The 44,153-nt window shown below is 61.0% G+C and carries 47 protein-coding genes; 24 read left to right on the forward strand and 23 right to left on the reverse strand.

All coding sequences use genetic code 11. The features are described 5' to 3' along the window. The coding region (locus NW862_RS10025; RefSeq protein ID WP_414427148.1) for a transposase at positions 1 to 154 on the forward strand (154 nt) is incomplete at its 5' end. A 21-nt stretch (positions 155 to 175) separates the two neighbouring features. On the opposite strand, the gene NW862_RS10030 is transcribed toward NW862_RS10025, so the two are convergent. Both NW862_RS10030 and NW862_RS10035 read right to left on the reverse strand, forming a co-directional pair. Next, the gene (locus NW862_RS10030; RefSeq protein ID WP_414333307.1) at positions 176 to 1,231 is read right to left on the reverse strand and encodes a permease; all 1,056 of its coding nucleotides are present in this window, start codon (positions 1,229 to 1,231) and stop codon (positions 176 to 178) included. 80 nt (positions 1,232 to 1,311) lie between these two features. Then, the gene (locus NW862_RS10035; RefSeq protein ID WP_414333309.1) at positions 1,312 to 2,448 is read right to left on the reverse strand and encodes a citrate synthase; all 1,137 of its coding nucleotides are present in this window, start codon (positions 2,446 to 2,448) and stop codon (positions 1,312 to 1,314) included. A gap of 280 nt (positions 2,449 to 2,728) precedes the next feature. Between NW862_RS10035 and NW862_RS10040 the strand changes: the two genes are divergently transcribed. Beyond that, entirely contained in the window at positions 2,729 to 3,208 is a 480-nt protein-coding gene (locus tag NW862_RS10040; RefSeq protein WP_414333310.1) for a hypothetical protein, read from the forward strand. 86 nt (positions 3,209 to 3,294) lie between these two features. On the opposite strand, the gene NW862_RS10045 is transcribed toward NW862_RS10040, so the two are convergent. Continuing rightward, the gene (locus tag NW862_RS10045; protein ID WP_414333368.1) at positions 3,295 to 4,509 is read right to left on the reverse strand and encodes an anion transporter; all 1,215 of its coding nucleotides are present in this window, start codon (positions 4,507 to 4,509) and stop codon (positions 3,295 to 3,297) included. Positions 4,510 to 4,758: 249 nt separating this feature from the next. Here NW862_RS10045 and thrB point away from each other — a divergent pair, with 249 nt between their 5' ends. Further along, positions 4,759 to 5,685 carry a homoserine kinase gene (gene thrB / locus NW862_RS10050; protein ID WP_414333312.1) on the forward strand — a complete coding sequence of 309 codons (927 nt, stop codon included), beginning with the start codon at positions 4,759 to 4,761 and terminating at the stop codon, positions 5,683 to 5,685. Positions 5,686 to 5,706: 21 nt separating this feature from the next. On the opposite strand, the gene NW862_RS10055 is transcribed toward thrB, so the two are convergent. The 4 genes from NW862_RS10055 to NW862_RS10070 all read right to left on the reverse strand — a co-directional run bounded on the left by NW862_RS10055 (position 5,707) and on the right by NW862_RS10070 (position 8,082). Further along, complete coding sequence (locus NW862_RS10055; protein WP_414333314.1) at positions 5,707 to 6,246, reverse strand: diacylglycerol kinase family protein; 540 nt, start codon at positions 6,244 to 6,246, stop codon at positions 5,707 to 5,709. Then, positions 6,230 to 6,721 (reverse strand): rRNA maturation RNase YbeY, encoded by a 492-nt coding sequence (ybeY, locus tag NW862_RS10060; RefSeq protein ID WP_414333316.1) that lies wholly within the window; start codon positions 6,719 to 6,721, stop codon positions 6,230 to 6,232. Before ybeY ends, NW862_RS10055 begins: the two co-directional genes overlap by 17 nt. 25 nt (positions 6,722 to 6,746) lie before the next feature. After that, complete coding sequence (gene eda / locus NW862_RS10065; RefSeq protein WP_414337166.1) at positions 6,747 to 7,445, reverse strand: bifunctional 4-hydroxy-2-oxoglutarate aldolase/2-dehydro-3-deoxy-phosphogluconate aldolase; 699 nt, start codon at positions 7,443 to 7,445, stop codon at positions 6,747 to 6,749. 118 nt (positions 7,446 to 7,563) lie between these two features. Beyond that, on the reverse strand, positions 7,564 to 8,082 hold the full coding sequence (locus NW862_RS10070; protein WP_414333320.1) for an HNH endonuclease: 519 nt from the start codon (positions 8,080 to 8,082) through the stop codon (positions 7,564 to 7,566). A 175-nt stretch (positions 8,083 to 8,257) separates the two neighbouring features. Between NW862_RS10070 and NW862_RS10075 the strand changes: the two genes are divergently transcribed. The 5 genes from NW862_RS10075 to NW862_RS10095 all read left to right on the forward strand — a co-directional run bounded on the left by NW862_RS10075 (position 8,258) and on the right by NW862_RS10095 (position 14,144). Further along, positions 8,258 to 10,465, forward strand: a complete 2,208-nt coding sequence (locus NW862_RS10075; protein WP_414427142.1) for a glycoside hydrolase — start codon at positions 8,258 to 8,260, stop codon at positions 10,463 to 10,465. Between the two features lie 19 nt (positions 10,466 to 10,484). Then, positions 10,485 to 11,435 (forward strand): prolyl aminopeptidase, encoded by a 951-nt coding sequence (pip, locus tag NW862_RS10080; protein WP_414367937.1) that lies wholly within the window; start codon positions 10,485 to 10,487, stop codon positions 11,433 to 11,435. Positions 11,436 to 11,714: 279 nt separating this feature from the next. Further along, positions 11,715 to 12,236, forward strand: a complete 522-nt coding sequence (locus tag NW862_RS10085) for a PDZ domain-containing protein (protein WP_414333325.1) — start codon at positions 11,715 to 11,717, stop codon at positions 12,234 to 12,236. 7 nt (positions 12,237 to 12,243) lie between these two features. Next, entirely contained in the window at positions 12,244 to 12,552 is a 309-nt protein-coding gene (locus NW862_RS10090; RefSeq protein ID WP_414333327.1) for a hypothetical protein, read from the forward strand. Between the two features lie 5 nt (positions 12,553 to 12,557). After that, positions 12,558 to 14,144 (forward strand): hydantoinase B/oxoprolinase family protein, encoded by a 1,587-nt coding sequence (locus tag NW862_RS10095; RefSeq protein ID WP_414333328.1) that lies wholly within the window; start codon positions 12,558 to 12,560, stop codon positions 14,142 to 14,144. Here the strand turns inward: NW862_RS10095 and NW862_RS10100 are convergent. Both NW862_RS10100 and NW862_RS10105 read right to left on the reverse strand, forming a co-directional pair. Beyond that, positions 14,081 to 14,473 carry a thioredoxin family protein gene (locus NW862_RS10100; protein ID WP_414333329.1) on the reverse strand — a complete coding sequence of 131 codons (393 nt, stop codon included), beginning with the start codon at positions 14,471 to 14,473 and terminating at the stop codon, positions 14,081 to 14,083. The genes NW862_RS10095 and NW862_RS10100 overlap by 64 nt on opposite strands. Positions 14,474 to 14,507: 34 nt before the next feature. Beyond that, complete coding sequence (locus tag NW862_RS10105) at positions 14,508 to 15,248, reverse strand: NnrU family protein (RefSeq protein WP_414333331.1); 741 nt, start codon at positions 15,246 to 15,248, stop codon at positions 14,508 to 14,510. 71 nt (positions 15,249 to 15,319) lie between these two features. Here NW862_RS10105 and psb27 point away from each other — a divergent pair, with 71 nt between their 5' ends. Together psb27 and NW862_RS10115 are read left to right on the forward strand one after the other, a co-directional pair. Next, positions 15,320 to 15,721, forward strand: coding sequence for a photosystem II protein Psb27 (psb27, locus tag NW862_RS10110; RefSeq protein WP_414333333.1), 402 nt, complete (start codon positions 15,320 to 15,322; stop codon positions 15,719 to 15,721). 249 nt (positions 15,722 to 15,970) lie between these two features. Continuing rightward, a complete protein-coding gene (locus NW862_RS10115) occupies positions 15,971 to 16,399 on the forward strand; it encodes a YHS domain-containing (seleno)protein (RefSeq protein WP_414367935.1) in 429 nt (142 codons plus the stop codon). A gap of 16 nt (positions 16,400 to 16,415) precedes the next feature. Here NW862_RS10115 and NW862_RS10120 read toward each other — a convergent pair whose 3' ends face one another. From NW862_RS10120 to NW862_RS10130, 3 genes are all read right to left on the reverse strand, one after another. Next, on the reverse strand, positions 16,416 to 17,192 hold the full coding sequence (locus tag NW862_RS10120; protein ID WP_414333337.1) for a sensor histidine kinase: 777 nt from the start codon (positions 17,190 to 17,192) through the stop codon (positions 16,416 to 16,418). Positions 17,193 to 17,337: 145 nt separating this feature from the next. Next, positions 17,338 to 18,195 (reverse strand): peptide chain release factor N(5)-glutamine methyltransferase, encoded by an 858-nt coding sequence (gene prmC, locus NW862_RS10125; protein WP_414333339.1) that lies wholly within the window; start codon positions 18,193 to 18,195, stop codon positions 17,338 to 17,340. A gap of 65 nt (positions 18,196 to 18,260) precedes the next feature. Then, the gene (locus tag NW862_RS10130) at positions 18,261 to 19,106 is read right to left on the reverse strand and encodes a Tic22 family protein (protein WP_414403066.1); all 846 of its coding nucleotides are present in this window, start codon (positions 19,104 to 19,106) and stop codon (positions 18,261 to 18,263) included. Positions 19,107 to 19,635: 529 nt separating this feature from the next. Here NW862_RS10130 and NW862_RS10135 point away from each other — a divergent pair. From NW862_RS10135 to NW862_RS10150, 4 genes are all read left to right on the forward strand, one after another. Beyond that, on the forward strand, positions 19,636 to 19,827 hold the full coding sequence (locus NW862_RS10135) for a hypothetical protein (RefSeq protein WP_414333343.1): 192 nt from the start codon (positions 19,636 to 19,638) through the stop codon (positions 19,825 to 19,827). A 155-nt stretch (positions 19,828 to 19,982) separates the two neighbouring features. Beyond that, complete coding sequence (locus tag NW862_RS10140) at positions 19,983 to 22,469, forward strand: DUF3656 domain-containing U32 family peptidase (RefSeq protein ID WP_414367945.1); 2,487 nt, start codon at positions 19,983 to 19,985, stop codon at positions 22,467 to 22,469. A 173-nt stretch (positions 22,470 to 22,642) separates the two neighbouring features. Beyond that, entirely contained in the window at positions 22,643 to 23,167 is a 525-nt protein-coding gene (gene ilvN, locus NW862_RS10145) for an acetolactate synthase small subunit (RefSeq protein WP_414333369.1), read from the forward strand. Continuing rightward, complete coding sequence (locus NW862_RS10150; RefSeq protein ID WP_414333347.1) at positions 23,167 to 23,778, forward strand: hypothetical protein; 612 nt, start codon at positions 23,167 to 23,169, stop codon at positions 23,776 to 23,778. The genes ilvN and NW862_RS10150 overlap by 1 nt, the downstream gene beginning before the upstream one ends. A 17-nt stretch (positions 23,779 to 23,795) precedes the next feature. On the opposite strand, the gene NW862_RS10155 is transcribed toward NW862_RS10150, so the two are convergent. After that, positions 23,796 to 24,413: a DUF3120 domain-containing protein gene (locus tag NW862_RS10155; protein ID WP_414333349.1), complete on the reverse strand. Its 618-nt coding sequence runs from the start codon at positions 24,411 to 24,413 to the stop codon at positions 23,796 to 23,798. 255 nt (positions 24,414 to 24,668) lie between these two features. On the opposite strand from NW862_RS10155, the gene NW862_RS10160 reads away from it, so the two are divergent. The 3 genes from NW862_RS10160 to NW862_RS10170 all read left to right on the forward strand — a co-directional run bounded on the left by NW862_RS10160 (position 24,669) and on the right by NW862_RS10170 (position 28,340). Then, positions 24,669 to 25,727, forward strand: coding sequence for a glucokinase (locus NW862_RS10160; protein WP_414333351.1), 1,059 nt, complete (start codon positions 24,669 to 24,671; stop codon positions 25,725 to 25,727). A 375-nt stretch (positions 25,728 to 26,102) separates the two neighbouring features. Beyond that, positions 26,103 to 27,089, forward strand: coding sequence for a methyltransferase domain-containing protein (locus tag NW862_RS10165; protein WP_414333352.1), 987 nt, complete (start codon positions 26,103 to 26,105; stop codon positions 27,087 to 27,089). Between the two features lie 6 nt (positions 27,090 to 27,095). Continuing rightward, positions 27,096 to 28,340: an FAD-dependent hydroxylase gene (locus tag NW862_RS10170; protein ID WP_414367933.1), complete on the forward strand. Its 1,245-nt coding sequence runs from the start codon at positions 27,096 to 27,098 to the stop codon at positions 28,338 to 28,340. Here the strand turns inward: NW862_RS10170 and NW862_RS10175 are convergent. From NW862_RS10175 to NW862_RS10185, 3 genes are all read right to left on the reverse strand, one after another. Then, positions 28,310 to 30,025 carry a helicase HerA domain-containing protein gene (locus tag NW862_RS10175; RefSeq protein ID WP_414427149.1) on the reverse strand — a complete coding sequence of 572 codons (1,716 nt, stop codon included), beginning with the start codon at positions 30,023 to 30,025 and terminating at the stop codon, positions 28,310 to 28,312. The two genes, NW862_RS10170 and NW862_RS10175, sit on opposite strands and share 31 nt — an antisense overlap. Before the next feature lie 10 nt (positions 30,026 to 30,035). Next, complete coding sequence (locus NW862_RS10180) at positions 30,036 to 30,818, reverse strand: Ig-like domain-containing protein (protein WP_414333358.1); 783 nt, start codon at positions 30,816 to 30,818, stop codon at positions 30,036 to 30,038. A 250-nt stretch (positions 30,819 to 31,068) separates the two neighbouring features. Beyond that, positions 31,069 to 31,437 carry an AbrB family transcriptional regulator gene (locus tag NW862_RS10185; protein WP_011432615.1) on the reverse strand — a complete coding sequence of 123 codons (369 nt, stop codon included), beginning with the start codon at positions 31,435 to 31,437 and terminating at the stop codon, positions 31,069 to 31,071. A gap of 332 nt (positions 31,438 to 31,769) precedes the next feature. On the opposite strand from NW862_RS10185, the gene coaBC reads away from it, so the two are divergent. From coaBC to NW862_RS10205, 4 genes are all read left to right on the forward strand, one after another. Beyond that, complete coding sequence (gene coaBC / locus NW862_RS10190) at positions 31,770 to 32,999, forward strand: bifunctional phosphopantothenoylcysteine decarboxylase/phosphopantothenate--cysteine ligase CoaBC (RefSeq protein WP_414427150.1); 1,230 nt, start codon at positions 31,770 to 31,772, stop codon at positions 32,997 to 32,999. A gap of 119 nt (positions 33,000 to 33,118) precedes the next feature. Next, positions 33,119 to 33,889 (forward strand): hypothetical protein, encoded by a 771-nt coding sequence (locus NW862_RS10195; RefSeq protein ID WP_414333360.1) that lies wholly within the window; start codon positions 33,119 to 33,121, stop codon positions 33,887 to 33,889. A gap of 199 nt (positions 33,890 to 34,088) precedes the next feature. After that, positions 34,089 to 35,207 (forward strand): calcium/proton exchanger, encoded by a 1,119-nt coding sequence (gene cax / locus NW862_RS10200; RefSeq protein WP_414333372.1) that lies wholly within the window; start codon positions 34,089 to 34,091, stop codon positions 35,205 to 35,207. A 23-nt stretch (positions 35,208 to 35,230) separates the two neighbouring features. After that, positions 35,231 to 37,114 carry a mechanosensitive ion channel family protein gene (locus NW862_RS10205; protein ID WP_414427143.1) on the forward strand — a complete coding sequence of 628 codons (1,884 nt, stop codon included), beginning with the start codon at positions 35,231 to 35,233 and terminating at the stop codon, positions 37,112 to 37,114. A 37-nt stretch (positions 37,115 to 37,151) separates the two neighbouring features. Here the strand turns inward: NW862_RS10205 and NW862_RS10210 are convergent, their stop codons facing one another. From NW862_RS10210 to NW862_RS10225, 4 genes are all read right to left on the reverse strand, one after another. Further along, positions 37,152 to 37,391 (reverse strand): DNA-directed RNA polymerase subunit omega, encoded by a 240-nt coding sequence (locus NW862_RS10210; protein WP_414333373.1) that lies wholly within the window; start codon positions 37,389 to 37,391, stop codon positions 37,152 to 37,154. A gap of 78 nt (positions 37,392 to 37,469) precedes the next feature. Beyond that, the gene (locus tag NW862_RS10215) at positions 37,470 to 38,381 is read right to left on the reverse strand and encodes a cell division protein FtsX (protein WP_414333364.1); all 912 of its coding nucleotides are present in this window, start codon (positions 38,379 to 38,381) and stop codon (positions 37,470 to 37,472) included. A gap of 63 nt (positions 38,382 to 38,444) precedes the next feature. Continuing rightward, entirely contained in the window at positions 38,445 to 39,260 is an 816-nt protein-coding gene (locus NW862_RS10220) for a cell division ATP-binding protein FtsE (RefSeq protein ID WP_414333366.1), read from the reverse strand. A gap of 44 nt (positions 39,261 to 39,304) precedes the next feature. Beyond that, positions 39,305 to 40,054 carry a WecB/TagA/CpsF family glycosyltransferase gene (locus NW862_RS10225; RefSeq protein ID WP_414337171.1) on the reverse strand — a complete coding sequence of 250 codons (750 nt, stop codon included), beginning with the start codon at positions 40,052 to 40,054 and terminating at the stop codon, positions 39,305 to 39,307. A gap of 202 nt (positions 40,055 to 40,256) precedes the next feature. Here NW862_RS10225 and NW862_RS10230 point away from each other — a divergent pair, with 202 nt between their 5' ends. The 3 genes from NW862_RS10230 (at position 40,257) to NW862_RS10240 (ending at position 42,117) form a co-directional block, all read left to right on the forward strand. Next, the gene (locus NW862_RS10230) at positions 40,257 to 40,940 is read left to right on the forward strand and encodes a DUF4439 domain-containing protein (RefSeq protein ID WP_414348029.1); all 684 of its coding nucleotides are present in this window, start codon (positions 40,257 to 40,259) and stop codon (positions 40,938 to 40,940) included. A 216-nt stretch (positions 40,941 to 41,156) separates the two neighbouring features. After that, positions 41,157 to 41,570: a plastocyanin/azurin family copper-binding protein gene (locus NW862_RS10235; RefSeq protein WP_414427144.1), complete on the forward strand. Its 414-nt coding sequence runs from the start codon at positions 41,157 to 41,159 to the stop codon at positions 41,568 to 41,570. 10 nt (positions 41,571 to 41,580) lie between these two features. Continuing rightward, on the forward strand, positions 41,581 to 42,117 hold the full coding sequence (locus NW862_RS10240; protein WP_414427145.1) for a hypothetical protein: 537 nt from the start codon (positions 41,581 to 41,583) through the stop codon (positions 42,115 to 42,117). A 3-nt stretch (positions 42,118 to 42,120) separates the two neighbouring features. Here the strand turns inward: NW862_RS10240 and NW862_RS10245 are convergent, their stop codons facing one another. The 3 genes from NW862_RS10245 to NW862_RS10255 all read right to left on the reverse strand — a co-directional run. Beyond that, a complete protein-coding gene (locus NW862_RS10245) occupies positions 42,121 to 42,342 on the reverse strand; it encodes an RNA-binding S4 domain-containing protein (RefSeq protein WP_414336183.1) in 222 nt (73 codons plus the stop codon). Positions 42,343 to 42,459: 117 nt separating this feature from the next. Beyond that, positions 42,460 to 43,647 carry a serine hydrolase gene (locus tag NW862_RS10250; protein WP_414427146.1) on the reverse strand — a complete coding sequence of 396 codons (1,188 nt, stop codon included), beginning with the start codon at positions 43,645 to 43,647 and terminating at the stop codon, positions 42,460 to 42,462. Between the two features lie 74 nt (positions 43,648 to 43,721). After that, on the reverse strand, positions 43,722 to 44,153 hold a 432-nt coding region (locus NW862_RS10255; protein WP_414427147.1), incomplete at its 5' end, for a zinc ribbon domain-containing protein.

Consider the following 44,153-nt stretch of genomic DNA (forward strand, 5'->3'; position numbering starts at 1 on the left):
AGTGTACTGGGGAAAGGCTAAGCTTTGGCATGATTCTAAGTGCATTGTCTCATGCGGCGGTGCACCTCTAGAAATTGTGAAGCGATATATCCAGAATCAGTCAGGAGGCGCTATCCCTCCCCACCCGGGTGGGGAATCCCGCGCCTTACGTTGAGCAAATGCAGGAGCAGGCGAGTTAACTGGCGCAGTAATTGATGGCCAAAGCCCCTACTAAAGTGAACTGAAAAGTCAGGAGCACCAAGTAGAAAATGGCGCGGGGCCTGAACAAAGTCAGCATCAAGCCAATGGCCTTCAAGTCCACCATCGGCCCAAACACCATAAAGGCCAACAGGGATCCCGGCGTGAAGGTGGCGGCAAAGGAGAGGGCAAAAAAGGCATCCACCGTCGAGCAGATAGAAATGATCCCGGCCAGGGCCATCATGATCAGGATCGAGACCAGTTCATCTTGGCCATAATTTAGAACAAACGAACGCGGGATCACCGTCTGCACAAAGGCCGCCATCGCCGAACCCAGGATGAGCACGGATCCCAGCTCGCGAATCTCTCTAGCCCAGGTTTGCAGCAGCAACAATCCCTTTTGCCGCCAAGAGAGAGCAGGGGCAGCGGCCAGCGCTGCCCGATACACCTCTTCGGCAGTCTGCAGAGTGGCCAGGGATCCGCCAGCAGCCCCTTGAGCATGGCCCTGGGATCCAATCCAAAAGGTGCCCCCCTGCAACAACGGCGAGCAGGAGGTGCTTTTCAGAGCTGCCTCTTGGCAGCGGTTGCGCTGCAGCTCTCGCCAGACCGCCGGTTGCAACAAAGGCTCCAGATCTTTTTGCACGCTGAAGAGCAAGCCGATGGCCACCGCAATGCCAAAAGAAAAAAGAACCCGGTAGACCACCAGCTCCGGCATGCTGCGAAAGGCAATCCACGTGGAGAAGATCACGACCGGGTTAAACACCGGCGCTGCCAACAAAAAAGCCACCGCCACATAGGGTGGGATCCCTTTGATCACCAGTTGCCGGGCCACGGGCAGATTGCCGCATTCGCACACCGGAAAAAAGAACCCCAGGGCGCCACCGGCTACCGCGCTGCCGATTTTGCCTTTGGGTAGGAAACGAGCCAACTGGGATCCCTCTACGAACACGGCCATCAGCCCGGAGAGAAACACCCCCAAGAGCAAAAACGGCATGGCCTGCACCACAATGCTCAAGAAGAGGGTGAACCCGTCTCGCCAAAGGGGAGAATCCAAAGGGCTCAACGCACCACCTCACACACGCATTTGGGCTCTATTGAGTTTGGATCCCGGCCCAGTGCTCTGTCAAACCGCTCTCAACCCCGCTCCTCGATGGGGATGTAGCGTTGCTGGCGTTCACCTGTGTACACCTGGGTGGGTCGGAAGAGCCGATTATCCGACAACTGCTCCCGCCAATGGGCCAGCCAACCCGCCACCCGGGCAATGGCAAATACCGGCGTAAACAAATCTTCCGGGATCCCTAGCTTGGCGTAGACCAACCCCGAGTAGAAGTCCACGTTGGGGTAAATTCCTTTGGGCCCCAGCAGCTCCGCACACACCCGCTCCACTTCCAGGGCGATGTCGTAGTACTTGTCGTGGCCGTAGCGCTCGAACAGCTCCTCGGCCAGCCGCTGCAGAATGGTGGCCCGCGGATCCTTCACCTTGTAAACGCGATGGCCCATGCCCATGATGCGCTCTTTTTTGGCCAGCTTCTCTTCGATAAACGAGCGCACATTTTCCACCGAGCCGATTTGCCGCAACAGCCTCATCACCTGTTGGTTGGCCCCCCCATGCAACAGCCCCGAAAGGGTGCCCACCGCCGTGGCCAGGCTGCTGTAGGGGCTGGCCAGGGTAGAGGCGCTTACCAGCAGGGCAAAGGTAGAGGCGTTGACCGTGTGTTCGGCGTGCAAGATCAGACAGGTATCGAAGATGCGGGCCAGCCAGGGATCCGGCTTCTTGCCGGAGAGCATGTAGAGAAAATTGGCGGCATGATCCAGGCTGTCGTCGGGGGGGATGGGATCGTTACCCTGGCGCATCTGGTGAAACATGGCCACCATGGTCGGCAGCTTGGCGAGCAGACGGGTAACCGTGCCAAACACATAGTCGGGATCCGCCTCCCGCACCGGATAGAACATCCCCAAGCCTGCCACGCAGGTTTGCAGGGCATCCATCGGGTGGCCCGACTCAGGAAACGACTTGATCATGTCGCGGATGCGGTATTTGACCCGCCGATGGCTGCGGACGGCCTGGTCAAAGTTGTTCAGCTCGGATTGCGTCGGCAGCTTGCCGAAGATCAGCAGATAGGCCGTCTCCAAAAAGGTGCTGTGGGCCGTCAGTTCCTCAACGGGAATGCCCCGATACTCCAGGATCCCTACCTGGCCATCGACAAAACTAATGTTAGAGCGCGTGGCCGGAACGCCTTCTAGCCCAGGCTTGTATTCGCCATCCGCCATAGTCGGACCCTTGGAAGTTCCCAAATGATGAATCGAGGGTTGCCAAAGCTGCCTGGAGCCCTTGTTTCTCTCAGGCAACACTGACCCCGCTTCGCTACAGTAAAGCAAATTTTGGATCCCTGCAGCCAACCGCTGACCTCGCCCAGAGCTTGGATCGGACTGGGATCCGCTTCCTATCTTGCAACAGCCCCCGCTGCCCGAGGCAAGAGTTGTTGCTATTGTGAGGACGACCCCCTGGTCGAGGGCGCTCGACCGCAAACCCTGCTTGGAGATGGCCTCGATGTCGAATACGGCGCAAACTCACCCCGTCCAAGGGCTGGAATACGTGGTGCTGGGAGTGGCCACCTGCTTCCAGCGAGATGAGGACGGTCACCTGCGGGAAGTCCTGGTGGCCGAGCCGTTGCCCGCTGCCGCCTTGGACTGCCTGGCCCAAGAGGGCCGCAGCACTTCCTATTGTCTCCTCTACGCCACAACCTATGCCGAGATCGTGAACAACGGGACCCCGACTTTGCCCGCCGATGTCTTCCCGGCGGGGGTGGTGCTGGGAGAAGATTTTGTGGAGCGGCTGCAAGCGGCGGCCCGCACCTATCGCAGCAAGCCCCAGTTTCGCCACATCCCCCTGCACCAAGTTTGTACTCCCGAGCGGGGGGCGTTTAAGCTCAACCACAGCCTCGAGCCGCGACGGATCCTCAATACGGCAATGGAAGTGAAGGATGCTGACAACATCAAGCAGCACCCCCACACCCACCAACAGCTCTGAAGGAGAGGCTGCTGGTGCCAGCGCAAGGACGGCAACACCAGTCATCACACCCAGGGATCCCGACAAGCTGGATCCCTGGGCAGAAGTTACCTGAGCGATGGAGAAGGCAGGAAGGGCTGGCCCAGCCACAGCCCACTGAAGCCCAGCGTCAGCAGAGTCAGGGGCAGACCCAAGCGCAGATGCTCCCCAAAGGAGAGCACGTACCCTTTTTTGGCGGCTGCCTCAACCGTGATTAGATTGGCTACTGCCCCAAACAGGGTTAAATTGCCCGCCAACGTGGAGCCGGCAGCCAGCAACAGCCAAGTGGTGGTCTCCTGTTGGGGAACCAAGGATTGCAGCAACAACACTGCCGGCACATTGGAGATGATGTTGGATAAAATGGCTACACCGATCAACAGGGCGAGGGGGGATCCCACCAGCCTCTCTGCCAAAGGCCCCAAGCTCATCCCCCAGAGGGCTACCAGTTCTCGCGTTGCCCGCGTCAAGATAAACAGCCCGGAGAACATCACCAGCAAATTCCAGTCCACCTGCCCCAGAAATCGCTCCGGCTTCAGCCTGCGGGTAATCAGCAACAGGGCCGCTGCCACCAAGGCCGATTCGGCCAAGGGAAGTCCGGCTATGAAGGCCACAAACAGCCCCCCCGCGATCACCAGGCTCTTGCGCAATAGGGGCGGGTAGAGGCGCAGCGGCAGCCAAGGCACCTGGGCAAAGGGTTGCAAGGAGCGCACCTGGGGGTAATAGAGCCACAGCAGCCCCACCTCCAGCAGCAGCCCCACCACGGCAATGGGCGTCATCTTGCCGGCAAACTCCAGATAGCCGATCCCAGAGAAAGAGCCGATCAAAATGTTCTGTGGGTTGCCGCTCAAGGTGGCGACGGATCCCAGGTTGGTGGCTGCCGCCAAGCCCAACAGGTAGGGAATCGGGTTTAACCCCAACACCGTTGTGACCTGCAAAGTGAGGGGAGTAAACACCAGGGCCAGGGTATCGTTGAGCAAAAAAGCCGAGAGCAAGCCGCTGCCAAACACCAGCATGATCAACAGGCCAAAGGGGCTACGGCTCACCCGAATCAGGCCCAGCAAAGCCAACTGGAAGGCCCCACCATAGGACAAGCTGGCATTCACCACCATCATGCTCAGGAGAAACACGATCGTGGTGGGGTCAATGGCCTCCCAAGCCTGCCGCAGCGACAAGGTCCCCAAGCCAATGAGCAAGGCGGATCCCACCAGGGCAATCGTGGCCCGGTTCATGCGCAACCGGGGCAGGGATCCCAGCCCCAGCCCGAGATAGCTCAAGCCCAACACCAACCAAGACAGTTTCTGCAGGCCTCTGCCCCCTCCTTTTTGGATCCCTGCTGGGTTGAGCCAATGGCCGGAGTGGAAACAGGCCCGCTATGCCCAGCACTCAACTCATAGGTTACAAGAATAAAAAGCTTTTCAGGACAGCCCGGAAGCTCGTCAGGCTGAGTAGTCGTGGGGATCTGGCCGTCGTTCATAGGATAATGGGAGCCCGTAGACCTTGAGTTGCCCATCGTTCACTGAGGAGCTGTCCCCTTGGTCAAAGAGCGAGTCGAGGTGATCGTCCCGGCCACCACCGCCAATTTGGGGCCGGGGTTCGACTGCATTGGTGCAGCCTTAGAGCTCTACAACCACTTCCAATTTCGGGAGATCCCCTCTGGCCTCAGCATCCACTACCGTGGCAGCGACCACATCAGCCAGAGCAAGGACAACCTGGTGTACCGGGCCTTCTGCCGCGCTTTTGAGTTGCTGAGTAAGCCCGTGCCGGGGGTAGAAATCGAAATCACCCTCAACGTGCCCCTGGCGCGGGGGTTGGGCAGTTCTGCCACCGCTATTGTCGGCGGCTTGTTGGGAGCCAATGCCATCGGGTCGCTCAACCTAGCTCCCGAAACCCTCCTACAACTGGCCATCGCCCTGGAAGGCCATCCAGACAATGTGGTGCCCGCCCTGCAGGGCAGTTGTCAGCTCTGTGTGCAGGGGCAGCAGGGGCAATGGGTGTTTTGTCCGGTGGATTGGCACGAAAGCATTGGCATCGTGGTTGCGGTGCCCAACTTTAAGCTTTCCACCCAAGCAGCCCGCGAGATCCTGCCCAAATCCGTCAGCTTGGCGGATGCGGTTTTTTCCAGCAGCCATCTGGGTCTGCTCATTCGCAGCTTGCAGTCGGGCCGGGTGGACTGGCTGAGGGTGGCCCTGCAGGATCGCCTGCACCAGCCGGCCCGCATGGAGCTGATCACCGGGTTCAAAACGGTTCAAGCTGCAGCCATAGCTGCCGGGGCCTATGGGGTGGTGATCAGTGGAGCCGGCCCCACCCTGTTGGCCCTCTGCGCCCCCGAAAATCGGGAACGGGTGGGAGCCGCGATGGTCAGCGCTTGGGCCCAGCTCGATATTGAAGCAGAAGCCAAACCGCTCAGCTTGGATCGGCAGGGAGGACGGGTGGTGATCCACTCCCAGCCGGCTGGATAAAAAACTCTCTCTCCAAGCTCCTCAGGCTGGTGCTGGGAAGCCATCCTGCAGCAGCAGCAATAGAGGCGGGAGGAGGAGCCAAGCCGCCACCAGCAGGGATGCCACTGCTGCCATCAACACCGCTGCCGCGGCGCAATCTTTGGCGATCTCGGCCAAGGGATGATATTTGCTGCCGAGGGTGAGATCCACCACTGCTTCCAGAGCGGTATTCACCAGCTCCAGCGCCATCACCAAACCGCTGGTCAGGCTGATCAGGGCCATTGCCGCAGCGCTCAGCCGCAGGCCCAGCCCAAGGCCGAAGGCTACCGCCGCCACCGCCATGTGAATGCGGAAGTTGCGCTGGGTGCGGATTGCATAAGCCAAACCCTTGCCCGCGTAGTAGAAACTTTTGCCCAGGTTGTCGGCCACCTGCCAAGAGGGGGGGCGTCGCCAGGGATCCACCTCCAAAGGCGCGGCATTGGCTGCGGGATCGACCTCAGAGGAAGGCGCTGGAGCGATACCGGTGGGCTTGGAATGGACGCGCCGCCGGAACGCCGCCAGCCGACTAGGACTGTTGGCCATGGCTTACCCCTCCATCCAGTTGGATGGCAGCGAGCAACTGTCGCTGTTGCTGCACCATGTGCTGGAGAGAACGTTCATCCGGGTGATCCCACCCCAGCAGGTGAAGCAACCCATGGCTGGCCAGCCAGGCCAACTCCTGCGAGAGCCGATGCCCTTGCGCTTTGGCTTGTGAGCGGGCGGTGGGCACCGAAATCACAATATCCCCCAGCAGGCGCACCCCCGTGATCTCGTGCAGCTTGACGGGGGCGGGCATCTCCTGGGCGGCAAAGGCCAGCACATCGGTGGGCGCGTCAAGGTGGCGAAACTCGCGGTTGAGCTGGCGAATGTGATCATCGGAGGTGAGGCAAAGGCTGAGCTCGCACGGCTCCTGTACCCCCAGCTCCCGCAACCAGATCTCGAACCAATGGCGCCAAGTGACTTCTTCAACCGGGCTTGGAATGTGGAATTCCAGGTAGAGATCTAGAAACTCTCCCATGCCGGCCTCCCTCACACCACGCACCCTATTCTACCGATTTGCTCAGGTTGGGCCAGTTTTTGTTTCTCTGCTCGGCAAGCTGTTGCAGCGCCTGGCGCAGCCGATTTTCCAGCTTTTGGCAGTCTGGATCCCAATCCTCTGTCGGAAACAGATCTCCGGCAATGGCGACCGCCCAGGCCCCTGCTTGCAGATATTCCGCTGCCTTGGCCAAGGTCACCCCCCCAGTGGGGATCAACGGCAGGGATCCCAGCACCGGTCGCAGATGACGCAGGTAGCGGGATCCCCCCATGCTCTCCGCCGGAAACACTTTGACCGCCGTTGCCCCCGCCTGCCATGCCTTCCAGATCTCGCTGGGGGTAAGGGCACCGGGCACGACGGGCAGTCCCACTTCCCGGCCCCAACGGATAATGCTCTCGTCCGTAAAAGGGCAAACGCAAAATTGGGCCCCCGCCTGCCAAGCCTGCTCCGCCATCTGTCGATGGGAGACGGTGCCCACCCCTATCCAACACTGCGGGTGGTCTTGCCGCAGTTGGGCAATCAACTCCAGATAGCGGGGAACGTGCGGGGTGATCTCGATGTGGCGGATCCCGGCCCGGATGGCCAGAGTGGATCCCTGGAGAGCCTGGTCTGGGCTGCTACAGAGGCGGATCACCGCGATCAGGGGCTGCTGCCACAAATGGAGTAGCCAGTCTCCAAAGCCGCGTTCAGAACCCTCGAATACCATCTGTGGGAAAGTACCCTCTCATTGGAAGGGCTGTCGGGGAACCGGTGGCAAGATCCCATCGTTGGCAATGACCGGAAAAGCCCAACAGCGAGCGTACCGCCTTGGCGATGGGCGGAGGTCACTCTTGCCGGCTTTGGTGCTCACGCCAAAATTGCTCCGCAAAAGCCACTGTTGGGTGGATGGGGGCACGGGGTTTGCTGAGGAGGGGCATATTGGCCTCTTCAGGAGTGCGGTTGCCCTTGCGCTGGTTGCAGCGTTCGCAGGCGGTCACCACATTGTCCCAGGTGTGGGATCCGCCGCGGGAAAGAGGTACGACATGATCCAGGGTCAGGTTATGGGTGCTGCCGCAGTACTGACAGGTGTGGTGATCCCGCCGCAAGACCTCTCGCCGGGTAACAGGGGGCACCCGCCAGGATCGCTCTTTGCCCTTGATGGTCAGGCGGATGTGTTCGGGCACCTCGATCACCTGGCTGGGGGAGCGCACCTTCCACACCGGCACATCCATCATCGCCAGCGGCTCTGCCTTGCCCGTCAGCAGCAGCACAATCGCCCGCCTAATGTTGACCCGGCTAATGGGCAAGTAGTTTTGGGAAAAGACAACAATCGACTGTTCCAGGACGTGGGTAGCAGCAGTCATGACTTAGCTCTTCCATTTGCCGCCATTGTCCTGAGAAATCTGGCGAATGACAAGGTTTTCCCCCAGTGGGCACCATCCAGGTGGAGCCCCACCATTCAACATTCCAGAGTTTCTTACGATCGGGAGCCGGACAGATGGGCTAGTATCCGGGTGATGGTCGGATCCCGTGCCTCCCATGACCTACCCGCTGCATGTTGCCCTGGTTTGGCACCAACACCAGCCCCTCTACAAAAGCCCGCTGGCGGGTAAATATCGCATGCCTTGGGTGCGCCTACACGGGATCAAAGACTACCTGGACTTAATTTTGCTGCTGGAGCGCTATCCCCGCCTGCACCAAACGGTTAACCTAGTGCCCTCTCTCATTGTGCAAATCGAAGACTACGTGGCCGGCTCCGCTTTCGATCCCTATTTGGAGCTGACTTTATCTCCTGTCGAAAAGCTGACCCCGGAGCAGCGGCGCTTCATTGTCGAGCGTTTCTTCGACAGCCATTACCCCACCATGATTGAGCCCTACCCCCGCTACCGCCAGCTCTACGAACAGCGGGAATCGCAAGGGATCAACTGGTGCCTACAGTACTGGACGCCCCAAGACTTCAGCGACCTGCTGGCCTGGCACAACCTCTCCTGGTTCGATCCCCTCTTCCAGGAGGATCCTGAGATTGAGGGCTGGATCAAGATGGGTTCTGGCTTTACCCTGGCGGATCGGCAGCGGATCTACGCCAAGCAACAGCAGATCCTGGCCGCCATCCTGCCCCAGCACGCCAAATTGCAAAGTAGCGGCCAACTGGAGTTGACCACCAGCCCCTACACCCACCCCATCTTGCCCCTGCTGGTGAGCGAGCGCTCGGCGCGGGTGGCCCGGCCCGGCTTGCCCCTGCCCCGCTACCCCTTCCACTGGGAGCAGGATGTCCACAGCCAACTGGAGCGGGCCAAGCAGATCTACCGGGAGCGCTTTGGCCGCGATCCGCGGGGTCTGTGGCCTTCAGAGCAGGCGGTCAGCCCCGCCATCGTGCCCCTGATCCAGAAACAAGGCTTTGATTGGATCATCTCCGACGAGGGAGTGCTGGGCTGGAGCTTGGGCCAACCCTTTCATCGCGACGGGCAGGGCCATATCCTCGAGCCGGAAAAGCTCTACCGCCCCTACCGTCTGGAGAGCGAGGCAGGGGATTTGGCCATCATCTTTCGGGATCACCGCCTTTCCGATCTCATTGGCTTTAGCTACAGCGCCATGCCTGCCGACGCTGCCGCCAAAGATCTCATCGGCCACCTGGAGAGCATCCGCAACCGCCTACCCCAAGACCAGCCCTGGCTGGTCACCATTGCCCTGGATGGGGAAAATTGCTGGGAGTACTACCCCCAAGATGGCCGCCCCTTCCTGGAAAACCTCTATGCCCGCCTCAGCCAGCACCCGGCGTTGCGCTTGGTGAAGGTGTCGGAGTTTTTGGATCAGTTTCCCCCCACGGAGTTTCTGCCAGCCGAACAATTGCACAGCGGCTCCTGGATTGAGGCCGACTTTACCACTTGGATTGGGGATCCCGTCAAAAACCGCGCCTGGGAGCTCCTTGCCCAAGCCCGCCAGGTGATCCAGGATCACCCTCACGCCACCCCCCAGGCCTGGGAAGCCCTCTGGGCCGCTGAGGGATCCGATTGGTTCTGGTGGTTTGGGGCAGGCCACTCTTCCGCCCACGATGCCGTTTTTGACCAGTTGTTTCGGGAACATCTACAGGCCCTCTACACCGCTTTGGGAGAGGCGGTGCCGGCGGCGCTGCAGTTTCCCCTCGAGGATCACGACGGGCTGGGGGATCGCCTGCCGCAGGGGTTTATCCATCCCACCATCAACGGTCGCCCCGCCGAACGGGAGTGGAGCCAGGCCGGGCGGGTGGAGATCGGCGCAGCCCGAGGAACCATGCACCGCAACAGCGTCGTCCGCCGCCTCTGGTACGGGTTCGATCACTTCAACCTCTATCTGCGGCTGGATTTTAACTCGGTGGTGCAGCGGCCCAAGCAATTGCAGGTGCTGTGGTTTTATCCCAACCGCGTTACCGTCAACAGCCCCATTCCCCTGCAGGGGTTGCCGGCAGAAGCCCCCCTCAACTATCTCTACCGCCACCTGTTGAAGCTGTCGCTGCCGCCGCCTGGCACCGGCCAGCATCCCGCACCCGTCGAGGCTCAGCTCTTGCAGGCAGGGGAGTACCATAGCTGGCAGCCCATCAACCATCAGGTGAAGGCGGTGGTGGATGCCTGTTTGGAGGTGGCCATTCCCTGGAGCAATTTGGGCGCCCAGCCGGGGCAGGAGCTGCAATTTATCATCGTGGCCGCCGATGGCGAGACCTTCCAAGAAGGGATCCCCCCCAAGGCCACCATCGCCCTGCGGAGACCTTGAGAATTTGAGAATTTAAGTTATGGCGCGCGATCTCTACCCGCCCATCGAGCCCTACGATCACGGCTTTCTCCCCGTCTCTTCCCTGCACACCCTCTACTACGAGCAGTGCGGCAACCCGGCGGGCAAGGCGGTGGTGTTTTTGCATGGGGGGCCAGGGGGTGGGATCGATCCCCTCTACCGGCAGTACTTTGATCCCAGCCGCTGGCGGGTGGTGCTATTCGATCAACGTGGTTGCGGCAAGAGCCGCCCCTACGCCGAGCTGCGGGAGAACACCACCTGGGATCTGGTGGCCGATATCGAGAAGCTGCGCCAACACCTGGGCATTGAGCGCTGGTGGGTGTTTGGGGGCAGTTGGGGCAGCGCCCTTGCCTTGGCCTATGGGCAAACCCACCCCCACTCCTGCCTGGGGTTTATCTTGCGGGGCATTTTCCTGCTACGCCCTTTTGAGATCCGCTGGTTTTACCAGTCGGGGGCCAGCCACCTGTTCCCCGATGCTTGGGAACATTACCTGGAGCCCATCCCCCCCGAAGAGCGGGATGACCTGCTGGCAGCCTACCACCGCCGCCTCAACGACCCGGATCCCCAGGTGCGGCTGAGAGCGGCCCGCGCCTGGGCCATCTGGGAGGCCAGCACCAGCAAGTTGATCCCCAGCCCTGAGCTCATCGAGCGCTTTGGCCAGGAGACCTTTGCCGAGGCCTTTGCCCGCATCGAGTGCCACTACTTCGTCCATGGGGGTTTTTTGGATCCTGAAGACCAGCTCCTTAGGGGGGTGGAGCGCCTGCGCCATCTGCCGGCTGTGATCGTCCAGGGACGCTACGACGTGGTCTGCCCGCCCATTTCCGCCTGGGAGCTGCACCAGGCCTGGCCAGAGGCGGAGTTTCACCTCATTCCCGATGCCGGCCATTCCATCACCGAGCCCGGGATCCGCACCGCCCTGCTGCAGGCCACGGATCGCTGCGCCAGTCTGTGAGCCGCTGAGATAGCCTGGGTTGGGGATCCCAAGACCTTGAAGAATTGCTACAGGAATGCCGGCAAAACCTTGGGATCCAGCCCCGGAGCACGGCCAAGCCTATCGACAGTCGGCGATTTTGGGTTTATCACTGAGGGAAGAGCGGTGCAGGCTGCCTGGTCGATGGCTTCCGCCACTGGCTCCTTTTGATTGTTGTTAATTGATCTTGGGCTGGTTCCTCCACTCCAGCGTCTTGTCAAAGCAAACTTGTCTTTACTTCGCCGTTTCCAGGGTCGAACCATGCAGAAAATAACTCATCTGTCTAAGCTTGCCCTCGCCCTGCCTGCTTCCCTCTTGCTGGCAGATGCCGTTGTGGCCTACCCCTGTGACTCGGTTGGGGGTGAAGCTTACAACTTCTACAGCCCCACGGTTCAGGTTGACAGTTTCGGGGCTCAGGTGTCGCCTGCTGTCCTAGGCAACGGTTTTATCGGGGTTGCCATCGAAACGGTGGATGGACAGCCAGCTCAAGGTGCCGTCAGTCGTCGCCTGTTTGGCCCCGCGCCTCAAATCCAAGGGGTGCAGGTGGTTGGTCTGCTCCAGGATGGCCCGGCTCAACAAGCGGGTCTGGCCCAGGGAGATATTTTGATTGGGGTGGACGGGCAGCGGGTCACCTCGGTGCAGCACGTCCAGCAAATTATCCAAAACACCCCGGTGGGCCAGCGGGTACCCATTACCTTCCGGCGCGGCGGACAGGTGTTGTCCACGGTGGTGGTGGTCGGCGATGGCCGTGTGTTGCGCCCCTTGATGCTGCAGCAGCAGTAAGCTTCCAGTGAATGCAGATTGGAGTTCAGGATGGGCGGTCTGGGCGGTTTGCGGCCTTAACGGGCTGCTGTTTCTGGCTTTGCTCGCCCTCGTTCCTGTCCTTTTGAGCCTGCGGTCGGCGCTCTGGGTTACGGAGCGGGCCATGGCCGACTGGCGGGAGGCGGCTGAGCGGGCTTTGGCTCCCACGCCGGCTGAGTTGCTGCGCCTACGGGATCGGCTGCGGGAGAATCGCCATACCCTCGACCGCTGGCAGCGGCGTCTCCAGTTTTGGCAAGGGATCCGCAGGGTGGCTGTTTGGCTGGGGCGCAGGCTGTGAGGAGCATGGATAGCGTCTCCCATCCCATCCGGTTGCAGGTGATGGCCAATGCGCTGGCGGGGATCGCCGAGGAGATGGGGGCGCGCCTCATCCGCGGTTCTTACTCGGCCAACATCAAGGAACGGCGGGATTGCTCGACGGCCCTGTTCGACGCTCGGGGAGACTGTATTGCCCAGGCGGCCCACATTCCGGTGCACCTGGGCGCCCTCGCGGAAGCGGTGCGGGCGGTGGTGGCAGCCGGCCCGCGGCCCGGCGATGTGTTCGTCCTCAACGATCCCTACCAGGGGGGATCCCATCTGCCGGATATCACGGTGGTTACGGCCATCCCCGGCCTGGGGGATCCAGAACAAGTCTGCGCCTACGCGGTGAACCGCGCCCACCACGCCGACATCGGGGGGATGCGCCCCGGCTCCATGCCGGCCGACTCTACGGAAATCTGGCAGGAAGGGCTGGTGATCCCGCCGCTGCGGCTGGCCCAAATGACCCTGACGGGGGAGCTGTGCTGGCAGGGCGATCTGCTGCGCCTGATCCTGGCCAATGTGCGCAACCCTGAGCAGCGGCGGGGGGATTTGCAGGCCCAGGTGGGGGCCAGCGCCGTGGGGGTGAGCCGGTTTCGCGAGCTGCTGGCCCGCTTTGGAGAAGAAGAGGCCTGGCAGTTGATCGCCGGGGTGATCGCCTACAGCCGGCGGCGGATGCAGGCCCAGATCCGCGCTCTGCCCGCTGGGATCTACACCGCCTGCGACTACCTGGAGGGCTACGGGGATCCGCCCGAGCCGCTCCGCATCCAGGTGCAGATTGAGGTAAGGGGGGAGAGGCTACGGGTGGACTTCGCCGGCACAGCCCCGGCCACCGCGGGGAACCTGAACGCACCTTTGGCTGTGACCCGCTCGGCAGTGCTCTTTGCCCTGCGCTGCCTGTTGGATCCCACGGCGCCCAGCAATGTCGGCCTGGAGGATCCCATCGAGATCGTGGCCCCGCCCGGCTGCCTGGTGAACGCCCAATTTCCGGCGGCGGTGGTGGCGGGCAACGTGGAAACCTCGCAGCGCATTGCCGATGTGGTGTTCAAAGCCCTAGCCCCGGTGGCCGGATCCCGTGCCATTGCCCAGGGACAGGGCACCATGAACAACTGTGTGCTCGGCAACCGCCACTTCACCTACTACGAAACCCTGGGGGGCGGCCAAGGAGCCAGCCGGCAGCGACCGGGCCTGGACGGCGTCCACGTGGGCATGAGCAATACCCTCAACACCCCCATCGAAGCTCTGGAGCTGGAGTATCCCCTGCGGGTGCTGCGCTACGAGCTACGCCCAGATTCCGGCGGCCATGGCCGCCAGCGGGGCGGCTGGGGGCTGATCCGCTCCCTCCAGACCTTGCAAGATTGCACCCTCTCCCTGCTCACCGACCGGCGCCACCATGCCCCCCAAGGGGAAGAAGGCGGCGAGCCTGGCCAGGTGGGGATCAACCTCGTCAACGGGGATCCCTTGCCCAGCAAAACCAGCCGATCCCTGAAAGCCGGCGATGTGCTCACCCTCTACACCCCTGGCGGCGGGGCTTGGGGGTCAAGCGAGGAGGAGCAGGCACCCGAACCCACATAGCGCAGGTGGGCGAGAAACAACTGCTCGCAGCGCCGGATCACCTCATCACGGCTGGCAAAGTGCTCTAACCTATGCACTTCTTGACCTTTCTCAAACAAAATTAAGGTCGGCAGCGAGCGCACCCGATAGCGGCGCGGCAGCCAAAAATTGTCGTCCACATTCACCCGCAGCACCTTAACTGCGCCGCCCCACTCTGCTGCGAGACGGTCGGTAATCGGCTGAATGAACCGACACAGGCCACACCAAGGGGCGCCAAAATCCACCAACACCAACCCGTCACTTGTCAAAAGTTCTTGATTAAAAGCATCTAAAGCAACTTGCAAGTTCATCACTCCCAGACTAAAGAAGTTGTTTGGGATCATGCTACCAGGCAATTTGGCTGGCTGCAGAAACCATTTGCGGATGGAAAGCATAAAGAATCACTACAAAGCTGAACACCCCTAGGTAGGCCCAGCGCAGAAACTCTCGCGGTTGCAGGTGTTGTCGCCGCTGCAGAATGGCCAAGCCGGGGATCACAGAAGTACGGGCCTTGAGATCGCGGAAGGCCTGGCCGTATTTCCGCTCCAGACGGTGATCCCCGTGCCAGACGGCGAACAGGTGATAGGCCACCAGCCCCAGGGAGGTGACCAGCATAAAACTGGAGCCAATCCAAAGGGAATGGGCCACACACCAGATCACCTGGCCCACCATTTGGGGGTGGCGGGTGATGCGGATGATCCCGGTCTCAAACAGGTGGATCTCCGGCTTCTGAATGGCGGCGATCTCCAGCAAATTGAAGGTAGCCGGATACAAAAAGAAAAACGAGAGCGCTGACAAAAGAACAACGGTGGTGTGGATGCCGGGGACAGCATGGAGATCCCAGAGGATCACCCCGTCGTAGCGATGGTTAAAAAAGTAGATCAGCAACAGCGGCGCCAAGCTGAGGCTGACCAGCGCAAAAAGAAGGCGGTACAAACGGGATCCCAGCCAAGCTTCCCCCCAAGGCCGCAAGTAGGCCAGCCCACTGTGAGCACAGGCAAATCCTAGAATCATGGCCAACATGATCGCGTGGGATCGGTAGGGGGCCAGCTCGGGCGGTAAGTGGCTAAAGAGTGGGAACAGCATCTTTTCAAGAGCTCCTCTGGGGCGTCGCCGTGACTTATGCTTAAAGATAAGTTACATAAGGCAAGCTTCCCATGCTGAAAACTTTTTTTCTACGCCTTGTCGGCCTGCTCCTCTCGGTCATCCTGGTGCTGGGCTGGACGACCGCAAGCGCTCAGGCGGCCCGTCTTACCGGCAAGTACTACGAAGACAGCATGACCCTGATCCAAACCCTGCGCACCGTCCTTTCGGAAGCGGATCCCGTGATGAACCCGGCAGAGGCGCGGGCGGAAGCGATGGAGGCTATGCAAGAATTCGCAGGACGCTACCACGGCCAACGCTACGACAAGCTCCAGTCTTTCACCACCCTGCGCACCGTGTTTAATACGCTGGCCTCCCAGTACCGCACCTCCAACCGACCTCTCAACCCGGAGAAGGTGGAGCGGGTGCTGATGCAACTGGATCGGGCGGAGTTGGCCTTGCGCCGGGAAGGTTGAACTTTTGGGATCTCCCAGATCCAAATCACAGGCAAATTTCCCCCGGTGCAGCCAAGCTGTTGCCAGCTCGCAAAAGTCGAGGTCATCGCCGGCGTTCTTCCAAACCTGAGGAGGAAGGCGCCGCTCTCTCGAGGCAAAGGGCATTTTCTCAGGATTTGGGAGGTTGTTATGGGCACAGGTCGTTGGATCCTGCTCTCGTTGCCGCTGATGGTTGGGGGTGGGGTTATTGCTTTTTATTCAGCTTCGCTCTTGTCCCTTCCAGCCCAAGGACAGGTGGCTGGAGCTGCCGAGGAGGGATCCCCGGGCCCTTTTTTTGCGGTGGATGGCCTGGCCCTGCGCGGCTATGACCCGGTGGCCTACTTTATCGATGGCAAGCCGGTCGAGGGATCCCCAGCCTATGAATGGGAGTGGGGAGGGGTGACCTGGCGGTTTGCCACTGCTGACAATCGGGAGCGGTTTCGCAGCAACCCGGAGCGCTTTGCCCCCCAGTACGGCGGGTTTTGTGCTTGGGCCGTGGCCCACAACTACCTTTACCCGGTGGATCCCTTTGCCTGGAAAATTGTCGATGACAAGCTGTACTTGAATGCCAACCGGCGGGTACAGCGCAACTGGGAGCGGGACATTCCCGGGTTGATCGAGAAGGCAGATGCCAATTGGCCGGGGCTGCGCAGCCGCTGAGCCTACCTGTCTGGGATCACTGGATGAGGCGCAGGGTTACCTTGATGACAACCCGGTGGAGGCCGCTTTCGCCAAGCTCCAGATCGCCCCCCATTTCTCTCAGGAGCCGCTCGCTCACCCGCCAAGTAGCACTGCCCTTTGTTTCAACGGGCACATGGCACCGTCCCTCCAGGTTCCACTCTAGACACAGGTGCCCCTCCGCTGCTGCGATGGGATAGAGGTGCAGAGCCATCGAACCATAGCGCAGGGCACGGATGCCCCAGCGACACACCCCCAGCAGAGCCTGCACCAAACCGTGGGGATCCGCCCAAACCATAAGGCTGTCCGGGAGGGCGGACGGTTCAGAAACAGAAGGTGGTTGTAGGATCGGCCACTCGTAGCGAATGCCCTGATCCTGGGCCTGTAGGCGAGTTAGGCTGTACACATCTTGCAGCAGGGGGCGGAGTTGGGTCGGCTCCGGTTGCAGGGGTTGAATGGGCAGATCGTGGCGAGCCAGGCGGGTGTATTCCTCGAGCAGCTTAATCAAGCGCTCTACGGACTCTTTGGCACTTTGAATGTATTCCCGCTCCTCCTCCGGGGAATCGCACAGATCCGACAACACCAACTGCAGGGATCCCATCTGGCTGCTGAGGGGGTTGCGCAGCTCGTGGCCAATGCTGACGAGCAACTCTTGCTGAAAGGCTCGCATCACCTCAGAGCGTTCAAAAGCAAATTGCCAATCTACGGCCTCTTGCCTGTCGGCAGGGGCCGCCGGCTGGGAAGCTGGATCGGGTTTGGCTGCGGGTTTCCTCAAAAGGTGCTCCGGACGAAGGACAGGGGATCCCGTCGAGGTTCAGATCCTTGGGTTCGGATCTTTAAGCTTTGCACAGTAAGGACTACGTCCCCCTGACGCGAGCAGGCTCTGGAGATACCCCACTCCATGGGGATCCTACCCTTTTCTACCCGACGAAGTGGGCGCTGACCACCCGCTCAATCCCCGCCAGATCGCGGTGAACTTGGATCTGCCGATAACAGTCCCTCTCTCGCAATTGCTCCGCCACCCAAGGGGCTTGTCCTCGCATCACTTCTACCGCCCAAAAGGAGTTGGGGGCCAGGTAGTCCGGTGCCCTTTGAATCAACAGCCGCAAGTGGGCCAGCCCATCTTCCCCGCCATCGAGGGCCTGTCGCGGCTCGTGCAGCCGCACCTCGGGCATGAGATGGGCCAGCTCCCCGGTGGGGATGTAGGGCGGGTTGGAAACCAGGCCGCGCAGCCGCCCCCGCCAGGGATCCAAGGGCACAAACCAGGATCCCAGCAGCAACTGCACCCGCTCCTGCAAATGGTGGGCCGCCACGTTGTCCGCCGCAACGGCTAGGGCTTGCGGGCTCGAATCCACCGCCAGAAGCTGCAACTGGGGATGTCGCTGGGCCAAAGCGATGGCAATGGCCCCGCTGCCGGTGCCCAGGTCGGCCAAGCAGGATGCGGGCGGCAGAGGATTAGCTTGTAACCAGAGGGAAGCCTGCTCCACCAGCAGCTCGGTCTCCGGACGTGGGATCAGCACCGCCGGGGTCACCCGTAGGCTCAAGCCGGCCCATTCCACTTTGCCCAACAGATACTGCAGAGGGACGCGCTTTTCCACCCTTTGCTGCCAAAGGGCCTCTACCTCCTCCAGGAGTTCCCCCGCCCCAGCCGGAGCGCGACCCAGCAGCCGCTCCAACGGCCCCCACCCCAGCCGTTCCTTGAGCAGAATCTCCACCTCCTCGGCAGGGATCCCAGCCGCTTTTGCCGCCCTCAGGGCCTGGGCACGCCACTCCAGCAATCGCCTCAGCAGAGTCGAGGGGGATCTCAAAGGATTCCGTTCTGCCAGTATGACTGGGGGTTGGGTTAACGCTGAGGCTGGGGACTGGCAGAAGGGTTGGCAGGCCGAGCCAACGATTGGATGTATTCCAGCGCCGAGCGGGAAGGGATAAAGGCGATCTTCTGCACATCGGCCTGGGCATCGGGAGCCAGCATGCGCTCCACCACAATGGCCAGGGAGGTGACCTCAATCTGGGTTTTTCCAACCACATCCGGGTTCTGGGCTGCCGCCCGATCCAAAGCTCGCTGCAGATCGTTGCGGTCGAAGAAGAAGGGCACCACCTCCTGACCATCCTGCTCGATGGTCAGCAGCCCCTCTCCGGAGCGGCCATAGAACAGAGGCACGCCGATCGCTTCTGGAGGCACATCTTTGCTGGTTTCTTTCAGTACCTGCTTGGCTGCCTCCACATCAGCAGGCCGCGGCACCACCTCGAAGTACAGATCGCTATTTTTGGCGCGCTCCTCTTCCGATTTTTCGTAGGCATACCCCAGCGAGAGAGGCACCACCTGGGCTTGGCTGGCTATCTCGGGGTTGCTGGCTTTCACCTGCTCCAACATTTTTTGGGCCTGGGCTTGATCCAGCCAGAAGGAGACCACTTGAATGGTGCGGCCATCTCGCTCCACATTGGCAACAACAGGTGTGCCGTTCTGAGACACAACCGCAAAAACAGGCACCAGGCTCAGCCGCTCTGCCACCTCTTGCCGGCTCATGGGGCCTGCGGTTGCCTGAGCCGGTGGAGCACTCCCCTGAGCCCAAGCGGGAGTCATGGCCAAGCTCGCCCACGCTGTCCCGATCAGGATCCCGGCTATACTGCTCACCCGAGCTACACAGCAGCAGAGGGATCGGGCAGGCGACACTACGTTACAGCGCATCATTCTCATCTCCACTCCCGGCATCGCGCCTTGTTCTGGTTGCTATAGGGCTAGATCCCTCAAGTACTAACCAACAGATCGGGCAAGGCAGAAGCCACCCGGATTGAACCTGCTCGACAGGGCTAGGCTAGCGATGCGGCACACCCTCGGCATCGACTCGCGGCTGGCCGTCGCTGACAACACCCCGGCTCACTGACCTCAAAGAGCGCTCTTGGGCCACCCTAGAAGCCAAGGTTAGAACATCTGCTCGACTCCTGTCGAGGGGCAAAGCCCCTATTTGAGTGGGGATCCCGCATCACTCAATACTATATACGGAGTCGCATAAAATCGACCCACGCTAGATGCAGATCTACCCAACAGCAGATCGGTTCAGATCGAGCTGATAATTGTATGCTCAGCTTTTCCACAACAGGCAGCCTACCCCAGCCTTGTGCATCAGGGCTCTGATGTAGCCGCGCGAACGTGGCAGCTACTGTTAACTTTTGTTAAGGTGGGGGGACAAACGCATGCTTCCGAGGAGCATTAAACCATGGCTAAGATCTTTACCCCTGAATTCAACCAATTTGAGACCATCAACGCCACGCAGGCCTGGTCTTTGTTTTTCACCATCAGCGCTTCCGATCGGCTTTTGGGCTCAAACCCGGCTGTTGGGCGCTACATCACGCTGGCCTTGTTCAGCGCCATCCTCACCGGCATCCTGAATGTGCTGCTGGCCTCGTAGTTGGCCGCTGTCACGGGACGGAATTGTCCAGGACAATCTGTTTGCCAGTCCTTCAGAGGCCGCTGGCAGCGGCGGCTCGGCCTGGGAAAGGGGATCCCTTCCTCAGGTTTTTTGCTTTTGAATGGGAAAGGATCCCTTTTGCTCCGGGTGGGGCGATGAAAACGTCTGGGACAAGTTCTGCGGCGGCGGCTTTGCCCGTCGCGCTGCCGCTGCTGCTGGCGCCGGCAGGAGATTGGGAGTGTGCCAAGGCAGCGGTAGAAAACGGGGCCGATGCCATTTACTTCGGGCTGGAGCGGTTCAACGCCCGCCTACGCGCCCGCAACTTCACAGAGGCAGATTTGCCGGAGCTGATGGCTTGGCTGCATCAGCGGGGGGTGCGAGGCTATGTAACTTTGAATACTCTGGTCTTTCCGGGGGAGCTGGAGGAAGCGGAGCGGTACATCCGCTCGATGATCGCGGCGGGGGTGGATGCGGTCATTGTCCAGGATATTGGCATCGCACGCTTGATCCGTCATCTTTCTCCCGATTTCCCCATCCACGCCTCGACGCAGATGACCGTCACCAGCGGTATCGGGGCAGAGTTTGCCGCCGAGTTGGGCTGTGAGGTGGTGGTGCTGGCGCGGGAGTGTTCCCTCAAGGAGATGGCCAAGATCCGCGCCCATCTGGAAGAGAAGGGATCCCCCGTCTGCTTGGAAATCTTCGTGCACGGGGCGTTGTGCGTGGCCTATTCCGGGCAATGTCTGACCAGCGAGGCGCTGGGAGGACGTTCGGCCAACCGCGGAGAATGTGCCCAGGCCTGCCGCCTGCCCTACGAGCTGGTGGTAGACGGGATGCGGCGCGATCTGGGGGAGAAGCGGTATCTGCTCAGCCCCCAAGATCTGGCCGGTCTGGAGGTGCTGCCGGAGCTGGTCAAGCTGGGGATCCACTGCTTAAAAATTGAGGGTCGTTTGAAATCGCCGGAGTATGTAGCCAATGTAACGCGCATCTATCGCCAGGCCTTGGATGCCTTGGGGGCAGGTCAGGCGTGGCAGCCCTCAGCTCAGGAGTGGTATGAGCTGGAGATGAGCTTTTCCCGCGGGCTGTATACCGGCTGGCTGCGGGGCATCAACAACCAAGAGCTGGTGCATGCCCGTTTTGGCAAGAAGCGGGGGGTTTACCTGGGGCAGGTGCTGCGGATCGAAGGGGATCAGGTGGGGGTGCGCCTGCAGGCTCCCCTCAAGCCGGGCGATGGCGTGGTGTTCGACCAGGGAGAGCCGGAGCAGGGGGGGCGGGTTTACCGCGTGCACAAGAAGCAGGGGCTGGCCTGGCTTGGCTTTGCCCAGGGGGCCATTGACCTCAAACGCCTGCGGCCAGGGGATCGCCTCTGGAAGACCAGCGACCCGGAGCTGGAGAAACGCCTGCGCCAGAGCTATGCCGGGGATCAGCCTCGCTTTCAACGCCCCGTCCACCTGGAAGTTCACGGCCAGGCCGGCTTGCCCCTGACGCTGATCCTGCGGGATGAAGAGGGCCACGTGGTGCGGGTGGATTCGCCGGTGCCTTTGCAGCCTGCCCATCACCAACCCCTCACCGACGAGAAGCTGCGGCAGCAACTGGGTCGTTTGGGTTCCACCCCGTTCAAGTTGGGATCCCTGCACAATGCCCTGGAAGGAGAGGTGATGCTGCCGCTGAGCGTCCTCAACCAAATGCGGCGCCAAGCCGTGGAGCAGTTGCAGGCGCTGCGGGCTCGGCCCCGCCGCTGGCAGCTCAACCCTGAAGCTCGCTGGCCAGATCTGCTGCCCGCCCCGGAGCAACCGGAAAGGGGATCGCCCCAACTGGTGGTGCTGGTGCGGGATCCAGAGCAGTTGCCGGCGGCAATTGCCTGTGGCATCCGGCAGATCTACCTGGAGTTGGAGGATCCCCGCCGCTACCGGGAAGTTATCCGCGCCACCAAGGCCGCTCACCCTGAGGTGGAGCTGTGGGCGGCCCCGCCCCGCATCACCAAGCCGGGAGAAAGCTGGATCCTCAAACAGGTGTTGGCAGCAGGAGCCGATGGCTATCTGGTGCGCAACTACGACCACCTGCGCTTTTTTGCCGGCCAGCGCTGCATCGGCGATTTTTCCTTGAACGTGGCCAACCCCATCACCGCCCACTATTTCAAAAGCCGCTACCCCTTGGAGCGCCTGACGGCCTCCTATGACCTCAACCACGAGCAACTGGGATCCCTGCTCCAGGCCGGCCCCGCCCACTGGTACGAGGTCACCATCCACCAGCACATGCCCATGTTCCACATGGAGCACTGCGTCTTCTGCGCTTTTTTGTCCCGCGGCACCGACTACACCAATTGTGGCCGTCCCTGCGAAAAACACGAGGTGAGGCTGAGGGATAGGGCCAATGTCGAGCACATTTTGAAAGCCGATGCCGGCTGCCGCAACACTCTCTACAACGGCAAAGCCCAAACCGGGGCCGAGCATGTGCCAAAACTGCTGGATCTGGGGTTGCGATATCTGCGCATTGAGTTCTTGCAGGAATCCCCCGAGCAGATCCGGCAAACCTTGCGCTGCTATCAACAGCTTCTCCAAGGCCGGATGAGCGGATCCCAGCTGTGGCGCGAGCTGAAGCTACATAGCCAATTGGGGGTTACGCGCGGGTCTTTGCAGAGTTAGAGGCTGCGCGGCCTTACATACCCTCTGTATTCTCTGCGGTTGCCGAGGCCGGGTGGGCAGAGCAATAGAAAAAACACTCCCGCAAAATTGGCGTAAAATTTCCTCAGGGTACGGTCGTTTCCCAACCTCTCTTTTGCTTCCCTATCCTCTGCGTAGCTCTCTCTTTGGTTACCGTGAAACACACCCTCAGCGCCCTTGTGCAGGATCAGCCTGGCGTTTTAACCCGCATCGCGGGGATGTTTGCCCGTCGCGGCTTTAACATCGACAGCCTCACCGTCGGCCCCACCGAACGACCGGGGATCTCTCGCATCACCATGGTGGTGCAGGGAGATGAGCACGACGTGGAGCAGATGACGAAGCAGCTCTACAAGCTCATCGATGTGCTAAAAGTTACCGATATCACCCACGTCCCCTGTGTGGAACGGGAGCTGATGCTGGTCAAGGTGAATGCCAGCCCCGAGACCCGCTCCGCCATCATGGATGTCGCCCAAATGTTTCGTGCCCGGATTGTGGATGTGGCGGAGGAGTCTTTGACCCTCGAGGTGACCGGGGATCCGGGCAAAATGGTGGCGATCATCAAGATGTTGACCAGCTTTGGCATCCGCGAGATCGCCCGTACCGGTCTGGTGGCCCTCACCCGCGAGTCCGGCGTGAATACGGAATACTTGAAGCAACACCCCACCTTAGTGACCATCTGATGGCCTTACGAGAAGCGATGCCACAACCGGGGGAGAGGTGGCGGGGATCGGCTTGGCGCGGCGGAATTCGCAGGATCCTCGGCCTTGTGGCCATTGTGCTGGTGGGGCTGCTGGCCGGCTGCGGCCCCAGGCCGCCCAAGCCGATTGTGCAGCAGGCCCTTGCCTATCAGATCGCTCATTTGTCCGAGCCGGTGGCCTCCTTGGTGGGCAGTGAGCAGTTGTCGGCCCGGCTGGAAGTGCAAGATGTGAAAATCCGTCGGGATCGCCGTGAACCTTTGCTGTTGGCCTGTTGCTCCGCAAGAACAGGAGAAACGCTGGAAGGCCATCACCTCAGCGGTACCTACACCCTGATCGTGAAGCCGCCGGGATCCCGCCGTCCTTATCGCCGCAAAGGGGATCCCTTTCAGCTCACCTTGGCCCACCAAAAGGCACAAACTGTTGCTACGCAGCGCTCGCCTGACGCAGAGCCCCAAACCGTGCCCGAACGGTGGCTACTGGCCTACGGCTCGCCTGATGCTAAGACCTGGAGGGTCATCGACTTTCTGCCTCAGCCCGCACCGGCACCGGAGTTGCCTCCTGCCGAGCCAGAACCGGCCATCCCGGCAGCCTGATGCAAACCTGCCGCCGCTCACCGCAGCAAAGCCGCCCCCCAGGCAAAAAGACCATCCACCAACAGGGTATTTAGCACTGCTCCGGCAAAGGCCCAATGGTGCAGGCGGCGGGATCCCCGAATCATCCACAACCCAGCGCCCAGCAAGAGAAGGCCCAGGCCGATGCCCCAACTCAGGCCCCAGGGGGTAGCCATTTTGTCAAGAGCGGCCATGAAAGGGACAACCGCCTGATCCAAGCGGTCGAACTGCATCGCCTGTCGCCACTCCGGCAGCAAGCCCACCGAGTGAATGTAAAGATCGGTAATCGCCGTGCCCCACAGGGAACCGAGATAAAACCAGGTGCCGATGCGGGCAAACCGCTGCCGTGTCCCCCACCAGACAATCGGGATCCCCAAAGCTTCCACGGGCATGTGCCAAAGAGGCTCAAAGCGCAGCCAGCCCCAATACAGGGATCCCGCCAGCCAAGTCAGGGTAAAGCCGTAGAGCAAATCTCCCCACAGGCGGGTACGGAGCTGCGAGTAGAGATGCAAACTGAGGCCCAACCAGCCCAAAGACATCACCAAGCTCACCCAGGGGGCATATCGCACCAGGGGCGCTTGCACAAAAACGGGCAGGCAGACGAGCAGAGCCGCCATTCCCCCAATGGCATGGTGGGATCCGAAACGCTTTTGAATCGGGAGAGGGCGATGCTCAGATGACAGCAGAGGCTCATTTGGGAGAGGGGGCAAAAAAGGTGTGGAAGACAAAATGCAACATTAAAAACCTTTACATCAGTTAACATAGCACCTTCTTCGCCGTGACAGGAGCGGGAAAGCTCCGGGAGGCCGAAATGGGCATTCCCTCTCCAGAGATGCCAGGGTGGAAACGATGTGCTGGCCGGAGGAAACCGTATGGACTTGCTGTTGGCCGCAGATATCGGGGGCACCAAAACCAGCCTCAGCCTTGTCAATGCCGAGGATCCCGAGCACAGCCTTTATCATTGCCGCTACGCCAGCCAAGATTTCGTCAGCCTCGCCCCGATGGTGGGAGAGTTTCTGGCCCAGGCTCGGCAGGAGCTGGGTCGAGATCCACAGCCTGCTGCTGCCTGTTTTGCGGTGGCCGGCCCGGTGATGGAGCGAGCAAGGGTACAGACCGCCAAGATCACCAACTTGCCTTGGGATCTGCAGTCAAGCCAATTGGCCGCAGAGCTGGGGATCCCGCGCGTAGCCTTGATCAACGACTTCAGCGCTGTGGGGTATGGCCTGCTTGCCCTGGGCGATCAAGATCTGGACACCTTGCAAGTGGGTGAGCGTCAACCCCGGGCTCCGATTGGCGTGATGGGAGCAGGTACGGGTTTGGGGCAGGCTTACCTCACCTGGGGAGAAGGCGGCTACCAGGTTCATGCCAGCGAGGGAGGGCATGTGGATTTTTCCCCGCGCACCCCTTTAGAGTGGGAGCTTTTGAGGTATTTGCAAAAACGGCACGGGCGTGTCTCCACCGAGCGGGTGGTCTCAGGGCAGGGAATTGTTGCCATCTATCAATTTTTGCGGGATAGTCGGTGGGGGCAAGGGGAAGAACAGTTGCTGGCCCAAATTGAGGCTTGGGAAAAGGGGGCCGAGCCTGTTGACCCGGCAGCCCAAATTGCCAATGCCGCCATGGAAGCACGGGATCCGCTGGCAGTGGAGTGTCTGCGGCTTTTTATCAGCTTGTACGGAGCTGCGGTCGGGAACTTCGCCCTGCAACTGCTGCCTCGCGGGGGCCTGTTCATCGCCGGTGGGATCGCGCCCAAGCTCTTGCGCCTCTTGCACCAAGGAGAGTTTTTGTCCTCGTTTTTGGACAAAGGGCGGATGCGTCCTCTCCTGGAGCAACTGTCGGTGCAGGTGGTGGTGAATGCGCAGGTGGGGTTGAAGGGAGCTGCTCGCTATGCCGCCACCCTTTTGTCTGGCAAGACCACCCAGCCCAGCGGATGATGGCAACGATCCCCATTGATGCTGGAATCATGCTGGACAATCTTGTCCAGCCGTCCCTCGTCGGGATCCTAAACTTCATCCCTTGGCGGATGGGGCAAAATGGGATTGGATCTTTGCCGCATTGTTAGACTTCCCAATAGCGGGCAGCCGCCATCCAACCGATGATCGCCGTCCCTCAGCACAGTTATAGTCACTACCAAGTAGCAATGAAACGTTTCTCTACGTCGTTATTCCTACGCAACGCTGTCGCGAACGCGCCGGCGGCGCGGAGCGCTTGGGCACCTCTGGGAGAGGGGTTGGGGGTGAGGGTAGAGGCCCGGAGCGCTTGGGTCGGCGGCAAAGTGTCTTAATCTTGTTTGAAACGACTATAATCCGATGAATCCAATCCTCTGGGCTTTGAGCATAGCTCTGCTGCTGGCCGTGGGTCTGGCAGCCTACCTGTTGACTGCTCGCAAATACGAGTCTCCCGCATCCGTGGCTAAGTCTTACGACGAGTGGACCCGCGACGGGATCCTGGAGTTCTACTGGGGCGAGCATATTCACCTCGGCCACTACGGATCCCCGCCGCGGCGGAAGAACTTCATCCAGGCCAAGCACGACTTTGTCCACGAGATGGTGCGCTGGGGCGGGCTGGATCGGCTGCCGCCGGGGACGACGGTGCTGGATGTAGGTTGCGGCATCGGCGGTAGTTGTCGCATCTTGGCCCGCGACTACGGCTTTGTCGTAACCGGCATCACCATTAGCCCACAGCAGGTGCAGCGGGCCCAAGAGCTCACCCCCCCCGATCTGCCCGTCCGGTTTCAGGTGGCCGATGCCCTCAACCTGCCCTTTCCCGACGCCAGCTTTGATGTGGTCTGGTCCATCGAAGCGGGGCCCCACATGCCGGACAAGGCCCGCTACGCCAGCGAGATGCTGCGGGTGCTCAAGCCGGGAGGCATCTTGGTGGTGGCGGACTGGAACCAGCGGGACGACCGTCAAAAGCCCCTCAACTTTTGGGAGCGGCTGGTGATGCGGCAGTTGTTGGATCAGTGGTCGCACCCCGCTTTTTCCAGCATCGAGGGGTTTGCCGAACAGTTGCAAGCCACCGGGCTGGTGGAAGGGCAGGTGGAAACCGCCGACTGGACGCAAGAAACCCTTCCTTCTTGGCTGGATTCCATCTGGCAGGGCATTGTCCGTCCCGAGGGCTTGCTGAAGTTTGGCTTGGTAGGCTTGATTAAGTCGCTGCGGGAGGTGCCCACCTTCTTGCTCATGCGCCTGGCCTTCGGCACCGGCCTCTGCCGCTTTGGCATGTTCCGGGCGGTGCGGGCCGCCACGCCGGCAAACTCCGCCTCCCCAGAAGTAGTTGGCCACAGCACCCAATAAGAGACAATGACGCTCCTTGCTCCCCCTCCGGATACCCTGGACGCCCTCTACGACGTGATCATCGTCGGCGGCGGCATTGCGGGCCTGACTCTAGCTTGTGCCCTGCAGGGCTCCGGCCTGCGCTTGGCCCTCATCGAGGCCCAGTCGGCTGAGGCAGTCAGGCAGCGCCCCTTGGCCTATGCCCTTTCGCCGCTGTCGATCCGCATCTTTCGGGCCATCGGGGTGTGGGAGGCGCTGGCTCCCCACATCACGCCCTTTGCCCAGGTGATTCTGACCGACGCCAACGCTCCCCAGCGGGTGACATTTAGGCCGGAGGATGTGGGGGAAACGGCGGTTTTCTACTGCGGCGAACATGCTCGGCTGCAGCAGGTGCTCCAGGAGCAAGTAGCCGCCGATCCCAAGATCACCTGCTACTACGAAGCCAGGGTGGAGAGGGTAACCTACGGGAAGGTTGCCGCCGAGGTAGAGCTGGAAATGACACAGGGCCGGCGCCGACTGGCCGCCGCTCTGGTGGTGGCTGCCGACGGCCTGCGCTCTCCCGTGCGGCAGCGGGCAGGGATCCCTAGCGACGGCTGGGACTACTGGCAGTCGTGTATCACCGCCCTGGTGGCCCCTGCCCAAGACCACCAAAACATCGCCTACGAACGCTTCTGGCCTGCTGGCCCCTTCGCCATCCTGCCCCTGCCCGGCAATCGCTGCCAGGTGGTCTGGATCCTGCCCCACGAGCAGGCCAAAGCCACGCTGGCCCTTTCTCAGGCCGACTTCTTGGCCGAGATGCAGCGCTACTACGGCGTCCAGGGCGGCTGCCTCACCTTGCTGAACCCGCCCCAAGTCTTCCCGGCCCGTCTGCGCCAGAGCCGCCGCTACTATCAGCACCGCTTGGCGTTGGTGGGAGATGCTGCTCACCACTGCCATCCGGTGGCCGGCCAAGGGCTGAACCTCGGCATCCGCGATGCCGCTGCCTTGGCCCAGGTGCTGTTGGCTGCTTGGCAACGGCACGAGGATCTGGGAGATGTCAAAGTCCTGCGCCGCTACGGTCGCCGTCGCCGTTGGGAAAACTGGCTGGTGCTGCTCTTCACGGATCTACTCACCCGCACCTTCTCCAACTCCTACTGGCCCCTGGTGGTCATGCGGCGCTGGATCCTGAGCGGGATGATGGCCTTTCCGCCCCTGCGCTGCTTTTTGCTGCGCCTGATGACTGGCTTGTGGGGAAGCCCTCCCTACAGCCCCAGTTCCTCCTTGGCCTTCTGAGCTGCCCAAAGCACCTCCGCATCGGCGGCCTGGGACCAGTCGGGATCGGCGATCTCGGCGTAGAACCTGGGGTCGTAGGAGCGGGTTTGCACCACCACCGGCATGGGCACGGCATGGCCGAGGATCAGGGCCTGCTGTTTGGAATCCAGCTTGGCCAGCACTGTTTTCAAGTTCTGGCTGCCGGCTACCCCTGTGAACACGGCCTCGATATCTTGGTCGTCGTTGAGGAGGGCCGTGATGCGGGTGCCCAACTGCGACATCACCTCGCTGTCGATACTGGAAGGGCGCTGATCCACCACCAGCAGCGTGACAAAGTACTTGCGCATCTCGCGGGCAATAGTGCCGAAAATGGTCTGCTTGGCCGCCCGCGGATCCAGAAAGCGGTGCGCTTCCTCGATGGTGATGCACAGTTGCCGGGGCCGGTCGAGGGGATTTTTGGACTGCAGGTACCGCTCTGTCTGCTGCACATAGGCCTGGTGGATGCGGCGGGTGATGACGTTGGCTGCCAACATGTAGGAGAGCAGGTTGGACTGGGATCCGAACTCGATGACCACGTGGATGCCGCGGCTGAGGGCCTCCAAGATCTCGCCGATGTAGTTGTGGGGCAAGCTGTTGCGGATGTACTTGAGGTCGTCGAGGCGGGTGAGCTTGCGCTGCAGGGCCAGGATCGAGGCCTTGTTGCCCATCTTCTGTTCGCAAAACTCTTGAACCTCGGCGTTGGAGAGGCTCAAGAGCCGGCTGATCCAGTCGCGGCCAAACTCGTTGCGCAGGATAATGGCGTTTTCCAGGCTGGCCTCCGAGAGGTTGAGCTCCTCCGCCAACAGGGCCAGATCTTCCACCTCGATCTGGTTGTAGGCAATAAACAGTTCGCGGGCATCCCGCACCCCTCGCCGCCGGGTGGAATCGGGATCCAAGGTATAGATTTGTACCTGGCCGGGGAAGAGCTGCCGCAGCCCCTTGACAGTGGTGGCCTGCCTATCCTCGCTGGCCGCCTCCCAGCCGTACTCGGAGTGCATATCAAAAATTAGGTTCACCGCCGCCCGTTTGCGGATGATGCCCGCCAGGAGCAGGCGGGCCAGAAAGGATTTGCCGGTACCGGACTTGCCGAAGATGCCGTTGCTGCGCTCCACCCAGCGATCCAAATCCAGGCAAATGGGCACCGCCATGTCCAAGGGCTGACCGATGGCGAAGTTGCGCCGAGTTGGATCCTCTTCCCAGCCGAAGACGGTGCGAAAGTCCAGCTCCCGCGCCTCGTACACTTGGGAAAAATGGGCCGGCACCGTTTTCACCGGCAACAGCTCCATCGCCTCAGCACCAGGAAGGGCTGGGCCGCCATCTTCTGGCCGGTTGGGATCAATGAGGGGGTACAGCCTTTCCCCTTCCGTCTGCCGCGGCACCAACATCAGCATCGGCGTGAGGGCGATAACCCCGTAGGTGCCGGTACCCGCCAGCACCTCCTGCAGCAGGGTCTCTTCCGGGCGGGGGGGGTTGACCAGGATCTGGGGGTTGCTGGTTGCTAACGTAACGTCGGTGAGCAGACCGAAGAAGCGGTGGCGCTCCCCTTGAATCACCACAAACTTGCCCACCCGCAGGTCTTCTACCGAAACACCGGGGTTGAGGCGAGCTTCCAAGCCCCGACTCAGGGATCCCTGAATCACCGTGGCCAAAGGTTGGGAAGCGGTCATGGCGGTGAGACTAGTTCTGGGCACGGGCGCTGGTGCGGGGGGCGCCATCCTGCACGATCCAGGTGCGGACGATCTCCACCTCCTCCGGCGTCCAAAAGCCCAGACGGGAGAGGGGCAGCCCGCGGGCCTGGATGTAGGCGATCTCCGGGGATCCGCCGCGGGCCTGAGAGCGGTTGGGATTGTTGGCGTTGAGAATAGTGGCGTGGCGGCGCGTCCAGCGGGGATCGATCAACTCGCTCTTGGGATCCCCTGGCTTGACGTAGGCCAGAACCGCCTCGTAGCTATCCAGCAACTGGGTGCGCTGTCGCCCCGCCGGCTGGTGACAGCCGACACAACTGGCCTCCAGCAGCGGTTTGATGTCCCGCTCGTAGGTAAACTGCGGCTCGGTGCGAAAGCGCAGTTGGATGGCCTGCTCCAGCGGCAGCCCCTCTTGGGGGGCAATCGTAAGGGTGTAGTCGGTGCTGAAGCGCAAGGGATCTCGAGGCTTAAGCAACAACTCGTCTCCCTGCACGTCGAAAATGACCGCTGCCGGCGGCTCCAACTGAACCGCCAGCCGTTGTAGATTGGGATCCAGCGGCCGATCGAATTGCAGCCGAATGACTCCATCTATCAAAACATCCTGCTGTTCAGGGGCAGGTTGAGAAGAGACCCACTGTAAAGACGCATTCGACTGGGACCAAACCCACGGATGAGACCCGCTGATAAAGAACATTGCTGCCAACAACAACAGCCCCGCCCAAGTTCGCCACCGTCCCCAGTGGCGAAAGATATTCTGTACGGTCGGAGTGTTCATTGCCGCAGACCCAATTCTACTGTTGTCAGAATAGCGAACTTAATCCATGCTTCAGCCGTTGATGAGATACAGATCGTCAGGGATCCCCAGCGGATCATGAGGATCCCTTGTCTGGTAGAGTAGACGAACAATGAACGCCGGAGCAAAAAGAAGAGGCTGCTGCTCCCAAAGGCTGAAAATCATATTGAGGGCTTCACCCAAGCTGATAGGAGATCACCAGCAGGGAGAAGCAGTACAGGGAGACAGCCAATCAGTTGACGCGCTCCAGCTTGATGTTGTGGTGGCCCAACTTGATCTCGAACTCATCTCCGGGCTTGAGGCCCATCTTCTTGGTGTAGGCAGCTCCAATTAGGAGATTGCCATTCTTATGAACCGAAACCCGGAAGGTAGGAGCGCGGCCACGAGATCCATTTTCGTCACTGGCACCGAGATCCACGCCAACAGCCTTCAGCAGGGCATTGTTAAACTGCATCAGATTCACTCGCTCCTGACCATTCTTGGTGTAGGTGACATAGCCACAGGCGCGAGCTTTTTCCTTGCGATCCGCATTTCCCATTGAAGTTACTTTGTCGAGGAGCTCTTGGCCAGTGAGTGGTTTTGGTTTACTGGTTGTAGCCATATCAAGGTGGTTTTAAGGACAACAGTTAGTGTAGCCAGAAACAAACAGCGATTGCAATAGAGGTTCCTCCAATTCCTCTTTACCTTCCTATTAGAGAGAATAGGTTCGGCGGCTGCAATGGGATTGAAGGGTGATTGCGCAAAACAGTAGTGGAGAATTTTCTCTAGAGGCCAGAACCTGTGGGGGAGACTTTCGCGGAAGGGACAGGCCCTCAGGGCCAAGGGCATATAAAAGTGTCTTTGAGTGTCTCTAGACGCTGGATCCCCGCTGCGGCACCGGAGTTGAGCAAAAGCAGGGAAACTGGAAACAAGGCTGTTTGAGTGTCACTCGATATGGATCTCTTTTGGTCGGGACGGCGTCTTCTGGTTGGGGTGAGCGGGGGGATTGCTGCCTACAAAACGGCGGTTTTGGTATCTGCTCTGGCCCAGCAGGGGGCAGAGGTGAGGGTGGTTTTGACGAAAGCTGCAGAACAGTTTATCTCCCCGCTGACGTTGGCCACTGTGTCTCGCCAGCCAGCTTTCACGGATGCCGAGTTCTGGCAAGCTACGCGGGGACGGCCGCTGCACATCGAGCTGGGGGAATGGGCCGAGGCTCTTCTGATTGCGCCGCTTTCGGCCAACACCTTGGGCAAGGTGGCCCAGGGGCTGGCGGACAATTTGCTCACCAATGTGGTTTTGGCTTGCCACTGTCCGGTGGCCCTGGCGCCGGCCATGAATACCCACATGTGGAAGGCTGAAGCGGTGGCCGAGAATTGGCAGCGGCTGCAACGGGATCCCCGCTTCTGGGCCTTGCCCACTGCCAGTGGCCGCCTGGCCTGTGATGCGGTGGGGGAAGGGCGTATGTTGGAGCCAGAGGCGCTGCAGGAGTATGTGCGGGCTCTGCTCTGGACAGGGGGGAAAAAAGACTGGCAAGGGAAGCGGGTGTTGGTGACGGCAGGAGGCACCCGCGAGCCCATCGACGCGGTGCGCTTTATCGGCAACCCTGCCAGTGGGCGGATGGGGGTGGCGCTGGCGGTGGCAGCCGCCTGTCGGGGGGCCGAAGTCACGCTGGTGCATGGGCCGCTGGGGATCCCCTTTGATCCAGCACCCTTCGCCATTCGGGCCATGCCGGTGGAGACGGCAGCCCAACTGGAGCAGGTTTTGCAGGCGGAGTTTCCCCAGGTGGATCTTTTGTGGATGGCTGCCGCTGTGGGGGATGTGCGCCCCGCCCAGGTTTACGCGGGGAAACTGCCAAAAGGCGATCTGCCCCCCATGCTGCCCTTGGAGCCTGTCCCTGACCTGGTGGCAGCCCTGGCCCGCCACCGACGTCCCGGTCAGCTTCTTATCGGCTTTGCCGCCCAGAGCGGGGATCCCCTCCCCTCAGCCAAGGAGAAGCTGCAGCAGAAAGGGCTGGACGCCATTGTGGCCAATCCCATCGACCAGCCGGAGAGCGGCTTTGGCAGCAGCCACAACCAAGGCTACTGGATCCCGCGGCAGGGCAGCCCAGAACGGCTGCCTTGGACAACCAAGGCCACCCTGGCCCACCGGCTGCTGGATCTGGCCCTGCAGCTGGAGCCGAGCTGACCCCGAGGCCTCACTGTTTTGGCTTCGTATCTCGGCTGCGAGGGTAACGGTTCTCCCGGCGATCGGACCAAAATCAGGCCAAAATCAGGTACCTTTGAGGCTAAGCGCAGAGGGATCCGATGGCGATCATCGTTTTGAAAGCCTGGTATTTGGATTCGGTGTTGTCTGCCTCCCAAGTTCAACAGAGGGCTCCCGATCTGCGCCTAAGCCGTACCGGCCTCTTGAAAACGGCGATGCGAGCCGATTTCCTCGACGATGTGGAGCAGGTGAAGGCTTCTGTCTGGTGGCAGCGCTACTTGGAAGGGGAGCTGGTGGAGTTTTACATCGAGGGCAGCGGCGCCTACAGCATCTCCAACCTCGATTTGATCAGCCGCGAGATCTACTTTAATAAGCGGGCCACCCTGAACATGACGGAGCCGGTCATCTACTTTTGTGGCCAAGCGGATTACCCCGACTCCAGCGCCACGCTGCACCAGGCGTTGCAGGCGGTGGTGGAGACCATTAACCGCCATCACCAACCGGTTCTTCCGCTGCAACTGCAGGGATCCCTGCCCAGCGAAAGCGAGACACCTCTAATCGACGCGGCCCTGATTCGCAAGCTCAAGCACGCGCTGCTGGTGGTGGCCGATGTCACCCCGGTGCAGGTGAATGGCCGAGGACGGCCTCTGCCCAGTCCCCAGGTCTGTTTGGAGTTGGGCTATGCCCTGCAAGCGAAGCGCCCCGAGCAATTGCTGCTGGTACAACTGCCCCGCGACGACATCGAGGGATCCTTTCCTTTCGAGGTGGAGGGCAGCAGTTTTTTGAAAATTGCCGATCCGCAGCGCCTGTCGGATCAATTGGGAGCCGAGATCGCCCGGCAGTTGCAGCGCAACCGGGTTATCTCCCTCTAGCCAGACGCACCTATCCAACTGCCCCTCGCAGCCGTTAGACTCTTGGAGATGGCCCCATCGGTGGGGGTACTGCTCTCCAAAACCCAAACGGCATCTATTGGCGCTCCCTTTTTGTGCAACCATGACTCTGGCTAATGCAAATTCTCTGGGTTCTCCGGATCGCTCTGCAGCAGGTTGGCAGAGAGGTTTGAACGGCCTGATGTTCCTGCTGCTGGCGGGAGTTCCTCTATCTTGGGTGGGGCACTTCCGAGGCTGGGATCCCAATCTGGTCTTCCTCTGTGCCGCCTTGGCGGTGGTGGCCTTGGCCAAGTTTATGGGTCAAGCCACCGAGGAGATTGCCGCCTTGACCGGGCCGACCATAGGGGGGTTGATCAACGCCACTTTTGGCAATGCGGCAGAATTGATCATCGGCTTGGTGGCGCTGCGGGCGGGGCTGGTGGAGGTGGTGAAAGCCTCGATCACCGGCTCGATCATCAGCAACCTGCTGCTGGTGGCCGGGCTGGCCATGTTTTTGGGCGGCATTAAGTTTCGCGAGCAGAGCTTTCGGCCCGAAGTGGCTCGCATGAATGCCTCGGTGATGAACCTGGCGGTGGTGGCCTTGATCTTGCCCAGTGTGGTCACCTATGCCGATGCCAACTTGGGAGCGCTCTCCATCCAAGAGCTGTCCACGGCGGTGGCTCTGGTGCTGATCGGGGTTTACGGCCTCACCTTGCTGTTTTCCCTCAAAACCCACAGTTACCTCTACGCTCTTCACGAGGCCGCAGCCGCAGAGAATGAGGCGGCCAATCGCCTGGCCCCCAATCCGGTTTTGCAGGCGGAGGGCTCCATTCCCCAAGTGTTGACGGCCCCGCCCGAGCAGCCTGGGCTATGGCCTTGGGTGTTGGCCCTTTTGGGGTTGACGGTGTTGGTGGCACTGGAGTCGGAACTGTTGGTGAGCACCTTGGAGCACACTCTGGAGCATTGGCACATTACCTCGCTGTTTATGGGGGTGATCTTGCTGCCGATCATCGGCAATGCGGCCGAACATGCGACGGCAATTACGGTGGCCATGAAAGACAAGATGGATCTCTCCTTCTCAGTATCTCTGGGCTCGACGATGCAAATTGCCCTGTTCGTGGCGCCCCTGCTGGTCCTGGCCGGTGACCTGCTGGGCCAGCCGATGAACTTTAACTTCGGCATGGTGGAGCTGGTGGCGATCGCCGTCTCGGTGTTGCTGGTCAACTCCGTCAGCAGCGACGGGCGCTCCAACTGGCTGGAGGGGCTGTTGCTCTTGGCCACCTATGCCATTCTCGGCATTGCTTTCTTCTTCTTAGATTGATGGAAGAACTTTAGCATCGGCTCATGCCGCACAATCTGCAAGCTTCAAGTAGATCGAGGCGGGGAACAGCGGGATCCCTGCTTTGGCCGCTCCTTTTTTTCGGCACTTCCCTCGCCCTATCCCCGGCCATCGAGCCGGCATGGGGTCAGGAAACTTCTCAAAACAACGGCACCGCCTCCAACCTGCCTTTGCTCAACCGCTTGGATGCCCTGGAAGAGCTGCGGCAGGCGCTCAGCCTGCCCACCACCTCCATCCAAACGGAGGCCGTGACGCTGGATGGGCGGCGGCTGTTTTTGGTCGCCGCGCTGCAGGGGGATCCCGGCAGCGTGCCGCCGGTGTCGCAGCGGGCCCGCTCCATCGAACAAACCCTGCGCCAGTTGGCCCAGTCGGGCCTTGACCCGGAAACACTGCGGGTGGAGGTCGTCCTCGACAGCCAAACCAATCAGCCGGTGATCCGGGTGAATGGACGCCATTTGATGACCATCACCTCTCTGGATGCTCAGCTTCAGGGCAGCCAGCCGATGGATTGGGCCGAACAGGTGGCGGGCATTGTCGAGGAGGCCCTGCGCACCTGGCAGCGGGAGCGACAGCCCCAGTTTTTGCGCCGCCAAGCCCTGATAGCCCTCGCCATTCTGGCAGCAGCGGCAAGCCTGAGCCGGCTTTGTCAACGAGAACGACGACGGCTGCAGCAAAAACGCGATGCCCTGCAGGCGGAGTACCAGGCCATCCAAGCAGAGGTGCAGGAGCGCCTCCAGGGGGAGCCGGGCGAGGATCCCGTCTTGGTCGAACAACAGGCAGGGCGCAAACGGCAGGCATCCTATTTGGAGCTGCACATTCGTCTGCTGCGCCTGGTGCAGGTTGGCCTGTGGACGGGCGGCGTTGGGGTGAGTTTGGGCCTTTTCCCCCAAACACGACCCTTGCAAACGTTTCTCCTGGTCTCGCTGCGCGGCCCTCTGCTGCGCTTGGCAGGGGTGGGCCTGGCGACTTATGGCAGTGTTTGGCTGAGCAGCCTGCTGCTGGACGGCCTCTTCGCCGCCTTGCGCCAGGAGCAGTGGCAAAATGCCCCCACCTATCGCCTCAGCAAACGCCTCAGCACCTTTGCCGGTGTCTCCAAAGGAGTGACAGCCACCGCGCTGGTTTTGCTGGGATCCCTGGTCGGCTTGGCCTCGGTGGGGGTGAATATCGGCCCTTTGGTGGCCAGCCTGGGCTTCATCGGGCTGGGGATTTCCCTGGCTGCCCAGGATTTGATCAAAGACGTGATCAACGGGCTGTTGATTTTGCTGGAAGACCAATTCGCCGAAGGAGATGTGATCGTGGTGGATGGGCGGGGCGGCCTGGTGGAACATATGGATCTGCGGCTAACCCAGTTGCGCAACACCGAAGGCAGCCTGATCTCCATTCCCAACAGCGCCATTCGGGTGGTGGAGAACCTCTCCAACGGCTGGTCGCGGGTGGATTTGGGGATCGTGATCGCCTACGAAAACGACCTGGAACAGGCCATCCGCATCACCGAGCAGGTGGCGCTCCAGATGTACCGGGAGCCGGCTTGGCGGGACAAGATCCTCGAGCCCCCCGAGATGCACGGCGTCGATGACCTGGGGGAGCGGGGGATCACCCTGCGCATCTGGATCAAAGTGCAGCCCCTACAGCAGTGGCGGGTGGCGCGGGAATATCGCCGTCGCCTCAAGCATGCCTTCGACCAAGCCGGGATCCGGATTCCGTTTCCGCAGCAAACCCTCTGGTTCCACAGCCCCTTGGAGATGCGCATCCAGGGCCTCAGCCCAGAGGAGACCCACCGCCTGCTGCGCCTGATGGAGTCGCGGCTGGAGGCCCGTCCGCGGGAAAGGGATCCTGATCCAGAAGACCTCACAGACCAGGTTCCTGCCGAGGGTCTTCATCGCCCTTAGCCGCCCGGCTGGCCTGCAGTTGCGACAGGGCCAACAGCTACTCGTCGCCGATGATTTCCGGCTCAGTCAGTTCATCCGACATCTCGATGACGGCGCGGCGGATGGGCTTCATCCAGCCATCTTCCAGATCGTCGGGATCGTCGTAGCGACGGCGCTTGGCCCGGTTGGCCACCTGTACTGTGATGCGGTAGCGATTTTTGGAGGCGTTGATCAGAGCCTCTACCCGACGCATCAGCTCGTCGTTGTCGATAGCCAGTTGATGCTTGCGTGGGGCCATCATCGCAGTTTTAACCTTGGCATCTATTGTTACAGGGGATCCTGATTTTAGCAGAGAACCGGCCAATCCTTCCCTTGCTCAGCGCCCGACCGACTTACGCACTGCGATCAAGCTGCTGCCGGTGCCCAGAAAAACCCCCATCCCCAACAGCAGCAGCGGCAAGAACCAAAACTCCAGTTGGCCGGGATCCGCCTGCATCACCTTGAGAAAGGGCAAGGCGATCAACCGCTCCAGCACCTCCTGCAGCAACTGTCGGGATCCCAGAACCAAGCCCCAAGCCCCTAGCGCGCTGATCACCCCGAACAGGCAGCCCTGCAAAATAAAGGGCAAGTAAATCCAAGCTGCCGTTGCCCCCACCAGTTGCATCACCTCGATCTCCCGCCGCCGCGCCATGACGATCAGCCGAATGGTGGTGGTGATCACAGCCACCGCCGTCAGGGCCAACACCCCGGTGATGCCCAGGGATCCCAGCCGCAGCATCTCCTGAATTTGGGCCAGTTGTTCCACGATGCGGCTGCCGTAGTACACCTCGTCTACCCCTTCCAATTGGCGAATCTGTGCCGCCACCTCCCCCAGGGCTTCGGCGGAATCCGCCTTGACCCGCAGGGCATCCACCAAAGGGTTCTCCCCCAACTGGGTTTCCATCGCCGCCTCATCCTGGATCCCCATCTCGATGAGGAGGGTGCGCCAAGCTTGGTCTTTGGTGATGACCTTCACCGCCACCACGTGGGGCAATTGGGCGACCTGGGGCTGCAACTCCACCCCTTGGCGTTCCGGCTCCAGATAGACGGAGATCTCCAGTTGCTCCCCCAGGGATCGCACCGTCGCATCCACCCCCCAAGACAGCTCCACGCCGATCCCCACCAAAAACAGCAACACCAGCAGGGTGCTCACCGCCGCCCAGTTCAGCCAGCCTCCCCGCCGCAACCCCAAAAAAGTCTCTTGCAGGAGATAGCGAATCTTGTTGAGAAATCGGGAGAGAGATTGCATGCTGTTTACCGCCCAACACTGCCAGTAAACCCAATCTTCGGGATTCCCGCCCTATGCAGCGCCTCAGCGCAGATCATACAGGCGTCCTCCTTCCATGCGCACCACCCGGTGGCCGGCCCGCTCCACCAGATGGGGGTCGTGGCTGGTCATGATGACAGTCACCCCAAAAGAATTGAGCCGCTCCAAAATCTGGAGAACCAAGAGCGAGTTTTCCGGATCCAGGTTCCCCGTCGGCTCGTCTGCCAGCAGCAGCACCGGCATGTTAACAATGGCACGGGCCAGGCTGAGGCGCTGCTGTTCTCCTCCCGAAAGCTCATGGGGAAAGCGATCCCGCTTTTCGGTCAGCCCCACCATCTTCAAAGTCGGCCCGATGCGGCGGCGGATTTCGGCGGGGGACAGCCCTTGGGCGCGCAGCACAAAGGCCACATTTTCCGCCAGGGTGCGGTTGGCCAACAGGCGATAGTCTTGAAAGACCACCCCCAAGCGCCGCCGCAGCATCGCCAGCGGACGGGGTGGAATGCGGTAGGGCCGCCGCCCTTCCGAAGAACATAGGCACACCTGATCCACCACAACCGTGCCCTCGGTGGCCTGTTCGTCCCCGTAGAGCAGTCGCAAGAGGGTGGACTTGCCCGCTCCCGACACGCCGGTAACAAACACGAACTCGCCGCGGCGCACCTCCAGGTTCACATCCTGAAAAATCAAGTTGCCGTTGGGGAAGACCTTGCTCACGCCCCGCAGGGACACCATGCTGGCTGGGGCCTGCAAAGATCCCGGCTGGGTGCTGCTGTACAAGCTCAAGGGGGCCAGATGAGGAGTGGGAGCTGTACCGGCCCAACGGTGAACGCGAGGGGAATAGCCGATGTGCTGACCAAGCATCATAAGGAAGCGCCTACAAAAGAGGAAGACGAGGAAGCGCCGGCAGGCTAGGGGCGCCAGCGAGAAGCGGGATCCCACAGCACCCGCCAGGCAAACCTGGGCAAAGCCAACATGCGTCGCCAGCGCCAAGGTTCCTGATAGAGACGATACAACCATTCCAGGTGATGGTCACGCCACCAGCGGGGGGCTCGCCGTTTTTGGCCGGCCCAAATGTCGAAGCTGCCCCCCACCCCCATCCAGATGGCCTGGGGCAAGAGGCTGCGCCATCTCTGGATCCACAGCTCCTGGCGCGGGGAGCCCAGCCCCACCCACACCAGTTGCGGCTGGAAGTCCTGGAGAGTGTGCAGCAGGTTTTCTTCCTCGGCAGGGGAGAAGTAGCCGTGGTAGCCCCAAATGGACAGAGAGGGAAAGCAAGCGTGCCAATGTTGAATCGCTGCCCGGTTGACTTCCGGCCTTCCCCCCACCAAGGCCAAGCGCCACCCCCGTTCTGCCGCCAGCGCGATCAGGGCTTCGGCCAGCTCGATCCCCGGCACCCGCTGGACGCGGATCCCCTGCCGCCGCAAAGCCCACACCACCCCCGCCCCATCTGGGATCACCAGCTCTGCTCGTTGTAGCACCTGGGCAAAGGCCGGATCCCGCTGCGCCTGCATGATCATCTCTGGGTTACAAGTAACCACCTGGGCGCCCTGCCTCTCCTGAATACGCGCCTCGATCCAGGTGGCATAGCTCTGTAGACTGGCTTCTGGCAGAGCCAGGTGTAGGTTCACACCCAGAATTGAATGGCTTGCTAACGACACCACCACCGACCCATGCTTGCCCCCGCTGGTTTCAAGATAGCCCGGCTCAGCCGTCCAGCTCATTCCATGTAAAGTCTCTTCCCTCAGGCATCCAGGGCAGCACAAGCGGCGTATTCCCATCAGACCAGGCCGAGAGGGAATTGCCCGAGCAAGAGCAAGCCCTTAGAAGTTGGTTGCCCTCTTTCGAGACAGGAGACTTGAGATGAAGACTGCAAAGACTCCCTTCGCTCTGCCTCACCTGGCCGCCGAATGGGATCCCAGCACCACATCTGGCAGGTTCTGGCAGCCTTCCCGCCGCAGCTTGTTGTTGACCGGTTTGCTGGCGGGAGTGGGTGGGGTGCTTGGGTTGCGCAGCCTACCCAGTGCTGCCCAGACCAACACTGCCGACATCGCCATCCTCAACGCTGCCATCGACTTGGAACAGCAGGCGATCTGGGCCTACAAAACCGCTGCCGGCAAGCTGAGCAACACCGAAGTGGGCAAAATTGTGTTGGAAGTGGCCACCAAGAACCTGAAGGATCACGAACAACACCGCGATCTGTTGGCGGGTGCCGTGCGGCAGTTGGGGGGAACCCCCTCGCCGGCTCGGGATAGCTACGACCTCTCCACCTACATTGACGGCAAAGAAGGCAATCTCGATTCCGACGCCAACATCGCCAAGCTGGCCCTGGCCCTGGAGTTCGATGCAGCCCTGGCCTACAACGATGCATTCGTTCAGCTTTCCAACAAAGACCTGGTGGCTGCCGCCAGCACCATCGGTCCCAATGAAGTTGCCCACGCCACTGCGATCCGGGCCGTGTTCAATCGCCTCGATCCGAGCATTTTGGTGGTGCCTGCTCCCTTCGTCAGCGCCGAGACTCGGGAGCGCTGGATCCTGAAGGTGTAGAGCTGGATGATCTCCAGGGCCTCCCCATGTCCCTATTGAGGCAGCTCCCAAGCGCTTCCCTCACCCCTCTCCCAAAGGGAGAGGGGAGTTAGAGCGGCAGTGCGTAGCAATAACGACGTAACGAACCGTTTCATTGCTATTTAAAACGACTAAACGACTATAGGAAGTCTCAGCCTTTTTGCTCTTCCTGGCCTGTGTGGAGAAAGCCCTATGCCAATGACGCGGCGGTTGCTGTTGCTGAGTGGGCTGGGATCCCTAGTCAATGTGGGGGCCATTTTGGCCGTGGAGCGCTGGCGACGAGCCGGCTCGGCTGCGGGTCAGGATCCTGTCGAGACAACGGCAGCAGTCGAGGCTCACGGCCCGCTGGCGCAAACGGAAGCAGAGGTGATCATTCGCGGGTTTCAGTACCTGCCCCCGGAGATTACTCTCAAGCGGGGGGGCAAGGTGACTTTCACCAACCTGGATTCCACCCCCCACACGGCTACTCCTGTGGCAGGGGCGCAGTTCCAAGGGACAGGGCGGCTGCGGCGCAACGAGAGCAAAACCTTGACCTTCGAGGTAGCCGGCATTCAGGAGTATTTCTGCGATATTCACCCCAGTATGGTGGGTCGAGTTGTTGTCGTCGAGTAAGGTGAAAGCCATGCCAACGGAAACCCTGGGATCCCCTGTCCCTTTTTGGACCCTCTGTCGGCGGGTGTACCTGGTTTGGGCCATTCTTTTGGGGATCGGGTTTGCCGCCACCCAGTTTCACCAAGAGGCCAACATCAACTGGCTGTGGTTGCTGATTTCTCTTATTGGCTTGGGCTATATGGTGCGGCAGACGGCGCTGCCGGAGTTTCGAGCTGCCGGATTGGCCCATCTTTACTTCGTGGGCTTGGTCTGGACACTGGTGATCGCCCTGGGCATGATTCTCTCGGTGCTGCCTTTTGTCGGTCGTACCCCTCTAGCGGCTTTGAGCCAATATCTGGGGGTGTTTTGGCTGTGGCAAATGGGGTTGGGCCACTGGCTCAACGGCCTGGTGGATCCGCCGCGCCTTCCCTACTGGATCACCGGTGGGATCCAGATCTTGGCCGGAGTTGCCTGCCTGCTGTGGGGGCTGGAGTGGCAGTATGCGGTGGCAGGGGGGATCGGGGCTTTGGCCATGCTGCTTCTGATCCCGCTGCATGGATCTCGATAGATCTCACTGATCTCCCTCTGAGGCCTTATCCAGGTGCACCTGCCAGACTTGGCCCAGCGCCCTCACCTCATCCCCAAGGCGCAATTTGCGCCCGCGGCGGGTTTCCACCTCGCCATTGACCTGCACCTGTCCGGCTTGGATCAACTGCTTGGCCTGCCCACCGGTGGACACAACCCCCGCCCACTTGAGAAACTGATCCAGCTTAATCACGGGATCTGTCGCCATCACTGCACCCAAAGGGTTTTGACATCGACCAGTTGTCCCATTGCCTGTTTCTCCACTCTGGCATTTGCATTCTGCCCGGAATGGGGCTCGGGAGAGAAAAATTGGTGATGTTTGGGATCAGGGTTGCAAGCTGCTCGTGGTTGCCGTTGGATCCCCGGCCCAGAACTCATAAGCGGCTTGCGACAGGCTGGCGATCAGCTCTTCGGCTCTGGGGTCGTTGGGGGTTTCTCGCTTCACCCACACCGCCGCCACATAGCGTCGCCCGTTGGGCAAATCCAGGATCCCGGCATCTCCCACCACCGAGCGCAGGGTTCCCGTCTTGTGGGCAATGCGCACCTCCTGGCCCAGGTGGGGTCGAAAGTAGGAAGGCCGTTGGGTACGCCAGAGAATGTCCAAAAAGCGGTCGCGGCTGCGGCGGCTAAGCATGCGCCCCTGTTCCACTTGGCTGAGCAACCAAACCATGTCGCGTGGGCTGCTGGTGTTGGTGCCCTCCAGATCCGGTAGCCACCAGGAAATTTGCGTGTGCTGTAGCCCCCACTGACGAAATTTTTGGTTGAGAGCCTCCTGTCCACCCAGGCGATCGATGATCAGATTGGTGGCGAAGTTGTCGCTGAGGGTGCTCATCAGGGTGGCCGCCTCCAGGGCAGAGACCTGGGATCCCAGGGGACGGGTTTGGAGCACGCCCGCTCCTCCTGCCTTGAGATCTTCCCGCAGGGCGAGCGGTTCATCCAGCCGCACCTGCCCGGTTTCCACGGCCTGGAAAAAGGCCAAGAGAATGGGGATCTTGATTACGCTGGCGGCAGGAAAAGCCTGATCCGGCCTGACGCCGGCAAAGGCGCCGCTTTCCACCTCCCAAAACAGGGCCCCTGCCGTCAACCCCGGTTGGTCGGCCAAAGCGGCTAGGCGCTCCTGCAAAGCCGGGATCGCCTCTCCCTGCAGGGTATCGCTCGGCCCTGGATCCCCAAGCTGCGTCGTGGCAGGTTCTGTCTGTCCAGTGGGGGTTGATTGCAGCAGTTGCGAGAGGCCGGCCATTGTCAGGCCCAGGATGAGACTGAAGCTCAGGCCCCTGAGCAACACTTCTCCGAGGGCCGGAGAACGTCCTGGGCGGCGAGGCTGGACAGCCCGTTGGCGCAGACGGGCGATGGCTTTTTGGCGGGCCAGACGCAGCGGCTGAGGGTGGGAGGCAGCCGGGGCAGGAAGCAGGCGCCCAGAACCCCCCAATAGGGCATCCTTAGCGGATCGTGAGGGGCGGCGGGGATCCCGAGGCTTCTTGGGCGTTGGTCTCCTCTCCCTTGCTCCGGCCATGAGAACAACTGCTCCCACACAAGGCTTGCGTAAAGATGTTGACAGTTTTACCAGCTCTGGTGGCTCGGTATGAACTACCCCACCGCGCAGGCGGGTGGGGTTTCCTCACCCGCTTGACAGCAGAGCTTTTGTCTCTTCCTCTGCCCCAGTTGCTTCATCGTTCCCGTGTACCGGGTCTGTGAAGTAGAGCTGAAGCATCCAAGACTCACGAGGCTGGTTCCCAACCCCGGTTGCTGATTAGTGGCAACGTTGTAGAAAACCATCACCGTCCCCCTGTCCCGCGGTATCGCAAAACCACAAGCAGAACAGACATGGTAACGGTTACTTAGCTCTGCCCACTCCTTGTGAACAGCACCGCACTTTGGACAGCGCTGAGACGGCTTGAGGGTTTGTGTAGGAAGAAACAAGACCAGACCACCTTTCTGCTCGATTTTGTAGGTCAGCATTTGGTTCAGCGTACCAAACCCCACCGACAAAATAGACTTGTTTAGTCCGGCCTTATTTTT

Source organism: Synechococcus sp. H55.8, from assembly GCF_047462375.1.
Taxonomy (GTDB): Bacteria; Cyanobacteriota; Cyanobacteriia; order Thermostichales; family Thermostichaceae; genus Thermostichus.

Excerpts from the sequence above, each read along its gene's own strand:
- NW862_RS10035 (WP_414333309.1), bottom strand. The coding sequence starts at position 2,448 with ATGGCGGATGGCGAATACAAGCCTGGGCTAGAAGGCGTTCCGGCCACG.
- NW862_RS10040 (WP_414333310.1), top strand. The coding sequence starts at position 2,729 with ATGTCGAATACGGCGCAAACTCACCCCGTCCAAGGGCTGGAATACGTG.
- NW862_RS10055 (WP_414333314.1), bottom strand. The coding sequence starts at position 6,246 with ATGGCCAACAGTCCTAGTCGGCTGGCGGCGTTCCGGCGGCGCGTCCAT.
- ybeY (WP_414333316.1), bottom strand. The coding sequence starts at position 6,721 with ATGGGAGAGTTTCTAGATCTCTACCTGGAATTCCACATTCCAAGCCCG.
- eda (WP_414337166.1), bottom strand. The coding sequence starts at position 7,445 with ATGGTATTCGAGGGTTCTGAACGCGGCTTTGGAGACTGGCTACTCCAT.
- NW862_RS10070 (WP_414333320.1), bottom strand. The coding sequence starts at position 8,082 with ATGACTGCTGCTACCCACGTCCTGGAACAGTCGATTGTTGTCTTTTCC.
- NW862_RS10075 (WP_414427142.1), top strand. The coding sequence starts at position 8,258 with ATGACCTACCCGCTGCATGTTGCCCTGGTTTGGCACCAACACCAGCCC.
- pip (WP_414367937.1), top strand. The coding sequence starts at position 10,485 with ATGGCGCGCGATCTCTACCCGCCCATCGAGCCCTACGATCACGGCTTT.
- NW862_RS10085 (WP_414333325.1), top strand. The coding sequence starts at position 11,715 with ATGCAGAAAATAACTCATCTGTCTAAGCTTGCCCTCGCCCTGCCTGCT.
- NW862_RS10095 (WP_414333328.1), top strand. The coding sequence starts at position 12,558 with ATGGATAGCGTCTCCCATCCCATCCGGTTGCAGGTGATGGCCAATGCG.
- NW862_RS10100 (WP_414333329.1), bottom strand. The coding sequence starts at position 14,473 with ATGAACTTGCAAGTTGCTTTAGATGCTTTTAATCAAGAACTTTTGACA.
- NW862_RS10105 (WP_414333331.1), bottom strand. The coding sequence starts at position 15,248 with ATGCTGTTCCCACTCTTTAGCCACTTACCGCCCGAGCTGGCCCCCTAC.
- psb27 (WP_414333333.1), top strand. The coding sequence starts at position 15,320 with ATGCTGAAAACTTTTTTTCTACGCCTTGTCGGCCTGCTCCTCTCGGTC.
- NW862_RS10130 (WP_414403066.1), bottom strand. The coding sequence starts at position 19,106 with ATGCGCTGTAACGTAGTGTCGCCTGCCCGATCCCTCTGCTGCTGTGTA.
- NW862_RS10135 (WP_414333343.1), top strand. The coding sequence starts at position 19,636 with ATGGCTAAGATCTTTACCCCTGAATTCAACCAATTTGAGACCATCAAC.
- NW862_RS10140 (WP_414367945.1), top strand. The coding sequence starts at position 19,983 with ATGAAAACGTCTGGGACAAGTTCTGCGGCGGCGGCTTTGCCCGTCGCG.
- NW862_RS10150 (WP_414333347.1), top strand. The coding sequence starts at position 23,167 with ATGGCCTTACGAGAAGCGATGCCACAACCGGGGGAGAGGTGGCGGGGA.
- NW862_RS10155 (WP_414333349.1), bottom strand. The coding sequence starts at position 24,413 with ATGGCGGCTCTGCTCGTCTGCCTGCCCGTTTTTGTGCAAGCGCCCCTG.
- NW862_RS10160 (WP_414333351.1), top strand. The coding sequence starts at position 24,669 with ATGGACTTGCTGTTGGCCGCAGATATCGGGGGCACCAAAACCAGCCTC.
- NW862_RS10165 (WP_414333352.1), top strand. The coding sequence starts at position 26,103 with ATGAATCCAATCCTCTGGGCTTTGAGCATAGCTCTGCTGCTGGCCGTG.
- NW862_RS10170 (WP_414367933.1), top strand. The coding sequence starts at position 27,096 with ATGACGCTCCTTGCTCCCCCTCCGGATACCCTGGACGCCCTCTACGAC.
- NW862_RS10175 (WP_414427149.1), bottom strand. The coding sequence starts at position 30,025 with ATGACCGCTTCCCAACCTTTGGCCACGGTGATTCAGGGATCCCTGAGT.
- NW862_RS10180 (WP_414333358.1), bottom strand. The coding sequence starts at position 30,818 with ATGAACACTCCGACCGTACAGAATATCTTTCGCCACTGGGGACGGTGG.
- NW862_RS10185 (WP_011432615.1), bottom strand. The coding sequence starts at position 31,437 with ATGGCTACAACCAGTAAACCAAAACCACTCACTGGCCAAGAGCTCCTC.
- coaBC (WP_414427150.1), top strand. The coding sequence starts at position 31,770 with ATGGATCTCTTTTGGTCGGGACGGCGTCTTCTGGTTGGGGTGAGCGGG.
- NW862_RS10195 (WP_414333360.1), top strand. The coding sequence starts at position 33,119 with ATGGCGATCATCGTTTTGAAAGCCTGGTATTTGGATTCGGTGTTGTCT.
- cax (WP_414333372.1), top strand. The coding sequence starts at position 34,089 with ATGTTCCTGCTGCTGGCGGGAGTTCCTCTATCTTGGGTGGGGCACTTC.
- NW862_RS10205 (WP_414427143.1), top strand. The coding sequence starts at position 35,231 with ATGCCGCACAATCTGCAAGCTTCAAGTAGATCGAGGCGGGGAACAGCG.
- NW862_RS10210 (WP_414333373.1), bottom strand. The coding sequence starts at position 37,391 with ATGGCCCCACGCAAGCATCAACTGGCTATCGACAACGACGAGCTGATG.
- NW862_RS10215 (WP_414333364.1), bottom strand. The coding sequence starts at position 38,381 with ATGCAATCTCTCTCCCGATTTCTCAACAAGATTCGCTATCTCCTGCAA.
- NW862_RS10220 (WP_414333366.1), bottom strand. The coding sequence starts at position 39,260 with ATGATGCTTGGTCAGCACATCGGCTATTCCCCTCGCGTTCACCGTTGG.
- NW862_RS10230 (WP_414348029.1), top strand. The coding sequence starts at position 40,257 with ATGAAGACTGCAAAGACTCCCTTCGCTCTGCCTCACCTGGCCGCCGAA.
- NW862_RS10235 (WP_414427144.1), top strand. The coding sequence starts at position 41,157 with ATGACGCGGCGGTTGCTGTTGCTGAGTGGGCTGGGATCCCTAGTCAAT.
- NW862_RS10240 (WP_414427145.1), top strand. The coding sequence starts at position 41,581 with ATGCCAACGGAAACCCTGGGATCCCCTGTCCCTTTTTGGACCCTCTGT.
- NW862_RS10245 (WP_414336183.1), bottom strand. The coding sequence starts at position 42,342 with ATGGCGACAGATCCCGTGATTAAGCTGGATCAGTTTCTCAAGTGGGCG.
- NW862_RS10250 (WP_414427146.1), bottom strand. The coding sequence starts at position 43,647 with ATGGCCGGAGCAAGGGAGAGGAGACCAACGCCCAAGAAGCCTCGGGAT.